The 57,671-nt window shown below is 45.2% G+C and carries 46 protein-coding genes and 1 pseudogene (2 of these 47 cut by a window edge); 29 read left to right on the forward strand and 18 right to left on the reverse strand.

Annotated features, from left to right (window positions below):
- The 5 genes in view from rlmB to dnaN are tightly spaced (at most 24 nt apart) and all read right to left on the reverse strand, a layout consistent with a single transcriptional unit that may run on beyond the window.
- Positions 1-315 carry the beginning of a 23S rRNA (guanosine(2251)-2'-O)-methyltransferase RlmB gene (gene rlmB, locus DXD04_RS05490; RefSeq protein ID WP_007558366.1) on the reverse strand. The gene continues 435 nt to the left of window position 1, outside the view, so the window shows 315 of its 750 coding nt (coding positions 1-315); the start codon lies at positions 313-315; the stop codon falls past the left edge of the window.
- A gap of 18 nt (positions 316-333) precedes the next feature.
- On the reverse strand, positions 334-2,001 hold the full coding sequence (recN, locus tag DXD04_RS05495; protein WP_117671573.1) for a DNA repair protein RecN: 1,668 nt from the start codon (positions 1,999-2,001) through the stop codon (positions 334-336).
- A gap of 6 nt (positions 2,002-2,007) precedes the next feature.
- Positions 2,008-3,213 (reverse strand): bifunctional phosphopantothenoylcysteine decarboxylase/phosphopantothenate--cysteine ligase CoaBC, encoded by a 1,206-nt coding sequence (gene coaBC, locus DXD04_RS05500; RefSeq protein ID WP_117671575.1) that lies wholly within the window; start codon positions 3,211-3,213, stop codon positions 2,008-2,010.
- 12 nt (positions 3,214-3,225) lie between these two features.
- On the reverse strand, positions 3,226-4,002 hold the full coding sequence (locus DXD04_RS05505) for a 3'-5' exonuclease (protein WP_117671577.1): 777 nt from the start codon (positions 4,000-4,002) through the stop codon (positions 3,226-3,228).
- Positions 4,003-4,026: 24 nt separating this feature from the next.
- Complete coding sequence (dnaN, locus tag DXD04_RS05510; RefSeq protein WP_022054424.1) at positions 4,027-5,151, reverse strand: DNA polymerase III subunit beta; 1,125 nt, start codon at positions 5,149-5,151, stop codon at positions 4,027-4,029.
- 176 nt (positions 5,152-5,327) lie between these two features.
- Here dnaN and DXD04_RS05515 point away from each other — a divergent pair, with 176 nt between their 5' ends.
- From DXD04_RS05515 to DXD04_RS05570, 11 genes and pseudogenes are all read left to right on the forward strand, one after another.
- The gene (locus tag DXD04_RS05515; protein ID WP_007558357.1) at positions 5,328-5,699 is read left to right on the forward strand and encodes a DUF3127 domain-containing protein; all 372 of its coding nucleotides are present in this window, start codon (positions 5,328-5,330) and stop codon (positions 5,697-5,699) included.
- 616 nt (positions 5,700-6,315) lie between these two features.
- Entirely contained in the window at positions 6,316-6,513 is a 198-nt protein-coding gene (locus tag DXD04_RS05525; RefSeq protein WP_117671581.1) for a hypothetical protein, read from the forward strand.
- 190 nt (positions 6,514-6,703) lie between these two features.
- Positions 6,704-7,078: a BlaI/MecI/CopY family transcriptional regulator gene (locus DXD04_RS05530; protein WP_117671583.1), complete on the forward strand. Its 375-nt coding sequence runs from the start codon at positions 6,704-6,706 to the stop codon at positions 7,076-7,078.
- A 13-nt stretch (positions 7,079-7,091) separates the two neighbouring features.
- A complete protein-coding gene (locus tag DXD04_RS05535) occupies positions 7,092-9,017 on the forward strand; it encodes a M56 family metallopeptidase (protein ID WP_117671585.1) in 1,926 nt (641 codons plus the stop codon).
- A gap of 506 nt (positions 9,018-9,523) precedes the next feature.
- Positions 9,524-10,081 carry an RNA polymerase sigma-70 factor gene (locus DXD04_RS05540; RefSeq protein WP_117671587.1) on the forward strand — a complete coding sequence of 186 codons (558 nt, stop codon included), beginning with the start codon at positions 9,524-9,526 and terminating at the stop codon, positions 10,079-10,081.
- 55 nt (positions 10,082-10,136) lie between these two features.
- The gene (locus DXD04_RS05545; RefSeq protein WP_117671589.1) at positions 10,137-11,138 is read left to right on the forward strand and encodes a FecR family protein; all 1,002 of its coding nucleotides are present in this window, start codon (positions 10,137-10,139) and stop codon (positions 11,136-11,138) included.
- Between the two features lie 328 nt (positions 11,139-11,466).
- Positions 11,467-14,958 (forward strand): TonB-dependent receptor, encoded by a 3,492-nt coding sequence (locus DXD04_RS05550; protein WP_259299522.1) that lies wholly within the window; start codon positions 11,467-11,469, stop codon positions 14,956-14,958.
- Positions 14,959-14,981: 23 nt separating this feature from the next.
- Entirely contained in the window at positions 14,982-16,352 is a 1,371-nt protein-coding gene (locus DXD04_RS05555; protein WP_117671591.1) for a RagB/SusD family nutrient uptake outer membrane protein, read from the forward strand.
- 68 nt (positions 16,353-16,420) lie between these two features.
- Positions 16,421-17,314, forward strand: coding sequence for a glycerophosphodiester phosphodiesterase family protein (locus DXD04_RS05560; protein WP_117671593.1), 894 nt, complete (start codon positions 16,421-16,423; stop codon positions 17,312-17,314).
- A 156-nt stretch (positions 17,315-17,470) separates the two neighbouring features.
- Complete coding sequence (locus DXD04_RS05565; RefSeq protein WP_117671595.1) at positions 17,471-18,094, forward strand: HAD family hydrolase; 624 nt, start codon at positions 17,471-17,473, stop codon at positions 18,092-18,094.
- A gap of 5 nt (positions 18,095-18,099) precedes the next feature.
- Positions 18,100-19,436: pseudogene (locus DXD04_RS05570) on the forward strand (MFS transporter).
- 133 nt (positions 19,437-19,569) lie between these two features.
- Here the strand turns inward: DXD04_RS05570 and DXD04_RS05575 are convergent.
- The 4 genes from DXD04_RS05575 to DXD04_RS05590 all read right to left on the reverse strand — a co-directional run bounded on the left by DXD04_RS05575 (position 19,570) and on the right by DXD04_RS05590 (position 26,937).
- Complete coding sequence (locus tag DXD04_RS05575) at positions 19,570-20,844, reverse strand: DEAD/DEAH box helicase (RefSeq protein ID WP_022054437.1); 1,275 nt, start codon at positions 20,842-20,844, stop codon at positions 19,570-19,572.
- A gap of 20 nt (positions 20,845-20,864) precedes the next feature.
- Positions 20,865-22,097 carry a phosphoserine phosphatase SerB gene (serB, locus tag DXD04_RS05580; protein ID WP_117671597.1) on the reverse strand — a complete coding sequence of 411 codons (1,233 nt, stop codon included), beginning with the start codon at positions 22,095-22,097 and terminating at the stop codon, positions 20,865-20,867.
- A gap of 125 nt (positions 22,098-22,222) precedes the next feature.
- Positions 22,223-24,280 carry a molecular chaperone HtpG gene (gene htpG / locus DXD04_RS05585; protein ID WP_117671599.1) on the reverse strand — a complete coding sequence of 686 codons (2,058 nt, stop codon included), beginning with the start codon at positions 24,278-24,280 and terminating at the stop codon, positions 22,223-22,225.
- A gap of 119 nt (positions 24,281-24,399) precedes the next feature.
- On the reverse strand, positions 24,400-26,937 hold the full coding sequence (locus DXD04_RS05590; RefSeq protein ID WP_117671674.1) for an ATP-dependent Clp protease ATP-binding subunit: 2,538 nt from the start codon (positions 26,935-26,937) through the stop codon (positions 24,400-24,402).
- A 245-nt stretch (positions 26,938-27,182) separates the two neighbouring features.
- Here DXD04_RS05590 and gyrA point away from each other — a divergent pair, with 245 nt between their 5' ends.
- The 4 genes from gyrA (at position 27,183) to DXD04_RS05610 (ending at position 33,222) form a co-directional block, all read left to right on the forward strand.
- Complete coding sequence (gyrA, locus tag DXD04_RS05595) at positions 27,183-29,729, forward strand: DNA gyrase subunit A (protein ID WP_117671601.1); 2,547 nt, start codon at positions 27,183-27,185, stop codon at positions 29,727-29,729.
- Positions 29,730-29,777: 48 nt separating this feature from the next.
- Entirely contained in the window at positions 29,778-30,995 is a 1,218-nt protein-coding gene (locus DXD04_RS05600) for a tetratricopeptide repeat protein (protein WP_117671603.1), read from the forward strand.
- Positions 30,996-31,227: 232 nt separating this feature from the next.
- Complete coding sequence (locus tag DXD04_RS05605; RefSeq protein WP_117671676.1) at positions 31,228-32,055, forward strand: helix-turn-helix domain-containing protein; 828 nt, start codon at positions 31,228-31,230, stop codon at positions 32,053-32,055.
- Positions 32,056-32,148: 93 nt separating this feature from the next.
- Entirely contained in the window at positions 32,149-33,222 is a 1,074-nt protein-coding gene (locus DXD04_RS05610) for an alpha/beta hydrolase (protein WP_117671605.1), read from the forward strand.
- A gap of 79 nt (positions 33,223-33,301) precedes the next feature.
- Here DXD04_RS05610 and DXD04_RS16645 read toward each other — a convergent pair whose 3' ends face one another.
- Together DXD04_RS16645 and DXD04_RS05615 are read right to left on the reverse strand one after the other, a co-directional pair.
- On the reverse strand, positions 33,302-33,406 hold the full coding sequence (locus DXD04_RS16645; RefSeq protein ID WP_181977454.1) for a smalltalk protein: 105 nt from the start codon (positions 33,404-33,406) through the stop codon (positions 33,302-33,304).
- 50 nt (positions 33,407-33,456) lie between these two features.
- Entirely contained in the window at positions 33,457-33,891 is a 435-nt protein-coding gene (locus DXD04_RS05615; RefSeq protein WP_117671607.1) for an HU family DNA-binding protein, read from the reverse strand.
- Between the two features lie 579 nt (positions 33,892-34,470).
- Here DXD04_RS05615 and DXD04_RS05620 point away from each other — a divergent pair.
- From DXD04_RS05620 to DXD04_RS05645, 6 genes are all read left to right on the forward strand, one after another.
- Positions 34,471-37,128, forward strand: a complete 2,658-nt coding sequence (locus tag DXD04_RS05620; RefSeq protein ID WP_117671609.1) for an N-6 DNA methylase — start codon at positions 34,471-34,473, stop codon at positions 37,126-37,128.
- 20 nt (positions 37,129-37,148) lie between these two features.
- Positions 37,149-38,123, forward strand: a complete 975-nt coding sequence (locus tag DXD04_RS05625) for a hypothetical protein (RefSeq protein ID WP_117671611.1) — start codon at positions 37,149-37,151, stop codon at positions 38,121-38,123.
- The gene (locus DXD04_RS05630; RefSeq protein ID WP_147330744.1) at positions 38,065-38,898 is read left to right on the forward strand and encodes a hypothetical protein; all 834 of its coding nucleotides are present in this window, start codon (positions 38,065-38,067) and stop codon (positions 38,896-38,898) included. Before DXD04_RS05625 ends, DXD04_RS05630 begins: the two co-directional genes overlap by 59 nt.
- Positions 38,899-39,080: 182 nt before the next feature.
- The gene (locus DXD04_RS05635; RefSeq protein WP_117671615.1) at positions 39,081-39,407 is read left to right on the forward strand and encodes a hypothetical protein; all 327 of its coding nucleotides are present in this window, start codon (positions 39,081-39,083) and stop codon (positions 39,405-39,407) included.
- Positions 39,408-39,445: 38 nt separating this feature from the next.
- Positions 39,446-41,713: a BT4734/BF3469 family protein gene (locus DXD04_RS05640; protein WP_117671617.1), complete on the forward strand. Its 2,268-nt coding sequence runs from the start codon at positions 39,446-39,448 to the stop codon at positions 41,711-41,713.
- Between the two features lie 16 nt (positions 41,714-41,729).
- A complete protein-coding gene (locus DXD04_RS05645) occupies positions 41,730-42,146 on the forward strand; it encodes a DUF5675 family protein (RefSeq protein ID WP_117671619.1) in 417 nt (138 codons plus the stop codon).
- Positions 42,147-42,192: 46 nt separating this feature from the next.
- On the opposite strand, the gene DXD04_RS05650 is transcribed toward DXD04_RS05645, so the two are convergent.
- On the reverse strand, positions 42,193-43,104 hold the full coding sequence (locus tag DXD04_RS05650) for a helix-turn-helix domain-containing protein (RefSeq protein ID WP_117671621.1): 912 nt from the start codon (positions 43,102-43,104) through the stop codon (positions 42,193-42,195).
- Between the two features lie 170 nt (positions 43,105-43,274).
- On the opposite strand from DXD04_RS05650, the gene DXD04_RS05655 reads away from it, so the two are divergent.
- The 3 genes from DXD04_RS05655 to DXD04_RS05665 are packed head-to-tail and all read left to right on the forward strand — an operon-like array spanning position 43,275 to position 45,626.
- Positions 43,275-43,490, forward strand: coding sequence for a hypothetical protein (locus tag DXD04_RS05655; protein ID WP_117671623.1), 216 nt, complete (start codon positions 43,275-43,277; stop codon positions 43,488-43,490).
- Positions 43,491-43,504: 14 nt separating this feature from the next.
- Complete coding sequence (locus DXD04_RS05660) at positions 43,505-44,611, forward strand: aldo/keto reductase (RefSeq protein ID WP_117671625.1); 1,107 nt, start codon at positions 43,505-43,507, stop codon at positions 44,609-44,611.
- A 19-nt stretch (positions 44,612-44,630) separates the two neighbouring features.
- A complete protein-coding gene (locus DXD04_RS05665) occupies positions 44,631-45,626 on the forward strand; it encodes a flavin reductase (protein WP_117671678.1) in 996 nt (331 codons plus the stop codon).
- Between the two features lie 76 nt (positions 45,627-45,702).
- Here DXD04_RS05665 and DXD04_RS05670 read toward each other — a convergent pair whose 3' ends face one another.
- The 3 genes from DXD04_RS05670 to lon are packed head-to-tail and all read right to left on the reverse strand — an operon-like array spanning position 45,703 to position 50,510.
- The gene (locus DXD04_RS05670; protein WP_117671627.1) at positions 45,703-46,878 is read right to left on the reverse strand and encodes an LptF/LptG family permease; all 1,176 of its coding nucleotides are present in this window, start codon (positions 46,876-46,878) and stop codon (positions 45,703-45,705) included.
- A gap of 21 nt (positions 46,879-46,899) precedes the next feature.
- On the reverse strand, positions 46,900-48,030 hold the full coding sequence (gene tgt / locus DXD04_RS05675) for a tRNA guanosine(34) transglycosylase Tgt (protein WP_022053960.1): 1,131 nt from the start codon (positions 48,028-48,030) through the stop codon (positions 46,900-46,902).
- The gene (lon, locus tag DXD04_RS05680) at positions 48,027-50,510 is read right to left on the reverse strand and encodes an endopeptidase La (RefSeq protein WP_117671629.1); all 2,484 of its coding nucleotides are present in this window, start codon (positions 50,508-50,510) and stop codon (positions 48,027-48,029) included. Before lon ends, tgt begins: the two co-directional genes overlap by 4 nt.
- Positions 50,511-50,696: 186 nt before the next feature.
- Here lon and DXD04_RS05685 point away from each other — a divergent pair, with 186 nt between their 5' ends.
- Positions 50,697-51,413 (forward strand): tRNA1(Val) (adenine(37)-N6)-methyltransferase, encoded by a 717-nt coding sequence (locus DXD04_RS05685; protein ID WP_117671631.1) that lies wholly within the window; start codon positions 50,697-50,699, stop codon positions 51,411-51,413.
- A gap of 10 nt (positions 51,414-51,423) precedes the next feature.
- Here the strand turns inward: DXD04_RS05685 and DXD04_RS05690 are convergent, their stop codons facing one another.
- The gene (locus DXD04_RS05690) at positions 51,424-52,458 is read right to left on the reverse strand and encodes a diacylglycerol/lipid kinase family protein (RefSeq protein ID WP_117671633.1); all 1,035 of its coding nucleotides are present in this window, start codon (positions 52,456-52,458) and stop codon (positions 51,424-51,426) included.
- Positions 52,459-52,683: 225 nt separating this feature from the next.
- Between DXD04_RS05690 and spt the strand changes: the two genes are divergently transcribed.
- Positions 52,684-53,871 carry a serine palmitoyltransferase gene (gene spt / locus DXD04_RS05695; protein WP_117671635.1) on the forward strand — a complete coding sequence of 396 codons (1,188 nt, stop codon included), beginning with the start codon at positions 52,684-52,686 and terminating at the stop codon, positions 53,869-53,871.
- Positions 53,872-54,143: 272 nt separating this feature from the next.
- Positions 54,144-54,677: a ferredoxin domain-containing protein gene (locus DXD04_RS05700; protein ID WP_007558229.1), complete on the forward strand. Its 534-nt coding sequence runs from the start codon at positions 54,144-54,146 to the stop codon at positions 54,675-54,677.
- Here DXD04_RS05700 and DXD04_RS05705 read toward each other — a convergent pair.
- Positions 54,664-55,473, reverse strand: a complete 810-nt coding sequence (locus DXD04_RS05705) for a Cof-type HAD-IIB family hydrolase (RefSeq protein ID WP_117671637.1) — start codon at positions 55,471-55,473, stop codon at positions 54,664-54,666. The two genes, DXD04_RS05700 and DXD04_RS05705, sit on opposite strands and share 14 nt — an antisense overlap.
- A gap of 351 nt (positions 55,474-55,824) precedes the next feature.
- Between DXD04_RS05705 and DXD04_RS05710 the strand changes: the two genes are divergently transcribed.
- Positions 55,825-56,496, forward strand: coding sequence for an MgtC/SapB family protein (locus DXD04_RS05710; RefSeq protein WP_007558233.1), 672 nt, complete (start codon positions 55,825-55,827; stop codon positions 56,494-56,496).
- Between the two features lie 48 nt (positions 56,497-56,544).
- On the opposite strand, the gene DXD04_RS05715 is transcribed toward DXD04_RS05710, so the two are convergent.
- On the reverse strand, positions 56,545-56,763 hold the full coding sequence (locus DXD04_RS05715) for a winged helix-turn-helix domain-containing protein (RefSeq protein WP_040312359.1): 219 nt from the start codon (positions 56,761-56,763) through the stop codon (positions 56,545-56,547).
- A gap of 252 nt (positions 56,764-57,015) precedes the next feature.
- Between DXD04_RS05715 and map the strand changes: the two genes are divergently transcribed.
- On the forward strand, positions 57,016-57,671 hold the 5' portion of the coding sequence (gene map / locus DXD04_RS05720; protein WP_007558235.1) for a type I methionyl aminopeptidase. It continues 199 nt past the right edge of the window; the window shows 656 of its 855 coding nt (coding positions 1-656); the start codon lies at positions 57,016-57,018; the stop codon falls past the right edge of the window.

The raw sequence follows: 57,671 nt of genomic DNA on the forward strand, positions 1-57,671 counted from the left end.
CAGGCCGTCCAGCAAGATGAGCAGCGGGTTCTTTCCCTGCTCAAACAAGAAAGGCACGATGTCTTCCGTACGCTGGTAAGTGATGGGCGAGATAAATGCCACCACTCCCTGATGGTTCTTCTTGGTGATGCGGTTGATGCGTTCCACCGGTACACGCTGCACGGGGATGAACGTATCTTTCAACACGGCGAAAAGCTCCTTCGACAAGTCGCTCTGGATGTCTTTCTTGATTAATACTTTGTCAATTTCTTTTCCGGCCTGGATAGCCTCGATAACGGCGCGTACGCCGAAAATCATTTCGTTCTTTTCTATCATGGTCTTGTTTGTTTCTTGTTATTGTTTAAAGCCTAACAGGGCACGGGCGTTCTGCACGGCAGCCTCTGTCAGGGTGGCACCGCTGAGCATGTGGGCAATCTCCTGCACCCGCTCTTCATCCGTCAGGCGGCGGATATGACTGTTGGTCCCGGTGTCGGTATCTTCCTTGTACACCTTGTAGTGCGCAATTCCGCGTGCGGCAATCTGGGGCAGGTGGGTGATGCTGATAACCTGGCGGTTCTGGCGTCCCATGTCCTGCATGATCAGTGCCATTTTCTCTGCGATGGAGCCTGACACACCGGTATCAATTTCATCGAAGATGATGGTCGGCAGTCTGACGGCTCCGGCAATCATGGCCTTGAGTGAAAGCATGACGCGGGCGATTTCACCTCCCGAAGCGATGGAAGCCACATTCTGCAACGTTCCGTTCTTGTTGGCCGAGAACAGGAACGTCACGCTGTCCATTCCCTTGCTGTCGGGTTCCTTTCTGGGAGTCAGTTCCACGGCAAAACGCACGTTAGGCATACCCAGTGGGATGAGCAGGGACTCCATCTGCGATTCAATGTGCCGTGCCGACTGTGTACGAAGCGCGGTCAGTTTTTCGGCCTGACGTAGCACCTCGGCATACAATTTCTTCTTTTCTCCCTCCAGCTCTGCAATCCGGTCGTCGAAAGAAGTGATGGCATTCAACTGGCTTCGATAGTTTTCCGTCAGTTCAATCAGTTCTTCTACCGACTGCACGCGGTGTTTCTGCTGCAAGGAATAAATCAGGTTCAACCGTTCGTTGACAAAATCCAGACGTGCCGGATTGAATTCCACTTCTTCCTCCGCATTGCCGATTTCGCGGGAAATATCTTTCAGTTCAATGTAGCAGCTGTTCAGCCGTTCCATCCATTCCTTAGCCGGCGCATATACCTGTGTCAGGCTCTGAAGCGTTTGCATGCACTCCTTGGTCAGTGAAACCGTACCGCCTTCCTCGCCGTTAATCAGCTGGCTGGCTTTATAGAGTCCGGCCTTGATGTCTTCGGCATGGCTCAGGGTTTCCGCTTCCTGCTCCAGTTCCGTCTGCTCTCCGTCTTTCAGTCCGGCTTCTTCCAACTGTTCCAGCTGAAAGCGGATATAATCTTCATCCTGACGGCTCTTTTCGGCCTGTGCAATGAAGTCATCCAGTTCCTTTGCCACCTTCTTATAGGAAAGGTATACCGACTGATAAGCCGACAATGCCTGCTCGTCTTGTGCCAGGATGTCCAGAATGTTCAACTGGAAACCTTCCTTGTTCAGCAGCAGGTTCTGGTGCTGGCTGTGCACGTCAATCAGTTTCTCGCCCAGCATTTTCATCTGTGCCAGCGAAGCCGGCGTATCGTTGATGAAAGCACGGCTCTTCCCGTTGGCCGACACTTCACGGCGAAGGATACATTCGTCCGGTTCGAATTCGATGTCATTCTCCTGAAAGAACGGTTCCATGCCGTAGTTGGCAATCCGGAAAGTCGCCTCCACGATACACTTGGAAGCCCCCTTCTTGATGGATTTCACGTCGGCACGCTGTCCTAATAAGAGTCCGATGGCCCCTAAGATAATGGACTTTCCGGCACCGGTCTCACCGGTAATCACCGAAAAGCCGGACGTAAAGTCAATGTCCAGCTTATCAATCAGGGCATAGTTCTGTATAAAGATAGACTGTAGCATAACGGTTTAGGAATGAAACAGACTGGAAAGTTTATCCACAATGTCTTCGGCCACTTCCTGCTTGCGCTTTAACGGGTAGGAAACAGCCTCAGTACGGTCTATAATCGTGATCTTGTTGGTGTCGCAACGGAAACCGGCTCCTTTGTCATTCAGCGAGTTCAGCACGATGAAGTCAAAGTTCTTGCGTGCCAGCTTATCCTGGGCGTGGCTTACCTCATCGCAAGTCTCCAATGCGAATCCCACTAACAACTGGTCCGGACGTTTTTCCTTTCCTAAGGAAGCGGCAATGTCGCAAGTCGGTTTCAACCGCAGCACTAGGTCGTCCTTTTCCCGTTTGATTTTCTGGTCGGCCACCTGCTCCGGTGTGAAGTCCGCTACGGCCGCACACAAGATTCCTGCGTCTGCATCCTTGAAGGCATCGGCAGCTGCGCGGTGCATTTCGGCCGCACTCTCCACGTCTATGCGCTGAATGTTCGGATGAACCGTCTGCAGGGTAACCGGACCGCTCACCAATACCACTTCCGCTCCGCGTGAAGCACACGCTTCGGCCAGGGCATAACCCATCTTTCCGGAAGAGTAATTGCCGATAAAGCGCACTGGGTCAATTTTCTCATAAGTAGGACCTGCGGTAATGACGATTTTCCGTCCGGCCAAGTCCTGCTGACGGGCAAAGAACGATTCCAGCACTTCGATGATTTTCTCAGGCTCTTCCATGCGTCCTTTTCCTACCAGATGGCTGGCCAGCTCGCCTGAAGCAGGTTCGATAATATGATTGCCATAGCTGCGCAGAATGTCGAGGTTATGCTGGGTAGAAGGATGGGCAAACATATCCAGGTCCATGGCCGGAGCCACAAACACCGGAGCCTTCATCGACAGGTAAGTCGTCACCAGCATGTTGTCGGCTACTCCGTGTGCCATCTTTCCGATGGTAGCAGCCGTAGCCGGGGCAATGACCATGGCGTCAGCCCATAATCCCAAGTCCACGTGGCTGTGCCATGTGCCGTCACGCTGTGAGAAGAACTCGCTGATGACAGGCTTGCTGGTCAGCGCCGACAGCGTGATGGGAGTGATGAACTCCTTTCCTGCCGGCGTGATGACAATCTGCACCTCTGCGCCTTTCTTAATCAGTCCGCGTGTCAGCACGGCCGCCTTGTAGGCCGCAATGCTACCCGTGATACCCAGTACAATTTTTTTGCCTTGTAGTGTATTCATGCTACTTTCCGTTTACTTGACCAGCCCCGTTTCGCGCAGGCGGATTTTTGTCAATACATTCTTCGTGTTCAGCGTGAAGTCTCCGTTCATAATCCAGCCATAGTAGCCCAGATCTTTCTTGAGCACTTCCGACACCGGAATACCTTTGTATTTTCCGAAGTTGAACACTTCCACGCCGTTGTCGTCATACACGATTCTTCCGGCAAAGTCCACGTTCTTGCTGTAGCTGGAATATTCCGACAGGTAGTTGATGTCGTTCTGGAGCACATCAGGATAATGGTCGAGCTGTGCCTTCAGCACCTCGTAGGTAGCCCGTGTATCGGCTTCTGCCGTGTGCGCGTCTTCCAGGTTCTTTCCGCAGTAGAACTTGTAGGCAGCCGAAAGCGTGCGCTGTTCCAGCTTGTGGTAAATCACCTGCACGTCGACAAACTTCCGCTTGGTCAGGTCGATGTCGATACCAGCACGGAGAAATTCCTCTACCAGTACCGGCACGTCAAAACGGTTGGAGTTAAAACCGGCAATGTCGGCCCCTTCAATGTCGCGGGCAATGTCCTTTGCCACTTCCTTGAAAGTAGGGCAGTCGGCCACATCCTCGTCGTGAATGCCATGAATGGCAGTCGATGCCTCCGGAATGTGCATTTCCGGGTTGATGCGCAAGGTCTTGGCCTCTTCGTTACCGTTAGGATAAACCTTCAAGTAGCAGATTTCTACAATACGGTCTGTATTAATGTTGGTGCCCGTGGTCTCCAGGTCGAAGAACACGAGCGGATTTTTCAAGTTCAGTTTCATGAGTCTGTGTGTAACAAAAAATGATTAGTCGTTCAGCATCATCGGCATCAGCAGCATCAGCAGGTCTTCGTCTTCCTCCTGTTCTTCAGGCACGATGACACCAGCGCGTGACGGGTCGGCCAGTTCGATGATGATGTTCTGTGCAGAAATGTTGTTTAGGATGTCAATCAGGAATGACGACTTGAAACCGATGCTCATCGGGTTGCCGCCATACTGGCAAGCGATGGTTTCTTCGGCCGAAGTAGAGAAGTCGATGTCCTGTGCAGAAATCTTCATCTGGTTTTCCGACAAGCTCAGTTTGATCAGACTGCTTGACTGTGAAGAGAACACAGACACACGGCGCAGGGCACTGATGAAGAGCGCACGGTCAATGATGGCACGGTGCGGGTTGTTCTGCGGAATGACAGAGTTATAGTTCGGATAACGTCCTTCAATCAGACGGCAGATCATCTGATAGTTTTCGAGGGTGAACATGGCATTGCGGTCGTCAAAACCAATTTGTACGTCGCCCTGTTCTTTCGGCAGCAGGTTCTTCAGCAGGTTGGCCGGCTTCTTCGGAAGGATGAAGGCAGCTTTCTCTGCTCCCCGTGCGGCATAAGTCTTGCAACGTACCAGCTTATGCCCGTCAGAAGCAACCAGTGTAATGTCTTCTGTGCTGATGTCGAAATAAATACCGTTCATCACCGGACGAAGTTCGTCGTCGGCTGTCGCAAAAATGCTGCGGTTCACGCCGTTCATCAAGATTTCTGCTCCCATGGTCACCTGTACGGCATTGCTTCCCAACGCCTGTGCCTGCGGGTATTCGTCGGCATTCTGTCCCATCAGACTGTATTTTCCATTCAGGTATTCCACGGTGATTTCCATGTTGCTGGGTTCGATGTGGAAACTCAGCGGCTGCTCAGGAATCTCTTTCAATGCTTCCAGCAATGTCTTGGAAGAAACGGCAAAACGGCCGTCGCTGTCCGATTCGTTCACTTCGATGGAAGTAGACAGCGTAGTGTCATTGTCCGAAGCAGTCATAAAGAGTGTACCGTCTCTCAGTTCGAAGAGGAAACAGTCCAGAATAGGTAATGAATTTCTTGAGTTGATTACTCGGCTGATAGCCTGCAAATGACTGAATAAAGCAGTACTTGAAACGATAAACTTCATAGCTGTTTTTATATTTGTTTTTGTTCTGTTTTTATTATTAAATGCATCTACGGATGCTCTAAACCAATTGCCAAAGTTACGAAAAGATTGCATACGCCCCACAAAAAAAGGTCTTAAAAATTAGTTTTCTTCTATGGAAAGTCGTAATTTCGTCACCGAATTTAAAAATACTATTTATGGAATTAGCAGGAAGAGTGATTGCGGTTCTGGAACCGAAAGGCGGTACATCGCGGAACGGCAACGAATGGAAGGTACAAGAATATGTCATCGAAACACACGACCAGTATCCGCGTCGCATGTGCTTTGATGTCTTTGGTGACGACAAAATCAAACAGTTTAATATTCAGGTGGGCGAGGAATTGAACGTATCGTTCGACATTGATGCCCGCGAATGGCAAGGACGCTGGTTCAACAGTATCCGTGCATGGAAGGTGGAACGTGTGGGAGCCACTCCTCAGATGCCTCCGGTAGAAGCTCCATTCCCTCCGGTAAATGCAGCTCCGGCCGACTTCTCCATGACAGACGAGAAAGACGACCTGCCGTTCTAAATGAATACGGAAATTTGAAAGCCTCCTTTGCTTCTGAAAAGATGAAGTGAAGGAGGTTTTTTATTGTCCGTTTTCGGCCGTGTGCTTGACGGGTTGTCGGGGTTGGCAGGCATTTTTATAAACTATATATACGCGGGGGGTGGGACAACTCTTAAGAGTTATTCCACACCTGTATATAGGAAGTTTGAAAAACCGGTGCCAACCCGTCAACCCGTCAAGCTTTCCGCTGTTGGTTTATGCTCATTTGGCAGTTTAATGTTTGTAAATCAGGTAAGTATGGTTTTTCTTCCATTCTTCCTTATTATTGCTTGAAGTCTTTGCTTTAAGGCTTTTCCACACGCTTCTGCTTACTGATTTTACATCTTTTTGCACTTGCGTATCTTTGTGAAAAAAACGCACTTGTGTTTTAGTTTAAACGCACTTACGTTTTGACTCAAATGCACTTGTGTTTTAGTTTAAACGCACTTGCGTTTTGATTCAAACGCACTTGTGTTTTGGGTTGAATGCACTTGCGTTTTTTAAAGAGTTGAGAGTGCTTTTATTTTCTGCAATTGGGGAGGTTTGCAGGGGAATATGTCTGTGTCTTTTTTTAACTTTGTAAAAACCATTGAAAGTTATGAAAACAAAATTGTTGATTGCCCTGTTCGGCCTGCTTTTGTGTTTGGGCGGAAGCTCTTGTGTGGTGCATCGTCATGCACCTAAGCCACCACATAAGAAGGAGATTCCTCCTGGCCATGCGAAAAAAATACGTGGTAAAAAATCTGCAAAGTTTGATGCTCCCGGACATCGTAAGCATCTTCCCCCTCAATTTTAAGGTCATCATATTTCAAATCCTATGGAGAATGAGAAATGTAGATTGTTTTTTCTCCTTCTTAATCAGATGTTTCCGCTATCTTGTCATAGGAAGCCGCTATGAAAAACTATGTTCTTTAGTTATATTAACTATAAAAATTAGTTTGTCAACTAAAAATTTTAGTTCTTTGCAGTAACCAATTGAAACGGATATGAAAACACTTACTGCCAAAGAAGAAGAAATCATGGGATTTTTCTGGGAGAAAGGTCCGATGTTCGTCAAACAGCTGGTGGAACTTTACGAAGAGCCCCGGCCGCACTTCAATACCCTGTCGACCATTGTAAGGGGACTGGAAGAAAAGGGGTACCTGTCGCATACCGCGTTCGGTAATACCTACCAGTATCATGCTATAGTGTCGGAAGAGGAATTCCGGCGGAAAACTCTGCGTGGGGTCATCTCCAAATATTTCAACAACTCTTTTTTAGGTGCTGTTTCCTCGCTGGTGAAAGAGGAAGACATTTCAGTGGAAGAACTCAAAGAACTCATCCGTCAGGTGGAAGAGGGGCAGAACGAGAAACCACAATAAAACACGTCTGCCTATGGGAACCTTTTTAGTCTATATACTCAAGTCGGCTGTCTGCCTGGCGATGTTCTATCTGTTCTATCGCCTGCTGCTCAGCAAAGAAACTTTCCACCGTTTTAACCGGATGGCTTTGCTGGGAGTGATGCTGCTCTCGTGTCTGCTGCCTTTGGTAAAGGTGACGGTGGAACAGGCTTCGCCGGTAAATGCACAAGTGATGTCGATGGAAGACTTGCTGCTGATGTACCAATGGAATAGCGAAGCGGTGGTGGAAGAGGGAAGTCGTCCGTTCCACTGGCAGGAAGGGCTGGTGTTAGTCTATTTTGTGGGGTTGTTTTTTGTCATCGTCCGTCACCTCTGGTCGCTGGGACGCATGCTTTATCTCATTCGTCACAGCCGGTGTGAAAGGTTGGACAATGGTATCCGCTTGGTAGTCCACCGTCGCAAACTGGCTCCTTTCAGCTGGATGCGCTACATCGTGATTTCGGAAACGGACCTGAAGGAAAGCGGACATCACATTCTGGTGCACGAAATGGCTCACATCCATCACCGTCACTCATGGGATTTGTTGCTGACCGAAGCCTGTGCCTGGCTGCAATGGTTCAATCCGGCCATCTGGCTGCTCAAACAGGAGTTGCAGAACATTCATGAATACGAAGCCGACGAAGAAGTGCTCCGTCAGGGAATCAACGCGAAAGAATATCAAATGCTATTAATAAAAAAAGCCGTTGGCGCAAGGCTCTACTCTATTGCCAACAGCTTTAATCACAGTTCACTTAAAAAACGTATCACTATGATGATTCGAAAAAAATCCAATCCGTGGGCACGTGCCAAGTACCTTTATGTACTTCCGTTAGCAGCCGTTACCGTAGCTGCTTTTGCCCGTCCTGAAATCTCCAAACCTCTCGATGAGATTTCAAGTGTCAAAGTTAATGATTTATCGGCAGTTCTGGAAACGTATGCCGATAAAAATGTGTCGAACCCTGCCGAAAAGACCAAACTGAAGATGAAGGTGGTGGATGAGGAGGGAAAACCCATTATCGCGGCAACTGTACTTGTGGCGAATACGACCAACGGTACCCTTACCGACGAAAACGGTAATTTCACGCTGGAAGTCGGCAGCGACCAAAGCATCCAGGTGGCCTACATCGGTATGAGTACGGTTACCATGTCGGTCAAAGACTGTCTGAAGAAAGCCGACCAGACAATTGTCTTGACTGAAAGCGACACAAAGAAATATGTGAAGGTGGTAGCATCTGCTCCGCAAACTGTGGTGTCGGACGACCAGACGTTTAGCGTAGTGGAGCAGATGCCCGAATATCCGGGCGGTATGCGTGCTGGTCTGGAATTTATGGCACGCAATCTCAGGTATCCTACAAAGGCACGGGAAGCCGGTAAGCAGGGGCGTGTCATCGTGCAGTTTGTGGTAAGGAAAGACGGTTCACTGAGCGATTTCAAGGTGCTCTGTCCGGTCGACCCGTGGTTGGATGCAGAAGCTATCCGCGTAATCAGCACCATGCCGAAATGGAAGCCGGGTATGCAGGACGGAAAGCCGGTCAGCGTGAAATTTACTCTCCCGGTGACTTTCATGCTGGAGGGAACCAACAACAAGCCGAAGTCAGGCGACAATGATGTCGTAGTAGTGGGGTATGGAGTCCAGAAAAGCGAGGAATCAGTAGATGTGCCTACTATTAAACTCCATAATCCTATGGATGAATTGTCCATTACAGGAGATTTCAAAATAGATTCAGTGGGTAGTTCCAAAGCCTCCGGAGTGTCTCCGCTTGTCATTATGGACGGGCTGGAAGTGTCTGACGATGTGATAAAGAAGCTCAATCCGAACAAGATACAATCCGTCAGTGTGCTGAAGAATGAAGCCGCTACCGCAAAATATGGTAAGAAAGGAAAATTTGGCGTAATTCTTATTACTACCAAGAGGGAGTAAGACTATAGAGCAAAAATGGCAATAAAAGTATAAGTTTAAAGATTAATTTTTTCAAGAGCTGTAACTTGTATGGGCGAAGGCGAATAGTCGGCATGTTATAGTAAAAAACATGATATGGGCCTATTGGTGGAATTTATAACGTATATTTAATTCTGCCAATAGGTCTCTTATTTTGTAATGCTGTCTGTTCTATGCTTTTGTTCAACCTAACATGATATTTTTGTCAGATATTGATTGTTTCAGACAGATTTAATTGAACTTTAGTGTTTACAATAACTTATTTAAATTGCCAGCTGTTTGTTTGCATATCTTGATGAATTTTACGAATATTGCATATAATTTGTATATACGATATTGTTTGTTAAAGTTTGAATAGCTTTAATCTACTGAATATCAATATTTGTGGACTTTTTTGCATATAGATATTTTACAATTTTAATTCTGCTGGCATGATTCTATATTTAGGCTCGAATTAAAAAACAACTTAATCTGGTACAAACATAGGTATGGAAAACGAAAAAGAAATATTGCTCAGATTGTCAGAAGGTGATGAAAAGGCTTTCAGGCATATCTTCCGTACATATTATTCAAAAGTCAAATCCTTTTCATATGGTTTTTTAAAAGACAGAGACGAGGCAGAAGAACTTACTCAAATGATTTTCATAAAACTGTGGGAAAAGAAAGAAGCTTTTGCTTCTGTCAATAATTTTGATTCTTATATGTTTACCTTATCAAAATATACTATATTCAATTATATAGAAGCTCGTCATATTATTCCTGTAGAGATAGATGATGTGCCAGATGTTAGTGATACAACCACTCCTTATGATGAAATAGTGGCGAATGATTTAAAACTGCTTGTAGACTTGACAGTAAGTGAAATGCCTCCACAGCGTAAACAAATATTTCATTTGAGCCGTCAAGAAGGTTTGACAAACGATGAAATTGCTGTGAAGTTGGGAATACAGAAAAAAACTGTAGAGAATCATCTTAATTTGGCATTGAAAGAATTAAGGAATGTTATTGGTTTTATCGTTATAACATATATAATGTTAATGGAGTAGGGGTAACATAGAGTTTGTCTGTCTAAAATGAGAAAGAAGTATATAAAGATAAATTATGAGTTATATAAAACAAATACTTGATTATTTTTTTAAGCACGATATCCCGGAAAACTTGAAATCACGTGTATATCAAAGACTTTCTAATCCACGTGATGATTCTGAAAGGGATAAAGCGTTGAAACAGTTGTGGGATGAAATAGATATGGATACGTCTGAAGACTGGGAAGTGTCGTATAATCGGATTGAATCTGTAATGCATAAGAAAAGCAATAAGAATGCTCGTCTTCACTCTATTCAATATTGGGTTAGAATTGCTGCTGTATGGCTGATACCATTTATAATGATGTGTACTTCAGGATATTTTTTTATAAGCAGTATTAATTCTGATGAAGTTGGTGAACCTGAAATATCGTATGTTCAGTATTATGCCGAATTGGGCAGACGAGAGCAGGTAACATTGCCAGATGGAAGTAAAGTCTGGCTTAATTCTGGTAGTACACTTATATACCCTTCTACTTTTACCATGGCTGAAAGAGGAGTATATCTTAATGGGGAGGGATTTTTTGAGGTGACAAAAGATGCAGAGCATCCGTTTGTTGTAAATACACGTTTCCTCAAAATGCGAGTACTAGGTACTACATTTAATGTATCGGCCTACCCTGATGATAAGCAAGTCAAAACTACCCTTGAAACAGGGGCCTTGAAAGTAAGTCTTCTGAATGATACTACTATATCATATTATTTGAAACCTGATGATCAGCTGGTTTATATTCCTTCTACAAATAAAGTGGAATGTGTCAAAGTAAAAGCATCTGATTATTCCGATTGGCGTATGGGAGGCTTGTTCTTTAATAATACAGACTTTGAATATGCGATGCAGATTATCGAAAGGACATACGGGGTAAAAGTGCATATACGTACTTCCGTATATAACAAGCAGAAAATATACGTACACTACAATAAGCACGAATCTCTTGAAGATGTATTCCATATTCTTAAGCTAATGATTCCGGAACTTGATTATAGAATTTCAGGTAAAGAAGTTTATATTGAATGAAAAACATTGATATTTTGTATTATAAGAATATTATCGACTTTTATCTGAATGGTAATTTAAAGTGTAACTATTATTATAGGTGATACATTGAATTTCTTTGATGTCTATTTGGGGTAAGATAAAGCATTCTTGCTCTTAGTGAAAAAATAGATTGAATTTAGGACCTTAAAAACAATAAAGGTGTACGGGAGTGTATATGGATTCTACTTCTGTACACCTTTAACTTTTATTAATACAAATTCATTGGGTGTACTATGCATTTACATTGTCTTCCTTATGTACGTACAAAACAGATGTATTAAATTATTTAATCTAATATGAGATGAACATGAAAATCAACAAAGCATTAACCTTTGGAGTTGGCCTGATGCTGGCAGGTAGTATATCTGTCAATGCACAGAAAGTTTCTTTCAATGGAGAACAAGTATCATTGAAACAAGCTTTTCAAAAAATAGAATCTGTGTCAAAGTACAAAATTGCGTATAACGCAACTCAGCTTGATGTAAACAAGATTGTTATTCTTAATCAGAAAAATGTAGATGTACTGAAAGTGCTCGATGCAATCCTTGTAGGAACTGATTGTACTTATAAAATTAATGATGGATATATAGTAATTACTCCCGTTCAGAAAGGTACAGTAAGAAAGATCGAAGGAACCGTGAAGGACACGAAAGGTGAGCCGATTATTGGTGCTACAGTAATGGTAAAAGGTACTGCAACAGGAACAATTACCGATTTCGATGGAAATTTTTCTCTTGATGCAACAGATGGTGCTAACCTGGAAATTTCTTATGTGGGATACCAAAGTCAGCAAATTAAGGCAATCTCTGGAAAACTTTTAGCAGTAACATTGAAAGAGGATACAGAAATATTGGATGAGGTTGTGGTTGTAGGATATGGAACTCAGCGTAAACGAGATGTGACAACTTCTATAGCAAGTGTTCGTGCTAGCGATTTGAAAGGTCAGCCTGTGAGTTCTATGGCTGAAGCAATGGCTGGTAAGATGCCGGGTGTACAGATTACTCAAGGAACAGGTGCTCCGGGTTCTTCTTTACAAATAAAAGTTCGTGGTACGGGAACAATTACAGCCGGCACATCGCCTCTTTACGTTGTGGATGGTGTACCTTTAGCAAAAGACCAATTGAATACTTTTAATATGAATGATGTTGAAAGCATTGAAGTATTGAAAGATGCATCTTCTGCTGCAATTTATGGTTCAAGAGGCTCAAATGGAGTTGTTTTGATCACGACTAAAAAGGGTACTAGTGGTAAGACTACTGTAACTTATGGGGGATATTATGCATGGCAAAGTGTATCAAAGAAGATAGATATGCTGGATGCTTATGAATATGCGGAACTTGCCTATGATGCTCGTAATAATACTTATGTTGATAAAATGGAATCTATAAATCGTAAGCGTATTGCGGCAGGTAATTCTCCGTTACCATTTAGTATATCGGATAATAATGCATTGCGCTTGAAGAATTCTGGAAATGATTATAATACGATAGTTCCAATGGAGCTTATTCCATATCTGAATGGAACACCAGGATTAACCAATACTGATTGGCAGGATGAAATATATCGTACAGCTGGTATGCAGAATCATACAGTTTCTGCTTCTGGGGGTAGCGATAAGATTAAATATTATGTTTCGTTGGATTATTTAAATCAAGATGGTATCATTATTAATAGTGATTTTAAACGTTATGGTGCTCGATTGAATTTGGATGTATCGGAAGGTATTTTTAAATTCGGTATTACTTTAAATCCATCTTTGACTATAGAAAATAAAGTAAATTCTGATGGGGCTTATAATAGTAATGGGGGAGGTGTGGTAGCTTCTGCTCTGCATAGTTCCCCGATCTTTCCTGTTTACAATGATGATGGCAGTTTTTGTTTTGCACAAAATTCATGGAGTGCTGATACTGAAACAATTATGGATGATGGAAGTATAAAACGAGGAAATAGTCAGACTCAGGTTTGGAATCCTGTAGCTTTGGCAATGCTTCAGAAGGATGAAAAGAAGGCGTCAAGGATTTTTGGAAATATTTATGGTGAGGTTGCTTTCCTTCCCTCTTTGAAATATAGGGCAAATTTTGGAGTGGATCTTTATAATGATTCGGAAGATACATTCAGACCTTCTACTATCCCATTGTCTAATACAAAAGGAAATCCAGAGTCTATACCAGAAGCTACATCACAGACCAGCCGTATATATAACTGGGTTTTTGAACAGACACTATCTTATAATAAAAATTTTGGAGGACATTCAGTGTCTGTACTAGGAGGTTGGACAATGCAGTATCAAAGAGACGAAAGTAATTATGCTTTTGCAAACGGTTTTATTATAAATTCTATACCTACGCTTAATGCAGGAACCGTAACAAGAGGTAATTCCAATGCTTCAGAATGGTCTTTATTGTCTGCCCTAGCACGTATACAATATAATTATTTGGGTAAATATATGATAACAGGGGCTTTACGTGCTGATGGCGCTTCACGGTTTGGTAAAAATAATCGTTGGGGATATTTCCCTTCCGTTTCTCTTGGATGGCGTATTTCAGAAGAAAAATTTATGAATTCGCTTGAATTTATTGATGATTTAAAGTTAAGAGCAAGTTATGGTTTGACTGGTAATTTTAATATACCTAATTATGGAACACAAGGAGAGTTGGCTTACTATAGCTATGTTTTGGGAGGTTCAAGTCCAGATGCAATTAAAGGTGCTGCTCCGAAGAGTATGCCTAATCCTGATTTGAAATGGGAAAAGACAGCTCAAGTTAATGTCGGTTTTGATGCTACATTATTTAAAAATCGCTTAACATTAGGTCTTGATTTGTATAATAGTAATACTTATGATCTATTGTTGAATGTTCCAGTTCCAATGACTACTGGTTATACTACAAGATTAGAGAATATAGGTAAAGTAAATAATAAAGGTATTGAATTTAATATTTCAACTAACCATCAGATGGGAGATGTTACTTGGAGTGCATATTTTAATATCTCAAAGAATATAAATGAGGTAAAAGCACTTGGACCAGGTAATGCAGATATAATATCTTCTGGATCTGTAGGTAATGCTTATTTTATAACTAGGGTAGGGGAACCAATCGGTTCATATTATTTACCAGTAGTAGAAGGTGTTTATAAAAATCAGGCGGAAGTAGATGCTTCATTGCATTATGTTGACTCTCCTTCAAATTATGGTTTAGCTGATACAAAACCTGGTGATTTTAAATTTAAGGATGTTAATGGTGATGGTATTTTGGATATTTCAGATACCGACAGAGCTATAGTCGGGAATTATATGCCTGATTTCGCTTATGGATTCGGTGCTAATATTGCATGGAAAGGAATAGATTTGGGAGTTATTTTCCAAGGTGTTTATGGAAATGAAATATTGAATTTGTCTCGACGTTATTTTTATAATCATGAAGGGAATATGAACAATTATAAAGGAGCATTGGATCGGTGGAAGTCTGAAGATAATCTAGGAAGTGGTATGAATGTTCGTGCTAATCGTGTAAGTAAAGGACAGAATGGAACAACTTCTACATGGCACGTTGAAGATGGATCTTATTTAAGAATAAAAAATATATCTTTAGGATATACATTCCCTATGAGTCTGGTAAATAAGGTTTGTTTACAAGCTGCTCGTATTTATTGTTCTATACAAAATCCATTTACATTTACTCGTTATGAAGGATATAATCCAGAAGTTTCTAATAGAAATTCTGTAACAACTAATGGAGAAGATTATGGAGTATATCCATTGGCCAGAACAATTTCTCTTGGAGTTAACCTTACATTTTAATTAATATTTAATTATTTAGAAATATGAAACGAATTATATCATATGTTTTTGCCGGTTTGATAATGACTGGTTGCAATGATTTTTTGGATTTGAAACCTATAGATTTCCCTACTGAAGAAACATTTTATAATGATGTAAAAGGTTTGGAAGGTGCTGTGATAGGAGTGTATGACGAACTTCAATCTAGTAGTCAGTATGGTGGTAATTTTATGACATTGATGGAAATTAGAGGTGACAATGTAATGGATGATAATTCTGGTGCTGGAGGTGGTGTCAGGTATCAGATAGAAGTTTTTACAGAAACTCCTGCTAATACAAATTTATCAGATGCATGGAGTTCACTTTATAAAACAATTTATCGTTGTAATCTTGTCCTTCATAATGTAGAATCCGTGAAAATGACAGAGGATAAATATAATGAAATAGTAGGACAGGTATCGTTTGTTAGGGCTTTATCTTATTTTAATTTAGTAAGATTATGGGGAAAGGTTCCATTGGTAACAGAGCCGCAAACAGTAGAAGATGCAAGGAACAATAAGCGTGAAGAGGTATCAGTTATTTATAATCAAATCATTGAAGACTTGAATGTTGCAAAATCATTACCAAGCGAATGGCCTGATGAGGAGAAAGGAAGGGTAACGTCTTATGCAGCATGTGCTTTATTGGCTAAAGTTTATTTATATATGGAGAATTATGATAAAGTATATGAAGAACTTACCCCTATTGTTTCTGTTATAAAAGAAGGTAAAGAATTGAGTTTAGTTCCAACACCTGAAACTTTTCCAAACAATCTTAAGACTAGTAAGGATATTATTTTTGCGGTTCAATATTTGAAAGGCGGCATAGGTGAGTCTGTTCATCAGAACAATCGTTATCGTAATAATGATAATGGTAATGTAATATCTTTACCGCAAAGTGAGTTTGAAAGTGATAATGATAATAGAAAGTTTCTTTTGGCTCCTACTGGTAGCGGTGAGAGACCGGGAAAGTTTGATACTCCTGCTACAAATAATGAAACAAGTTCTGATTTTCCGGTGTTGCGTTGTGCTGATGTAATGTTAATGTATGCAGAAGCGTTAAATGAATTATCTCAATCGCCTACTCAAGGTGCTTTAGATGCATTGAATGCAGTACGTAATAATGCAGGACTACCTGATAAAGAATTATCTGATTTTGTATCAAAGGAAAGTCTTAGAAAAGCGATTCATAAAGAACGACGTTTAGAATTAGCTTTGGAATGTGATAGATGGTTTGACATTGTTCGTACAAATATTTTTAATGAAGTTTTTGTAGGTGTTGATTCATATAGAGTTTTGTATCCTATTCCTCAAACTGAAATTGAAAATGTCAATGATAAATCTGATTGGCAGAACGAAGGATACATTATTGGATAAATTATTAATATGTAAAAATAAAATTAGGGTATTTAAATACCCTAATTTTATAATTAAAGGACTAAATTATGAAAAATACAATCTTGATATTTATTATTCTGTTTTCAAGTCAATTGTTTGCACAGACAAATGTTGATAATATATTGACAAAATTACAGACTTGTGATGAAAGCACTGTTTTAGTAGCTGCCCATCGTGGTGATTGGAGAAACTATCCTGAAAATTCTTTAGAAGGTATTAATAGTGCAATAGAAATGGGAGTAGATATTGTTGAGTTAGACTTGCAATGTACAAAAGATAGTGTTTTAATTTTAATGCATGATAATACATTAGACCGTACAACTACAGGTAAAGGAAACGTTAGCAAATATACTTTAGATGAAATTCGTAAATTAAATTTAAGAAATGGTTGTGCTATTAAAACAATTCATAAAATTCCAACTTTGGAAGAAGCTTTACTTCTTGTAAAAGGTAAAATATTGGTTAATCTTGATAAAGCAGACCGATATTTTGATATGGTTGTACCTTTATTAGAAAAGACAGGTACTACAAAACAGGTTATTATGAAGGGGAGAAAATCTGTGAAAGAAGTTAAATCTTTGTATGGGCATTATTTAAGGGATGTAATTTATATGCCGATTGTAGATTTAGACAATCAGAATGCTGAAATAGAAATTAATAAGTTTGTTTCTGATTTATCTCCTGTAGCTTTTGAGCTGCTTTTTGAAAAGGATTCTAACAAACTCCCATATAAAATTAAAGAGACTTTAAAAGGTAAGTCGTTAATTTGGTATAATACTTTGTGGAATACAATGGCTGGTGGACATGATGATGATATGTCTTTAGGTAATTTGGAGGATGGTTATGGTTATTTGATAGATAAGTTGGGGTGTAGAATCATACAAACTGATCGTCCAGCTTATTTGTTAACATATTTGAGAAGTCGGAATTTGCATAAATGATAGAAGAGTATAATTGAATTGAGTTATGTTGTTTTCTCTTTTATACAAAAGACGATATATGTGAATGATATAGCTAGATGTATATCAATGATATTTATTGCCTGCAAGATCTAAAAATTTTGTAGGCAATAAATATATGACTTTAAATGAAAAATCATGAATAAAATAAAAAATATTATTTTCGATTGGGGAAATGTGTTGATTGATGTCAGGCCTGAAAACTTTATAGAAGAGTGTAAAAAAGTAGGTGTGAAGTTTACAAATAGAGAAGTTAATAGTACTCATAAAGCTGGTTTTTTTCTCGAGCATGAAATGGGTGTGATTTCGGATAAACAATTTAGAAATGAATTTCGTTTATGTTCATCTTCAAACCTTACAGATGAGGAAATTGATTTTATATGGAATTCAATGCTTGGAAAAGTACCTCTTTATAAACTTGAATTATTGGTTTCTTTAAAAAGAAAATACAATTTGTATCTTCTTAGTAATACAAACTCTATACACTGGAATAGATATTCTGGAACAGTTTTTAGTTATAATGGATTAAATGTAAACGATATATTTGATGGAGTGTATTTGTCATATATGCTTCATTCCTCAAAGCCTGATGAACGAATATTTAAAATGGTTATTGAAGATAGCGGAATAGACGTGAATGAAACATTGTTTGTAGACGATTCATTAAAAAACTGCTATACAGCACAGCGGTTAGGAATGGAAGTTTTAAATTACATTCCTGGCAGTGATTTAAGATATTATTTATTAAAAGAATTGGAATAAATATGATATTAAAATCAGTAATAGACTTTTATAGAGTCTCAACACCAAAGTCTTGTAATTATAGTTCGTCTGAAGAAATAAAAAAGAAGATGCGGATTTACAAATGGTCAACTTTTCTTTCAGCAACATTTGGCTATGGTATGTATTATGTATGTAGATTAAGTTTAAATGTTGTGAAAAAGCCAATTGTAGAGGAAGGAATATTCTCAGAAACAGAGCTGGGTATAATAGGTTCTGTATTATTTTTTACTTATGCAATAGGAAAATTTACCAATGGTTTTATGGCTGATAGAAGTAATATCAATAGATTTATGTCAACGGGACTATTGATAACTTCTCTTGTAAATTTAGCTCTTGGTTTTACAAACTCTTTTATTCTTTTTGCCGTACTTTGGGGTATAAGTGGTTGGTTTCAGTCAATGGGGGCTGCATCTTGTGTTGTAGGGCTTTCTCGCTGGTTTGATGATAAAGAACGAGGCTCTTTTTATGGTTTTTGGTCTGCTAGTCATAATATAGGTGAGGCGCTTACTTTTATTATAGTAGCTTCAATTGTATCTGCATTAGGTTGGAGATATGGATTTTGGGGTGCTGGTCTGCTTGGTTTATTAGGTACTTTGATTATATGGAATTTTTTTCATGACTCTCCAGAGAGTAAGGGACTTCCTTCTAATATTAAGAAAGTTCAAACTACTGAAAAACAGCGGATTATAATGAGGCTCAAAAGCAAGTTCTATTAATGCCTGCTATATGGATATTAGCTTTATCAAGTGCTTTTATGTATATTAGTCGTTATGCAGTTAATAGTTGGGGAGTTTTTTATCTTGAAGCACAAAAAGGTTATAGTACACTTGATGCAAGTTTTATTATATCAGTTAATTCTGTATGTGGTATAGTTGGAACAGCTTTCTCTGGTTATATCTCAGATAAGTTGTTTAATGGGAGAAGAAATATTCCAGCATTGATATTTGGGTTACTTAATGTTGGTGCTTTATCTATATTTTTGTTAGTTCCTGGTGTACATTACTGGCTGGATGTTATTGCAATGATAATGTTTGGCCTTGGGATAGGTGTACTTCTTTGTTTCCTTGGAGGGTTAATGGCTGTGGATATAGCACCAAGAAATGCCTCTGGTGCGGCCCTCGGCGTAGTTGGTATAGCTAGTTATGTAGGTGCTGGAATTCAAGATGTAATGAGTGGAATATTGATAGAAGGAAATAAGACTATCGTAGATGGTCAAGATGTTTATGATTTTACGGCTATAAATTATTTTTGGATAGGTGCAGCGCTTTTATCTGTTATTTGTGCATTGTTAGTATGGAATGCAAAAGCTTCTAGAGAATAGATTTATAAAATTAGATATGTAATTAATAATAGGTTAAGCGAGTGCTTTGAAAAAAGGATTTCTAAAGTAAAAATTTCCTGCTTTTAGTCTCATGAATTAGTATAATTGAGACTAAAAACAGGAAATTTTATGTTTAGTTCTTGACCGTTCTTTCTCCCTGCTTTTTCGCATGGTTTCCCCCTTTCTTTTTCCATCCGCCTTTTTTGTTGCGGGAGAAATTCTTCACCTGTTTGCCTCCTTCTTTTCTGGAAGTGCGGGGAGCATATACCGGACCTTCGCCCAGTTCTTCAGGTACGGGGAGTTTGTAAATATCTTTTCCTAAGAATGTTTCGATTTGCTTGAAACGGGTCTGTTCGGTTTCACTTACAAAAGTGATGGCGCATCCGTCGTTGTTGGCACGGGCCGTACGTCCGATGCGGTGTACGTAGTCCTCGCTATCATGCGGCACGTCGTAGTTGATGACCAGGCGGATGTCGTCGATGTCGATCCCACGGGCCACGATGTCGGTAGCCACCAGGATGTCGATGCGGCGGTTGCGGAACTCATGCATGATTTCTTCGCGCTGGCTTTGCTCCAGGTCGGAGTGCATTTCGCCCACGTTCAGCTTCATGCGTTTCAGGGCCTTGGTCACTTCTTTCACCTTCAGCTTGGAAGAGGCAAAGATGATGACACGCTCCGGTTGCTGGGACTGGAACAGCGACTGGATGATGCCCAGTTTCTGTGCCTCGTAGCAGATGTAAGCGGCTTGAATGATTTTTTCCGCCGGCTTGGATACGGCCAGTTTCACTTCCACCGGGTCGTGAAGAATGGTCTTGGCCAGTTGCTGGATTTTGGTCGGCATGGTGGCGGAGAACATAATGGTCTGCCGTTCCTTGGGAAGATACTTGACAATCTGCATGATGTCGTCCGAGAATCCCATATCGAGCATGCGGTCTGCTTCGTCGAGGATGAAGAAAGATACTTTCGACAAGTCCACATAACCTAAGCTTAAGTGGCTGATCAGACGTCCCGGAGTAGCGATTACTACATCCGCTCCCAAAGTCAGCCCTTTCTTTTCCTGCTCAAAACGGATACCGTCGTTTCCTCCATACACCGCCACGCTTGACACCGGCATGAAATAGGAGAAACCCTCCATCTGCTGGTCAATCTGCATGGCCAGTTCGCGGGTGGGCGACATGATGATACAATTGATGGCATCCTCTGGATAACCTCCCTTGCTCAACTGGTTCAACACCGGAAGCAGGTAGGCCGCCGTTTTTCCCGTACCTGTCTGGGCCACGCCAATCAGGTCTTTCCCTTCCAGGATGACAGGGATGGTATGTTCCTGCACGGGCGTACATTCCTGGAAATTCATTGCGTCCAAGGCATCGAGGACGCTATCTTCTAAGTTCAGTTCCGAAAACTTCATATAGTAATGTTATCTTGTCATTATAATTTGCCGCGTTCGTCCAGATAGGAATCCTTGAATCCTAAAAAATACAACACGCCATCCAGTCCGATGGTATTGATGGCCTGTTGCGCATTAGCCACGACCTTCGGTTTGGCATGGAAGGCGATTCCCAGTCCTGCCGTAGAAAGCATGGGCAGGTCGTTGGCTCCATCGCCCACGGCAATTGTCTGTGCGATGTCCACGTTTTCTACCTGTGCCAGCAGGCGGAGCAATTCCGCCTTTCGTTTTCCGTCTACGATGTCACCTAAATAGCGGCCGGTTAGCTTGCCATCCACGATTTCCAGCTGGTTGGCATAGACATAGTCAATGCCGAATTTCTCTTTCAGGTAGTTGCCGAAATACGTGAAACCTCCCGACAAAATGGCAATCTTGTATCCGTAGCGTTTGAGGACGAACATCAGACGTTCCACTCCTTCGGTAATTGGGAGGTGTTCGGCAATGTCGCGCATCACGCTTTCATCCAGTCCCTTGAGCAGGGCTACCCGTTCCTTGAAACTTTCGCAGAAGTCGATTTCGCCACGCATGGCTCTTTCCGTGATGGCTTTCACTTGGTCGCCCACACCGGCCCGTATGGCCAGTTCGTCGATGACCTCCGTTTCAATGAGGGTGGAATCCATATCAAAGCAGATGAGTCGGCGCATACGGCGGTACATATTGTCTTGCTGGAAAGAGAAGTCCATGCCCAGTGAAGCACTGAGCTGCATGAGCTGGCTTTGTAGCTCTTCACGGTCTTTGGGAGTACCTCTCACCGAAAATTCGATGCAGGCTCTCACGTTTGCCTTTTTCTCGTCCAGGGGAATACGTCCGGTCAGACGACGGATACCGTCGATGTTCAGTTGTTGCTCTGCTAAAAGCTTGGTAGCACCGGCAATCTGTTGTGCCGTAAGTTTTCTGCCCAATAGCGTCAGAATGTAGCGGTTCTTTCCTTGCAGGTTTACCCACGTTTCATACTCTTCGTCGCTGATAGGATAGAAGCGGATATTGATACCCAAGTCAGAAGCCTTGAAAAGCAATTCCTTCATGATATTTCCGGAATCCTGATCGGAACATTTGAAAAGAATACCCAGTGACAAGGTACTGTGAATGTCAGCTTGTCCGATGTCCATAATGTCTACCTGATATTTAGACAAGATGGCAGTCACCGATGCGGTCAGTCCCGGTCGGTCCACTCCGCTGATGCGGATTAATATCAATTCGGTTTTGTTTTCCATGGTTGTCTGCTTGCGTGTTTCTGGGCAAATGTACAAATTATCTTCTATCCACGGGCATAAAAAGCACAAAAAAAGCCATTCCTGCATACCTGCAAGAATGGCTTTCCTTATTTTATGGGGGAAAATCAGATCATTTCCACGCTTCGTTTTACAAAGTTGGTCAGGGCTTCACCCTTCAGCATGTTGTTTTGCAACAAGGCCAGGTCGATAAGCTGGTGAACCACTTTGTTGCCGACAGCATAACCGTTCAGGATGTTTTCCTTTTCGGTCTTTTGCGCTTCAATCTTCTTTTCTACCTCACTCAGTTCGTCTTTTTCGGCAGTCGGGATTTCTTCATCTTTCTTTCCTTCCTGTGCTTTCTGGAGTTCGTTACGACGGAGAGTCAGCATGGCGATTTCAGATTCTACTGGTACGAGTTTTTCCGCACAAGCTGTTTCGGCATCGCTCAATACCTGCTTGATCAGGCGGTGGTCGCTATTCAATACCAGGTTGAACATATCGGGCATTTCACCATAGAAACTCATGCCCGGCTGGATGCTGGCCATGTCTTTCATACGGCGCATGTATTCAGCCTGTGTGATGACAATCGGCGCATTGTTTTCGCCCAGTGCGTGTGCTTCTACGTGGAATTCTGTTTTCTTTACCTTCGGCATCTGTCCCTTGAACAAAGAACTGAGCACTTCTTGTTTGTCGTGCGGAAGTTCTTCACCCTTCTGGCCTTCCTTCACAATCAGGCGGTCTACGATGTCGCTATCCACACGGGTGAAGTGACTCTTTTCGAACTTCTGTTCCAGCATGTTGATCATCGGTACGTCCAGCTGGCCGTCCATGAGCAATACGTTGTAGCCTTTGTTCTTGGCCGCATCGATGTAAGTGTACTGTTCGTCCAGGTTGTTGGCATAGAGGTAAATCAGGCTGCCGTTCTTGTCGGTCTGATTATCCTTGATCAGTGTCTGGTATTCTTCGAAGGTGTAATATTTGTTGTCTGTATCCTTGAACAAAGCAAACTTGGAAGCCTTTTCATAGAAATCTTCCTGAGTCAGCATACCGTAGTTGATGAAAATCTTCAGGTCGTCCCATTTCTCTTCAAATTCCTTACGGTCGTTCTTGAAGATAGATTGTAAGCGGTCGGATACCTTCTTCGTGATGTAAGTAGAAATCTTCTTCACGTTCGAATCGCTCTGCAAGTAAGAACGAGATACGTTCAACGGAATATCCGGAGAATCGATGACACCGTGAAGCAAGGTCAGGAAGTCGGGCACGATACCTTCTACTGAGTCGGTCACATATACCTGGTTGCAATACAACTGAATTTTGTTACGTTGCAAGTCGATGTTGCTCTTGATCTTCGGGAAGTAGAGCACACCGGTCAGGTTGAACGGATAGTCTACATTCAGGTGAATCCAGAACAACGGTTCGTCGGCCATCGGATACAGGTCGCGGTAGAATTTCTTGTAATCCTCTTCCTTCAAGTCCGACGGTTTCTTGGTCCAGATAGGACAAGTGTCGTTAATCAGGTTGTCTTCATCCGTTTCTACCTGCTTGCCGTCTTTCCATTCCTTCTTTTTGCCAAAGGCTACCGGTACGGCCAGGAAGTGACAATACTTGGTGAGCAAGCCCTGCAAGCGAGATTCTTCCAGGAATTCCTTGCAATCTTCATCCACGTGCAGGATGATGTCGGTTCCACGGTCGCTACGTTCTGTTTCTTCAAGGGTAAACTCAGGACTTCCGTCGCAACTCCATTTCACGGCTTTGGCACCTTCCTTATATGAATATGAAAGAGTTACGATATCTACCGTCTTGGCTACCATGAAGGCTGAGTAGAATCCCAGACCGAAGTGACCGATGATGGCATTGGCATCGTCCTTGTATTTTTCCAGGAAGTCATTTGCTCCTGAGAAGGCAATCTGGTTGATATACTTGTCGATTTCTTCGGCCGTCATACCCAGACCACGGTCGCTGATGGTGATGGTACCGTTTTCCTTGTCCACTTTTACACGTACCGTCAAATCGCCCAGTTCACCTTTAAAATCGCCCGTAGCAGCCAGTGTCTTCAATTTCTGAGTTGCATCCACCGCATTGGAAACCAGTTCACGGAGGAAAATTTCATGGTCGCTATACAAGAACTTCTTTATGATGGGGAATATGTTTTCTGTTGTAACCCCGATATTACCTTTTTGCATATCTCTTTGTTTTTTATGATTGTTCGAATAAATTTTTTTCCAGTCCTTACACAAAAAAAATGCCAGATACGTTTGTACCTGACATTTTGTCTGTATACCGAAATTCTGTCAGAATTCCGTTATGCTTTTTCTACTTTCATTTCTACTCCGTCACCTTGGGCGTTCATGTACACATGCAAGGTATCGCCCGCCTGCGGTTCTTCGTTGATAATCAGCTCTGCCAGTCCGTCTTCCAGGTGGTTCTGGATGGAGCGTTTCAACGGGCGGGCACCGAACTGTACGTCGTAGCCTTTTTCTGCCACGAAACGCTTGGCCTCCTGGTCGAGCAGGAGATGGTAGCCACAACCTTCGATACGCTTGTAGAGTCCTGCCAGCTCGATGTCGATGATTTTCTCCAGTGAAGCAATATCCAGCTGGTCGAAGGTCACGATTTCATCCAGGCGGTTGATGAATTCGGGAGCGAACGATTTGTTCAAGGCCTTGCGAATCACGCTATTGGCATGTTCTTTCTCGTTCTCGCCGGTCTGTGCCGTGAAACCGATGCCTTTGCCGAACTCCTTCAACTGGCGTGTACCGATGTTGGACGTCATGATGATAATGGTATTCTTGAAATCTACGGTCCGTCCTAAGCTATCCGTCAACCGGCCTTCGTCCATCACTTGCAACAACATGTTGAACACGTCGGAGTGGGCCTTCTCGATTTCATCCAGCAATACGATGGAGTAGGGATGACGGCGTACCTTTTCCGTCAGTTGTCCCCCTTCTTCGTAGCCCACGTATCCCGGAGGAGCTCCGATCAGACGTGACACGGTGAATTTCTCCATGTATTCGCTCATATCGATACGGATAATGGCGTCGGTAGTACCGAACATGTTCTTGGCAAGCTCTTTCGCCAGATGCGTCTTTCCTACACCCGTCGGTCCTAAGAAAAGGAACGTACCGATAGGCTTGTTCGGGTCCTTCAGTCCCACACGGCTCCGCTGGATACTTCTTACCAGTGTCTCTACCGCCTTGTCCTGTCCGATAACCTTCGAAAGCAATGCCTGCTTCATCCCCTTCAACCGTACACCTTCCGCTTGCGCCATACGTTGCACGGGTACACCCGAAATCATGGACACCACTTCCTCTATCTGTGGTGCGTCCACCGTTTCCCGGTTGTCCTTCAACTTTTCTTTCCATTCATTTTTCAGGCGTTCCAATTGCTCCGTGTACTGGTTTTCACGGTCACGGAAGCTGGCGGCCAGCTCGAAGTTCTGCAAGCGAATGGCCTCATTCTTATGTTGCTGCGCTTCCTCAATCAATCGTTCCTGCTCCTCAATTTCCTGAGGTACGGAGATGTGAGTGAGGTGGATGCGAGAACCCGCTTCGTCCATAGCGTCGATGGCCTTGTCGGGGAAATAGCGGTCGGTCACATAGCGGTCGGTCAGGCGTACGCAAGCCTCCAGCGCCTCGTCCGTATATGTCACGTTATGGTGTTCCTCGTATTTATCCTTGATGTTCCGGAGAATCTGCAAGGTCTCTTCCGGTGAGGTCGGTCCTACCAGCACTTTCTGGAAGCGGCGTTCCAATGCCCCGTCTTTTTCGATGTTCTTGCGATACTCGTCGAGGGTGGTGGCCCCGATGCATTGGATTTCTCCACGTGCCAGTGCCGGTTTCAGCATGTTGGCCGCGTCCATGGAACCAGCCGCCGAGCCGGCTCCCACGATGGTATGTATCTCATCGATGAACAGAATGACGTCAGGATGTTTCTTCACTTCTGTCAGAATGGCACGAATGCGTTCTTCAAATTGTCCGCGATACTTGGTTCCGGCCACTACCGCCGTCATGTCGAGCGAAACGATGCGCTTGCCGAACAGGGCACGCGAAACCCGCTTCTCCACGATACGGAGCGCCAGTCCTTCGGCAATGGCCGATTTTCCCACACCCGGCTCACCAATCAGAATCGGGTTGTTCTTTTTGCGCCGGCTCAGAATCTGTGCGATACGTTCAATTTCCTTCTCACGGCCTACCACGGGGTCAAGTTTCCCACCTTCGGCTGCCTTGGTCAGGTCGATACCGTAATTGTCGAGGTAGGGCGTGCCACCGTCCGCTTGTTTCTGTTCGGTCTGCGTGGCCTGGCGGTTGGCGGAAGAACCGAAGCCATCGTTGTTCTTGTCCGCGTTTCCGCGACGTCCGATGCCTTCCTCTTCTTCGTCATCATTGAAATCCAGTCCGTCAAAAGGGGTTTCCTCCTGCTTTAGACGGTCTATTATCTTTTCGTAAGTTACGTCGTTCTTTTCCAATATCTTATATGCGTTATTCTGGTTGTCTCTCATAATGGCCAATAAAATATGCGGGGTGTCCACTTTCTCGTCATTCATCAATCGTGCCTCTAGTTTGCTTAATGTCAAAATTTTTGATGCTTCCTCGCTGAATGAGATGTCCTGTGAGTAGTTCTCTAGAATGGACTTCTCCCGTAATTGTGTTTCTAGTTCGTTCTTGATACCTTTCAGGTCGAGGTAGAACGATTTCAATATTTCGGCGGCTTTACACTCTCCATCGCGCAAGATGCCCAATAGCAGATGTTCCGGTTCGATATGGTCGTTCTGAAGGCGGTTGGCCTCCTCTTTCCCGTAAACGACGATGTCGGACACTTGTTGTGTAAATTCGTTGCTCATCAAATTCATATCTTCTCCAATTGTTTATATTCAAAATAGGCTTGCAAATATACATTATTATAAAGACTCTTCATCAAGTCTTTCTTTCTATTTAACAAAATGCGTGCCACATTTCCTACAAGTGTCTCCAAATGCAGGCTTATACGTATTTTTTGGTGGAAAAGTTTTTGTATATCCGCTAAAAGTCGTACTTTAGCATGGTTTTTTACAAGCCTTGAAAGGAAGTATAATTAATAATGTATTAAATGCAAGAACAAGACAGAATTATAAAAATCAACATCGAAGAGGAAATGAAGTCGTCGTACATTGATTACTCCATGTCAGTAATCGTGGCACGCGCCCTCCCTGATGTAAGAGACGGATTCAAGCCGGTTCACCGCCGTATTCTTTACGGAATGATGGAACTGGGAAATACATCCGACAAACCGTATAAAAAAGCAGCCAGAATCGTAGGTGAAGTATTGGGTAAGTATCACCCTCACGGCGACTCGTCTGTATATGGCGCCCTGGTGCGTATGGCACAGGACTGGGCGATGCGTTATCCGCTGGTCGACGGTCAGGGTAACTTCGGTTCTATCGACGGAGATAGTGCCGCCGCTATGCGATATACGGAGGCTCGTCTGAAGAAGATTGGTGAGGAGATGATGCAGGACCTTTACAAGGAAACTGTAGACTTTACCAACAACTTCGACGATACGTTGCAGGAACCTACCGTCATGCCGACCCGTATCCCGAACCTGCTGGTGAACGGTGCTTCAGGTATCGCCGTAGGTATGGCTACCAATATGCCGACACACAACCTGCGTGAAGTCATTGACGCTTGCGTGGCATACATCGATAACAATGAAATCGACGTAGACGGCCTGATGCAGTACATCAAGGCACCTGATTTCCCGACCGGAGGATATATTTATGGTATCAGCGGTGTGCGCGATGCCTACGAAACCGGACGCGGACGTGTGGTAATGCGTGCCAAGGCCGAAATCGAATCGCATCCTACACACGATAAGATTGTAGTGACCGAGATTCCGTATGGTGTGAACAAGGCTGAGCTGATCAAGAGCATCGCTGATTTGTCGAACGACAAGAAAATCGAAGGCATTTCGAATGTGAACGACGAAACCGACCGCGAAGGTATGCGTATCGTCATCGACATCAAGCGTGATGCCAACGCCAGCGTGGTGCTCAACAAGCTTTACAAGATGACCATGCTTCAGACTTCTTTCGGTGTGAACAACGTGGCCCTGGTTCATGGCCGTCCACGCCTGCTCAACCTGAAGGAACTGATCAAATATTTCGTGGAACACCGTCACGAAGTGGTAATCCGCCGTACACGTTACGACTTGCGCAAGGCCAAGGAACGTGCGCACATCCTGGAAGGATTGATTATCGCTTCGGACAACATTGACGAGGTAATCCGTATTATCCGTGCCGCCAAGACTCCGAACGAAGCTATCACGAACCTGATGGCCCGCTTCAACCTGAGCGAAATCCAGGCTCGTGCTATCGTAGAAATGCGCTTGCGCCAGCTCACCGGACTGATGCAGGACCAGCTCCATGCCGAATACGAAGACCTGATGAAGCAAATCGCTTACTTCGAAGAAATTCTGAGCAACGAGGAACTTTGCAAGAAGGTTATCAAGGACGAGCTGCTTGAAGTGAAAGAAAAATACGGCGACAACCGTCGTTCGGAAATCGTATATGCTTCGGAAGAGTTCAATCCGGAAGATTTCTATGCCGATGACGAAATGGTCATCACCATCTCGCACATGGGATACATCAAGCGTACACCGCTTTCTGAGTTCCGTGCGCAGAACCGTGGCGGCGTAGGCTCGAAGGGAAGTGAAACCCGTAACGAAGACTTTATCGAACATATCTATCCGGCTACTATGCACAACACGCTTCTGTTCTTCACGCAGAAGGGTAAGTGCTACTGGCTCAAGGTATATGAAATTCCGGAAGGCAACAAGACTTCGAAGGGACGTGCCATCCAGAACCTGCTGAACATTGAGGCAGACGATGTGGTAACGGCTTACCTGCGTGTGAAGAACCTGAACGACACGGAATTCATCAATAGTCACTATGTACTCTTCTGTACGAAGAACGGTGTCATCAAGAAGACGTTGCTCGAACAATATTCCCGCCCGCGTCAGAATGGTGTGAACGCCATCACCATCCGCGAAGACGACCGTGTGATTGAAGTACGTATGACTAACGGAAACAATGAAATCGTGATTGCCAACCGTAACGGTCGTGCCATCCGTTTCCATGAAAGCGCGGTACGCGAAATGGGACGTACAGCTACCGGTGTACGCGGTATCACACTCGATGAAGACGGTCAGGATGAGGTAATCGGAATGATCTGTATCAAAGATCCTGAAACAGAAACCATCATGGTGGTATCTGAAAACGGTTACGGTAAGCGTTCGGACATTGAAGACTACCGCAAGACCAACCGTGGCGGAAAGGGTGTGAAGACACTGAACATTACGGATAAGACCGGAAGTCTGGTAGCCATCAAGTCGGTAACCGATGAAAACGACCTGATGATTATCAACAAGTCGGGCATCACCATCCGTCTGAAGGTGGCCGATGTGCGCATCATGGGACGTGCCACACAGGGTGTGCGCCTGATTGACCTTGAAAAGCGCAACGACCAGATTGGTTCCGTATGTAAGGTAGCTTCTGAAAATGAAGAAGAGGAAGTGCAGGACGAAGCAACTCCGGCAACGGACATCCAGCCCGCCGACGGAGAAACCATTCAGCCTGTTACGGACGAACCGAATGAATAATCCGGACAAAAACTAACTTGAATATTTGTATTACTAAATTTAAACCTTATGAAAAAAGTATTATTCTCAGCCGCTTTGTTCTTTACCGCATGTGCTGTTTCTGCTCAGGAAAGCGTGGTAAAGGAAGCTAAATCTGCCAAGAGCGATCCCGTGAAGGCAGCACAAATCATCGAACCTGCTTTGACAGATCCTTCTACCGCCAATGATCCTGAAACATGGAAACTGGCTGGTGATTTCCAGAAGTCTATCTATGACGACGAAAACATGAAATTGTATTTGCCGGGTGGTCAGGCTGATACCGCTAAATTGTATAACAGCTTGGCTAAAATGTTCGAATACTACACAAAGTGTGACGAAGTAGAACAGGCTAAGGTACAGAGCGGCGAATTGAAGAAACCGAAATTGAGAAAGAAACTGGCTAAGACATTGGCTACCGTACGTCCTCAGTTGACTAACGCCGGTTCTGACGCTTACAATGCAGGTAACTATGCCAACGCTTTGAAGTTCTTCGGTTTGTATGTAGACGCTCCGCAGAACCCGTTGTTCGCCGATGAAGATGCCGTAAAGAACGACACATTGACTCCGTTGATTGCCAACTATGCCGCTCTTGCCGCTAATTCATTGAAAGACAATGCAGCCGTAATCAAATACGCTACTATCGGTAAGGAACACAAAGAAGAAGGTTACCGTTCATTGATGTGCCTGGCAGAAGCTTACGGAAAAGGTGAAACTCCTGACTCAGCAAAATGGTTGACTACTATCCAGGAAGGTGTAGAAAAATTCCCGTCACAGGAATACTTCATCGGTAACCTGATGGACTACTACATCCAGAAAGGTAAGATTGACGAAGGTCTGGCTCAGATGGATGCCGTACTGGCTAAGAACTCTACTCCGTACTTCATGTACGTGAAGGGTGTGCTTCAGTATGAAAAGAAAGACTACGAAGGTGCCATCGCTACATTCAACCAGATTATTGCAGAAGGTAAGGATTTCGTAGCTGAAGCTTATTCTAAGATTGGTGACTGCTCATTCTTCCCGGCTCAGGAAATCGTAGAAGAAAACTCTAAGCTTTCTATGGACGATCCGAAGTATGCTACCAACGAAGCTAAGATTAAGGAACTGTACGAAAAAGCACTTCCTTTCTACGAAAAAGCAAAAGAAGCTAAACCAGACAACCGTCAGTTGTGGGGCCAGTACTTGTTGAACATCTACTGGAAGCTTGATAAGGAAAAATACAACGCTCTTGAAAAAGAACTGGGTTACTAATATATAATAAGGTATACGGACCGCCCGCCTGAGGCGAGTGGTTTGCAGACCTTGGGGAACCCTGAAGAAAGAAACTCCTTTGCGTGGCTAGAACGATGCCCTCAAAGGAGTTTTTGTTTTGCTCCGCCGTGATGATAAACGCGACGTTTTTATTTGTATCTTTGTGCATACCCCATTCACAAAAAAGAGAAGAGAGATGACAACAGAACCTACAACCTCACGCCATAACCCCATGAAAGTCATATTCAATTACCAGAATGTGTTTTTCAGCTTTTTCTATGACGATGCCGATGCGTGCGTGCACCGTTCCAGAGAATACGCCATGAACTATGTCTTGTCGGGCGAGATGGTGCTCGACGACGGGCACCGGCAGATACACGTGGGAAAAGGAGAGTGCGTGTTCATTCCGCGCGACCATCGTGTGACCATGTACAAGAAAGCCTCGGGCGGGGAGCAGTATTGCGGAATTTACATGTGCTTCACCCGCTCCTTCCTTCGGGAGATGTACGGAAAGTATGCCCGCCACACGGACAAGGCAGAGCATGTGGAGAGGTTCGTGCCCGGCGTGATGAAACTTCCTCCTTCGGCTGAGATTGAGAGCCTGTTTGCTTCGATGACACCTTACTTCAATCCGGAAGTGAAACCGCAGGACGACGTGATGCACCTGAAGTTGCAGGAAGGATTGCTGGCCCTGCTTCATACCGATAAGCGCTTCATGACCGCGTTGTTCGACTTCAGCACACCGTGGAAGATGGACATTCTTGACTTCATGAACGAGAACTACATGTACGAGTTCACCTTAGAGGAGCTGGCGCATTACACGGGACGTAGCCTGGCCACCTTCAAGCGCGACTTCAAGAAGGTGAGCGCGCTGACACCCGAGAAATGGCTGATTCGCAAGCGCCTGGAAGTGGCCTATCACCTGCTGAAGGAAGAACGGCGGAAGGTGGTCGATGTCTATGCGGAGGTGGGCTTTAAGAACCCTTCGCATTTCTCTACGGCCTTCAAGAAACGCTACGGCATTCCGCCCACGGCACTGGCCGCTCCCTCGTGCATTTGAACTTTTCAGAAACGATATTTGAGCCTCACGGAAATGTCTCTGTGGGGCTTTTGTGTTATTTTTGCCTTCGTAGAATAATAGAGTGATAACTATATGGATATATTGTGGAAGACGTTGTGCACGGCATCGGCGGCTTGGCTTCTGACTACGGGCAGCCTGCTTGCCACAACGGACGGTTTAAAATCGGAGATGAAGATGGAAAAGAGTTTGAATTTGACACACGAATGGGACAAGGTGTTCCCGTTGAGCAACAAGGTGAACCACCGGAAAGTGACTTTTACCAACCGCTATGGCATTACGCTGGCGGCCGACATGTACGTGCCCAAGCAGGCCGAAGGAAAACTTCCGGCCATAGCCGTGAGCGGGCCTTTCGGAGCGGTGAAGGAACAATCGTCGGGCCTGTATGCCATGACACTGGCAGAACGCGGATTCCTGACCATTGCCTTCGACCCCTCGTACACCGGTGAGAGTGGGGGCGAACCCCGCTATGTGGCGTCTCCGGACATCAATACGGAGGACTTCTGTGCGGCGGTGGACTTCCTTTCTATTTGTGAGCAGGTAGATGCCGACCGTATCGGCATACTGGGCATCTGCGGATGGGGAGGCATGGCACTGAATGCGGCGGCCATCGACACGCGCATCAAGGCTACCGTTACCGCTACGATGTACGACATGAGCCGGGTGAATGCCAACGGCTATTTCGATGCCATGGATGCCGATGCGCGCTATGAGCTTCGCAAGCAGCTCAACGCCCAGCGTACGGAAGACTACCGCAAGGGTACGTATGCGCTGGCCGGTGGGGTGGTAGACCCGCTTCCCGACGATGCTCCCCAGTTTGTGAAAGACTATTACGGATATTACAAGACACCGCGCGGCTATCACAAGCGTTCGCTGAACTCCAACAACGGGTGGAACAAGACTTCCTCCTTGTCGTTCATGAACATGCCCATCCTGTCGTATAGCGACGAGATACGTAGTGCCGTGCTCATGATTCACGGAGAGAAAGCCCATTCGCGCTATTTCAGTGAAGATGCCCTCAAGAAGCTGAAGGGCGACAACAAGGAGTTGCTGATTATTCCGGGAGCCAATCACGTCGACCTGTACGACCAGTTGGATGTGATTCCTTTTGACAAGATTACGCACTTCTTCCAGACGTATCTGAAGTGATGCGTATTGTATAGAGACGGGAAAGCCCGGTTGCCGAAACAATCAGCAGCCGGGCTTTTTGTGCGTGCGAGGGCATTTTTCAGCCTATGCAACTGGTGATACCCAGTGTGGTACCGATGGCGGTCAGGATGGTGACCAGTGTCTGAATGACGATTTTCCAGATGTTCTTCTTGTCGTTTTCCATACGTGTGATAGTGTTGTGTGAATAAAAAAGTGAAACTTACATCAGGCTGATTATTCCGTTTTTCCTGTAGAATATTCAGTCAATTCTTGTAGGCGGCAACGTTTGCGTAACTCAGCGTTACTCCATGTTTTGGTGTTGCGTACATTCAAGTGTACGTCTTTTACATAATTAGTGGGGTTGTAAACATCGCGTGTAGGAGCACCTTCTCCCGAAATGCCTAACGAAAACAGTCCTAAATCTCCCAGACGGACTGACTTTCCATCGAGTACCAGCTCTTGTAAACAAGAGAGCATATCAATGAGTACTCCGTGAATCACTCCGCGTGAGTAGGGAGAATTGTGTTCTGACATGTGGGTTACGAAATCCTCAAAATCAATTGTACGGTCTTGTACGGCACGGGCGTACCATCTTGTTTCAGGAGTTTCAGGGTCATTGATGGGGTACTTTAATTCCACGAGCCGATACTTTAAAATTCCAGTTGTCATAATCTTTTGTGTTTGTATGATGGTTTAATGATTTATTTAACTGACACAAAGATACCTCCTGCTACCGTGATTCTCAAAAACGAGAAAGCATCAAGGTGTGAAAATCAGTTAATGAAATATCCTTTTTTATAGAATACCGTTTTACGGAACGGTAAACCTGCTTTTTTGCTTGTGAAAACTATATTTTGCATGTGCAGGTAATATTTGCTGACTCTCCCTTTTTTGTCACGTCTAAAAAAGAAGCCAGTCTTTTTGAGGTTATTATGATGAACGTGACAATGTGACAAATGACAATCACAAAATGACAAAACGAGAAAATCAGTTTCAATTTTATATTATATATATTAATATATATAATATAAGTATATATATGTCTCTATATATCCTTTGTCATTTGTCACAATTGTCACATTATTATCAGAGAAGACATCGAGAAACATTATGGCTTCATTATAAAAAACTTTTGAGCATTTGTAGCAATATGTTTTTATTTATGGAAAATATTTATCTTTGTGGAAAGATAAAAACTCATGAGGTATTCATGAGAGATATAAAAAACGATAATAAATATATAGCGCAATGGCAACGAAAAATGTAAGAAGCATTGAAGAACAAGTGGAGGACTGGTGTAAGGCGCAGTTACGTAGTATTAAATATTATACAAAAACCGAAAGTATCAATTCTGAAATTGAAGAGGCCTTGCGCAAGGCTCCCAGTAAAAGTGGAGGTGAAGGAGTAAACTATCCGGATATAAAATGCTTTTTGGAAACTTCCGATATGCGTCGCATTCCTGTAATGATTGAAGTAAAAGGGAGAAAGGGAGATCTTATAAAGTGCGATAAGAATGGAGATATTTGTAACCTGAATAAAGATAAAGAACCTCATTATGGTAATATTGCTAAGTATGCCGTCAATGGAGCCGTTCATTATGCCCATGCCATTTTGAACAATACGGAATCATATAAAGAAGTTGTGGCCATAGGCGTGAATGGATATGATACTTCCATAGGTCGGATTTATGAAATGGGAGTGTACTATGTATCAAAAGAAAATTTATTTGTTCCGAAGAAAGTTGGTGAATATACAGATCTTTCTTTTCTTTTACCAGAATACGTAAATGGATTTATCAAAGATATTGATAAACTTTTTCTTACTGATTCTGAGATTGAATTAAAGAAAATAGAACTGGAGGATGATATTGAACGTCGACTTAAAGTGATTAACCAGAAAATGCACGATGAAGATTACGGACAAAAAATAGATGTAGGTCAACGTGTTCAGTTAATTACAGGTTTGGTAATGGCTGGTTTAGGTGTGCCAGGAAAAGTCAGTCCTTTGAGTGTAAGTGATTTGCGTGGTGACCAAGGAGAAAAGAATAATGATGGGCAGGTTATTATGAATAAAATTTCCGACTATCTTAGTGAAAAGCAACTCCCTCGTCAAAAGATAGAAATGATTGAAGAGGTTTTACGCGTCGTTTTTATTCATTCTAAGTTACAAGAACCAAAAGATGGCGAAAGTGCTCTTCATACAATTTATGCAGATGTACGGCAGAATATCATTCCGTTTTTGACGGGAGAACTTCATAATATAGACTTTACAGGTCGTTTGTTTAATGTTCTAAATGAATGGGTGGATGTACCTGATGGTGCAAAAAATGATGTTGTACTTACACCTCGCTATATTACAGAACTTATGGCTCGATTATGTGGAGTCAATATGGACAGCTATGTGTGGGATTTTGCTACTGGTTCGGCAGGTTTCCTTATTTCGTCTATGCATCAAATGATAGCAGATGCCAAACAAAAAATTAGTAGTCCTGAAGAACTAAACCGTAAGATTACACATATCAAAATGTATCAGCTTTTGGGTATAGAGAAACTTGCTGATATTTATATGTTGGCTGTACTCAACATGATTCTGATGAAGGACGGAAGTTCGAACATTATTCATGGAGACTCTTTGACAGAGTTTGAAGGGAACTATGAACAAGGTGAATACAATGGAAAACCCTTTCCTGCAAATGTATTTTTATTGAATCCTCCATATTCAAAATCGGGAAAAGGCTTTGTTTTTGTGCACCGTGCATTAAGTATGATGCATCATGGTGGTATGGCAGCCGTGTTGATTATGGAGAATGCAGGAAGCGGGAATGGCTTGCCTTACACGCGTGAAATTCTAAAAAACAATACATTGGTGGCTTCTATCCACATGAGTGATATTTTTTGTGGAAAAGCCAGTGTGCAAACGGCTATTTATGTATTTAAGGTTGGAGTCCCTCATGATATACATCAGGTTGTGAAGTTTATAGATTTTTCCAATGATGGGTATACGCGTCAGAACCGAAAAAAATCAAGTCAAAGTGTAAACTTACGTAATACAGACCATGCGACGGAACGTTATGATGAAGTTGTGCGTCTAATACGTTACGGACGTGGAGCACACGATGAAAATCTACAATACTATCAGGATTGCTATGTGGAAGATTATATCACTTTAGATGGAAATGACTGGACATATGCCCAGCATAGAAATGTAGATGTTCGTCCAGTAGCAGAAGATTTTCAGCGAGTTGTAAAAGATTACTTGGCATGGCAAATTGGGGAAATCATTAGAAATGACAATGTGCACGAGGAAAGTTTGGACACTAATTATGAAGATTGTACACTTACTGATGATGAAGCTGAAGCTTTAAGGCGTATAAATGAGGGTAAAGTAAAGATGAAAGAGGTAAGTATAGTAGACTTTTTTGATGTCAGAAACTCCCATAATATATTGAAATCTGATATTATATTAGGAAGTGGAAATACCCCTTATGTTACGGCAAGTGAAGGTAATAATTCTATTGTTTCATATGTCTCATATGATGATGAAATGAAAGAAGAAGGAAATTCGATTATGATTGGCGGAAAAACATTGGTCATAACTTATCAGCCCAAAGACTTTTTTTCGAACGATAGTCACAATCTTGTTCTTCGCTTTAATGATGAAAATGGAAGAACAGAGAATATCCAATTGTTTTTTGTTGCGGCTTTATATAAAAGTCTTTCGCATAAATATTCATGGGGAAACTCCATTTCGAATAAAAAGATACAAACTGATACCGTATTGTTACCTGTGACTTCTTCCTCTACGTTTGATTATACGTTGATGGAAACTTATATACGAGCCTTAAAGAAAAATCTGATAGGCTGTCTTTTAAACAAACTACATGCAAATGGAAAGATGAAAAAATAAACTATTTAAAACGACAGATTATGAAATTTGCAATCTACAAATACGAACTGGTAAAAACAAACACAAAAGAACTTTTCCAGGAAAATAAGAGTGTATATGACAACGCTCAGGTTTATTTTGGAAATTTATTTAATGCTAATCAGCTTAATTTATATCAAGTCTCTAATAAGGATGGATTGCCTCAATGCTTTCCTAATTCAATTCTTAAGACACGTAATGGAGTAACGCTGATGCGTGTGTGTAATGTAAAACATGTAACACTCTGGCAAGATTATCATGAAAATAAGGAAGAGTCGAATCCTTATTGTTTTGTGATTATAGATAATCGTTTTGGTATCGGACAAATAGCTATAGAACGTTCTGGAGCATTTGATAGTAACACGGATAAGGTGCGTGATATTCTTCAGGAATCATTTCATGCTGTGCTTGCACCTTTGGGGTTCTCAATAGAAATACGGGCAAAAGTTCGTACACGTGATTTCTGGGAAGCGATAGAGGAGCAGATGACCCAGAAAAACGAGCGGATACAGAAAGTCGTATTTGAATTTCCTAATCCGGATAAGGTTGGACCTGTAGATGCTTCTCCTGTTATGACTGATCGTTTACGTTTTTTAGCATCATTGGCTTCAGCTACAGGAGCTGCACGAAGTTCATTTAAGGTTGATGCTGATAAAGAAGGTACACTGACTTTAGACCGCACGAAAGAAGATTTAGCACAAATGGTTGCACTTTGTTGTAATAATGGATATCATATCAGCGTACATTTTGAACAATTTGGGGTATATCGTAATGGTGACGTCATACGTGCACTTTACAATATAGATAAAGGTTTGCTGGATGATTTTATTAACGGACAAAGTGTGCTTGGAGATAGAGAGGGTACTTGTTTTGGATTAATAAACAAATTAGATTATATACGCGAACAAACAAAAGAGTATGAAAATATTACGCCGGTTAAAGAAGGAAGAAAGAGAAAATATCGAAGAGCAGTTTGAAAATGGTTTGCTTTATCGGTTCGTTTGTGATGTCGCTTTGCATTTTTCATTTAAGATGCCTGTGCTTCGGCTTTCTCCAGAAGAAATGGCAGTAGCAATAGCTGGAATGCTTGATGAAATAAAGGAAAATCCGGAAGAATCTCGCTATTTATGTCAGACTTTCTGGAATAAACTTTGGTATGATATAAGCTCAATGGATGAGAGGGCATCAGAAGAAGAGGTCTCGTATGCTATAATTGTTACTATGGCATTACTGGTGGTATGTTTGTTATTAGTCGATAACGTAAGACATCGTACATTAGCATTGGATTTGATATGTGTGATTCAGGAACATACTTCTATGCAAGACCTTGAACAGATACAGAGGCAAATGAATAAGTTCGTTTGGCGAATGGGGGAGCATCGGTTAAAAGAACGGATGGAACAGTATTGGCAGAGTGATATGTTTCTCTCAGATGCCATTTATGAAGTATTACACAAGGATGGATTGGAGCAGCAGGAAATAAAACCAGGAAAAAGTCACTTCCGGATTGCGAAGAAACATAAAACGAACTTTGCCAAGATTCTCAGTGCCATGTTTGAGTTACGTATGTTTGAAGATGAAAATGGGCAAATCGCTTCAAATAAGCAGAAGTTGATAGAGGAACTTGGAGTTTTTTTTGATGCAGATTACAAGAATCTTTCACAACTACTTAATGCGTCTAAACAAAATGATAACTATATAGAGATATTCGAGAAAATGATGGAAAAAGCAAAGAAATATGATGTAAAATGACTTTAGGTAAACTTTAGGTAAAGTGATAGGCCAGGGCCCGTTACTTACTTTTGCTTCCGTAATCACCGACACACAGGTGGTTGCGGAATTTTTTTATTTATAAACCGGGTTGCGGAGACGGGAGAAACTCATGAGACTGGCGGCCGCCTTCTTTCTCTCTTCACCCATAAACCAGGAATTTTATGACGATTAATTTACAGATTTCAGATACCGTTTATCGGCGTCTTTTGGCCGGACACGGCCGTATTCAGGGCACTATCGGACTGGTAAGCCCTACAGAAGGTAATTTCAATGAACATGTACGCCAGGCTCCTGCGCCGGGTACGAAGTACATTAAGTTGCGCCACGGAAGGGCTTCGGTGGGAGGCGAACGGGTCCGGCTTACTCTTAGTATTGGTCTTGACGAAGCGGGCGTTGTGCCCTCTGATGCTATTACCGATGAAAGCCGCCAAGCAAGCGATTTTGTGGATAGTGCGCTCGATACGTTCAATGATACTTTCGGATGGTAAGCTACATTATTTTTTAATTCATAAACTCAAATCATTATATGTTTGGAATAAGCAACAATGTCAGAAGCCGGGTGGTGCGCGTATGTACCCCCGAGCTCTTCCACCAGGTAGTCCACTCGCCGCTGGTGGGCAGGATATGTGCCGAGATAGCCGATGCACTTGAGGCGATGCGGCGCGGCGAAATGGCACCGGAAGATTTCGATACCCTGAAAAGTGAACGCAAGAAGCAGCTTCCCATCTTTACCCCTCATGCCACGTTTCCTGGCGGACGTCGCCTGAACTCCGATGCCGTGCCCAGCGGTCTGTCGATGTACGATGTGGACCATATCCCTGCCCCGCGCGAATTTTTCCGCGAGCACGTGGCCGCACGGGTTCGCGAGCTGGGCATCGTGCTGGCCCACGTCACACCTTCTACCGAAGGACTCCGCCTGTTTTTTGTCATCCCACCGGGCATGGGGCTGGAGGAAGCCCAGCGCTGGATGTCGCATCAGCTGGACGACGGCACCTACGACCAGTGCGTGAAGGACTATGCGCGGAGCTCGTTTGCCGTGCCTGCCGACTACATCCTTTACCTGGACGAAGCGGAATTGTTTCGTGAGCGGGAAGTGCAGAAAGCGAAATCCCACGAAGAAGCGGACATTGGAAGCATATCTTCCGCCCGTAATCCGGCGGGCAATTCCGTAGATGAGCTCTCGTTCAAGGGCATCCCTTATGCCGACCTCATCGCCCGCTGGTTCCGCCTGACGGGAGGGGAGCCCGTGGCGGGTGAGCGCAACGACCGCCTTCACCGCCTGGCTTCTCACCTGCGTTACATTACCGACAACGACGAATCGCTCCTTCTGCGCATCATGCCCCGCTACGGGCTCGACGAGGAGGAAATGCGGGCACTCATCCATTCGGCCTGCACGTCGAAGTTCTGCTCCATGCCTCGCCTGATGAAAGACGTGCTCCGTCAGGAGGAACAGGAAAGGATGCACACCGAAACGGAGGTCCACTCCGGCAAGTCCGTTCCGCCGCCCATGCCCCGCAAGCTTCCGCCGCTCATCCGTCTGCTCGTAAGCCGCACGCCCGAAATCTACCGTCCGGCCGTGGCGCATGCCGTGTTTCCCTCGCTGGCCGCCCACCTCTGGAAGGTGAGGTTCCGCTACATCGACAATGTGGAGCACGAGGCTACGCTGATGAACGTGCTCATGGCCGGAACGGGTGCCGGAAAAGATTGTATCTCGGAACCTATCAACCGTATCATGGCCGACATCCGCCTGCGCGACGAGGAGAACCTGCGCCGTGAGCGGGAATGGAAGAAGGAGGTGAACTCGAAGGGAGCCAACAAGGACAAGCGCCAGCGTCCCGAGGGACTGGTGATTCAGGAAATCGATGCGGACATGACGAATCCGGCCTTCGTGATGCGTACCGCCGAGGCGGAGGGGCATTTCCTCTATACGAAACTGAACGAGATTGACCAGTTCGACGCGCTTCGTGGAAGCGGACGGGGAGGCCAGCAGTTCCAGATTATGTGTCTGGCGTTCGATCCGGGCAACCGTTACGGGCAGACGCGTGTGGGCACGCAGAGTGTGACCGAGAAGGTGACCATCCGCTTTAACTGGAATGCGGCCACCACCATTCAGAAGGGCAAGCGTTATTTCTCGCGGGTGCTGACCGACGGACCTGTGTCGCGCATCAACTTCTGCACTATCCCCGAGCGGGAAATCGGGGCAGACATGCCCGTGTATGGCACGTACGACGCTTCGTTCGACGAGCAGCTCCGTCCCTTCATCGAGAACCTGACGAAGGCACACGGCAGGGTAGATTGTCCGCAGGCCTATCGTCTGGCCGCGAAGCTTCGCGAGGAGAATGCCGAGTTTGCCCGCCTTTCGCAAAGCCGGGTGTACGAAAATCTGTCGTTCCGTGCCAACGTCATTGCCTGGCTCAAGGCCTGCGTGCTTTTCGTGGCCTCGGGCTACCGCTGGGACAAGACCATAGAGGATTTTGTGCGCTGGAGCCTTCAGTATGATATGTGGTGCAAGATGGAGTTTTTCGGAGCCGCTATCGAGGAAGCGCAGGGAGGGGGTGCGGATGCCCGCACACCGGGGCGGCGCAACTTGCTGGAGCTGCTCCCCGACGAGTTCTCGCTGGCCGACGCCATACGTGTGCGCCAGTCGGAGGGCATGGATGCGGAAGGGGTACACGGCATGCTCCGCCAGTGGGTGCACCGGCGTTACGTGACAATTGTGACAAATGACAATTACTCAAAGCTTAAATACCGCAAGGATGGGAAGGTGGTTAAGCCCGATAAATCAAACGCTTAAAAAGAGATTATAGCTTATGGAACTGATACTGACTCGTGTATGTAAAAACAAGGATTATACGGAAGGGCGGATAGAGATAGACGGAACTCCGTTCTGTGATACACTGGAACCTACCTGGCGCGACGTAGGGTGGGGACACCGGGGGCGCAAGGTGGAAGGACGTACGGCCATTCCCGAAGGCCGCTATCCGGTGGTCATCACCCGTTCGCCCAGGTTTGGCGAGTGGCTTCCGCTGCTCCTTCACGTTCCCTTGTTCGAAGGCATCCGCATTCATGCAGGCAACTCGGTGCACGACACCGCAGGATGCATCCTCGTGGGATGCCGCCGGAAACCCGGCTTGTTGCTTGATTCCCGTCTCTGGGTGTATCGCCTGAAACGGAAAATCGTGGAAGCGAAGGCACGCGGAGAGGGTGTGTGGATAGTGGTGAAATAGCCGGTGACTGACACCTGAAGGAGAAATAGCCTGGTGGCTGACGGGTTCAGCAGCCGGGCTTTTTCTGTATCTGTCTGAGGTAGTCGGTCGGGGTATATCCGCAGAACTTCTTGAACATACGGCTCAGGTGCTGGGGGTATTCAAAGCCTAATTCGTAGGCTACCTGCGAGATGCTTGCCCCGCTGGCGAGCTCGTTCTTCACTCGCTGGATGAGGTCCTGGCGGATGTAGTTACTGGCCGTGTCCCCGGTCATCTTCTTGATAAGGTCGCCGAAATAGTTGGCCGACATGCATAGTTTGTCGGCACAGTATTGCACGGTGGGCATGCCCGAGGTAAGCTGGATTTTCTCTTCGTAGTAATCGCGCAGGAGCTGGTCGAACTTCATGAGCATGTCCGAGTTGACCAGCTTGCGGGTGATGAACTGGCGGTTGTAGAAACGCTGGCAGAAGTTCAGCATCAGTTCGATGTAACCCACGAGGATGGCATCCTGAAGCGCGTCGTGCTTTTTCTGTAGCTCATCTTTTATCTGGCGCATCAGCGACACGAGGATGTCGTGCTCCTCGTCGGTCATGTGCAGGGCTTCATTCACGCGGTAGTCGAAAAATGAATATTCCCTGATATGCTTCTCCAGTGCCGTGCCCTGCAACAAATCGGGGTGGAAGAGCAAGGCCCATCCCGTCAGGTTGACCAGCTCGCCGTTGTCCTCCTTTCCCCCTATCTGTCCGGGAGCCACGCAAATGACGGTTCCTTCCTTGTAGTCGTATTTGCCGCAACCGTAGGCCAGGTCGATGTTCGCCTCGTCGTGAAAGAAGATGCCATACACACTATAGTTGTTCAGGCAATGGCGTACGGGAGACACTTCTGCATAGTCAATGACGCTGACCAGCGGATGTGTGTCCGTGTGTCCCACCCACTGGCTATAGTCTCCTACATTCCTTATTTTCAAAATCTTGCTCATAACCATTCTTTTGTTTTCGTCGGGATGTCCCTTCACAAAAATACATTATCTCAGCCAATTGGCCGCACGTGAGCAGGCAAAATCCGTAAAAACGGTACGACCTTCCGTGGTATTGTTACGCTCTTCTGCCCGTGCAGGGGTAATTTTGCCGTATCAAGAAAACAAGAAAGATGGATAAACCAATAGACATTCCCGCCAATTTATACAAGGATGAAGTGGTCTGCTTCATGGCCGACCGTTATCGCACGACTACGGAAAGAGTGATGCAATGTTTTTTAGTGCAGGAAACCGGGATTCCCGTGCCTGAAAAGGAAAGCCTCCCTTTCCGCCTGACGGATAACGAAATGGAAATTTTACGAGAGTTGTTGAGCCGTAGTGGCTCGTAAAAAAGATTCAGATTATGGATAGAAGAGATTTTTTGAAGATGTCGTCTGTAGCCGCCTTTTCCGCGGTATGTGCATGGACCGGTGTATCGAAGGTTTTCTCCCAGTCATCGGATGGTAAGGGGCAGTCTGTACGTGGAGATATGGAACATCGCAATCTGGGCGGACTGGATGTATCGGCTATCGGGCTGGGCTGTCTTCCCATGGTGGGCTACTATGGTGGACGGTATGAAAAGAAGGATATGATTGCCTTGATTCGTCGGGCTTATGATCAGGGAGTTACTTTTTTCGATACGGCAGAGGTGTACGGCCCTTACACCAGTGAAGAGTGGGTAGGCGAGGCACTTGCTCCTTTTCGTGACAAAGTAAAAATCGGTACGAAGTTTGGTTTCGGGGTGGAAGAGAAGCAACCCACAGCCTTGAATAGCCGGCCTGACCATATTTGCCGGGCAGTGGAAGGTTCATTGCGACGCTTGCGTACGGATCACATAGACTTGCTTTATCAGCACCGTGTGGACCCGAAGGTGCCGATGGAGGAGGTAGCAGACACGGTAAAGAAACTTATGCAGGAAGGAAAAGTCTTGCACTGGGGATTATCGGAAGCCAGTGCGCGTTCTATTCGTCGGGCACATGCCGTTTGTCCGCTTTCGGCCGTACAGAGCGAGTATGCCATCTGGTGGCGCGAACCGGAGACCAAAATATTCCCTACGCTGGAAGAACTGGGCATTGGTTTTGTTCCATATTGTCCGTTGGGAAGGGCCTTTCTTACGGGAGTGATTCATGAGGAAAGCCGTTTTGAGAAACCCGACCGGCGGGCCACATTGCCGCAATTCACCCCTGAAGCCTTGAAGCATAATATGCCGCTTGTGTCACTTGTGTGTAAATGGGCAGAGCGAAAGAATATTACTCCTGCCCAGTTTGCCTTGGTGTGGATGCTTTCGCGTAAGTCATGGATTGCTCCCATCCCAGGCACAACGAATCCGAACCACCTCGATGATTTCTTGGGAGCAGCTCATGTGCGGCTTACGGCTTACGAGATGGAGGAATTTGACAGGGAATATTCACAAATAGACCTTATGGGGCATCGTGCCGATCCGTTTACCGAGAGTCAGATTGATAAGTAACAGAAATAATAAGAATGCTATGCTAAAATTTATTCAGTATGTATGTTTGTTGTTCCTTGTGTGCTCCTGTAGCACGAGGAATGAAGAAAGTGTGATATTGCAAAATGAAACGGATATGGAAAAGAAAAATTTAGGTTCGGTACTGGCGCTTTATCCCAAACCGATGACGGTGGTTGGGGCGGTAGTCAATGAAAAAGTAAACTGGCTTGTAGTGGGACATACTGGAATTATTGGGCATGACCGTATTCTTCTGAGTATGAGTAAACATCATTATACCAATCAGGGAATAAGGAGGTCAAAGAAATTGTCTGTAAACCTTGTGAGCCGTGAAATGTTGCCTGCGGCTGATTATGTGGGAAGTGTAAGTGGAAATTCGGTGGATAAATCGACGGTGTTTGACTATCATTTTGGAGAGAATGGTACTCCGGTTATTGACAAATCACCATTAACCATGGAATGTGATGTGGTGGATATTTATGAAACCGAGGGATTTGACAATTTTATTTGTTCCATAGCTAATACCTATGCAGCTCCAGAAGTGCTCGGTCAAGATGGGAAACTGGATTATACCCGATTGAAACCTGTGTTGTTTGAGTTTCCGACGTACTCGTATCTTGCTACGGGAGAAATAATCGGCAAGTGTTTGAACTTAGACAAAAAGCCCGGCATGTGTGCCAAACTTCCGATGTCGCCCGATGGTATTGTGAGGTTATCGAAAATAGAAGTGTATCCGGAGTTTATAAAGGAATATATGCAATATGCGGTGGAAGTGGGTGAGATTTCATTACGTACTGAACCGGGGGTATTGACCATGTATGCCGTTGCCGAAAAGGAAAATCCGTGTAAGGTTACGATTCTTGAAACCTATGCAAGTGAGCAGGCTTATAAATCACATATTGCGTCGGAGCATTTTCAGAAATATAAACAAGGAACAAAGCACATGATTAAAACGTTGGTCTTATCGGATCAGACTCCTCTTAATCCGCAGAGTCAGGTAAATAATTTCATTCAATAGAAGCGATTGAATCGTTATAATACAGAATCTCCTCACAAATCCATGAATCGTGGTGATTTGTGAGGAGATTTTCTTTTTATTTCGGTGCCTTGCGGTAGAGATAAATCGCAATGAACAGATACAGGATGTTCGGAATCCACACGGCCAGGTTCGGATGCGCGTTTCCGTTGATGGCGAAGGTGGACGAGATGGTCTGGAACAGGATGTAGGAGAAGCTCAGTGCGATACCGATTCCCAGGTGAAGTCCCATACCTCCTTTCCGTTTTTGTGACGAAAGCGAGAGCCCGATGACCGTCAGGATAAAGGCCGCAAACGAGGTGGCGATGCGCCGGTAGTATTCCACTTCGAACACCTTGATGTTGGCGAAGCCTCGTTGCTTCTGCTTGTCGATGTACTCCCGTAGCTGGGGACTGGTCATCGTTTCCTGCTGGCCGCGCGTGATGAGGAAGTCCTGCGGCTCCATGTTGATGATGGAGTCCAGACGGTCGCCCCGGGTGATGGTTTCACGCATGCCCTTCATCTCACGGATCATGTAGTCCTTGATAATCCAGCGGTGCACGGTGGTGGTGTCGTACGTAATACGGCGGGCCGTGAGGTGCGATACCAGCTTGTGGTCTTCAAACTTGTCGAGCGAGAAGCGGTAAGCCGTCTTGTTGTAGTCTTCGTAGCGCTCCATGTAGGCAATGACACCTGTATCTACCTCCAGCTGGATATTGCGCACGTAGTCTGCCCGCTTCTTGTTCTTGTACACTTGCTCAAACTTCAGTCGGGTGACGCTACCGGTAGGAATCACCTCGGTACTCAGCACGTAGGTGACCAGTGCGATGATGGCGGCCGAAATCATGTAGGGCACCATCAGGCGCTTGAAACTCATTCCGGTGGAGAACATGGCGATAATCTCGGAGTTCTCTGCCAGCTTCGACGTGAAGAAAATCACGGCAATGAATACGAACAACGGACTGAAGAGGTTCGTGTAGTAAGGAATGAAGTTCAGGTAATAGTCGAAGATGATGGCACTGATAGGCGCCTTGTTGTTGATGAAGTCGTCAATGTTTTCATTGATGTCGAACACCACGGCGATGGAGATAATCAGGGCGATGGCAAAAAAGTAGGTGCCCAGGAACTTCACGATGATGTACCTGTCCAGCCGTTTCAACCATTTCTTCTTGAACGGGTTTCCTTTTAAATTTTTCAGTTGTTCCTTTCCGGCTTGCAGGTAGGAACGGAACAACTGGAACACATTGTGTTTCATATTTATCGTCGTAAACTACAATTACAATCGGGTAGATAAACGTTTCACCATGGCCGGTTTCCAGGTAGAGAAATCGCCGGCGATGATGTGCTTGCGGGCTTCGCCTACGAGCCAGAGGTAGAAGGCCAGGTTGTGGATGGAGGCAATCTGCATGGCCAGCAGTTCCTGTGCGTGGAACAGGTGGCGCAGGTAGGCACGGCTGTACATCGTGTCTACGTAAGATGCTCCGTCGGCTTCGATGGGCGAGTAGTCGTTCTCCCATTTTTTGTTGCGCATGTTCATGATACCGTCTTTGGTAAAGAGCATGCCGTTTCGTCCGTTACGGGTCGGCATCACGCAATCGAACATGTCCACACCGCGTTCGATGCCTTCCAGGATGTTGACCGGAGTACCTACACCCATCAGGTAGCGGGGCTTGTCCTTAGGCAGAATCTCGTTGACCACCTCAATCATCTCGTACATCTTCTCGGTAGGTTCACCCACGGCCAGTCCGCCGATGGCGTTACCGTCGGCATTCTTTGAGGCGATATATTCGGCTGACTGGCGGCGCAAGTCAGGATATACGCATCCCTGCACGATGGGGAAGAGTGACTGGTTGTAGCCGTACTTGGGCTCCGTTTCGTTGAAGCGGGCACAACATCTGTCCAGCCAGCGGTGAGTCAGTTCCATGGACTTCTTGGCATAGTTGTAGTCGGAAGTACCGGGGGCGCACTCGTCGAAAGCCATCATGATGTCGGCACCGATGGTACGCTCGATGTCCATCACCCGTTCGGGAGTGAACAAGTGTTTTGAGCCGTCAATGTGCGAGCGGAACTCCACGCCCTCTTCGCGCAACTTGCGGATGCCAGAAAGAGAAAATACCTGGAAGCCGCCGCTATCGGTCAGCATCGGACGGTCGAATCCGTTGAACTTATGGAGTCCGCCAGCCCCCTCGATGATGTCCAGTCCGGGACGCAGGTAGAGGTGGTACGTGTTTCCCAGGATAATCTGAGCCTTGATGTCGTTCTTCAGCTCGTGAAGATGCACGCCTTTCACCGTACCCAGTGTGCCCACCGGCATGAAGATAGGGGTCTCAATCTGCCCGTGGTCTGTTGTAATCAGACCAGCGCGGGCATTCGATTTGGGGTCCGTATATTGTAATTCAAATTTCATTGTGCAGGGTTTTCTTTGTTTTTATCTTCTTTGATGGTAAAGTCGATGGCATCGGCCACCTTCTCGTCGGTCAGTGCCAGGCGGAGCACCTCCTTGATGTCCTTCACGTAGTGGAAAGTCATTCCGGTGAGGTACATCGGCTGGATTTCATTGATGTCCTTGCGGTTTTCCTCGCACAGGATGATGTCCTTGATGCCGGCACGTTTGGCCGCCAGGATTTTCTCCCGGATACCGCCTACGGGAAGTACCTTTCCGCGAAGGGTGATTTCGCCCGTCATGGCCAGGTTGGCTTTCACCTTGCGCTGGGTAAGTGCAGAAGCCAATGAAGTAACCATGGTGATACCGGCAGAAGGTCCGTCTTTCGGAATAGCTCCTTCCGGTACGTGGATATGGATGTTCCAGTTGTCGAAGATACCTTCGGGCAAATCCAGCAGGTGGCTATGTGCTTTCAGGTACTCCAGTGCCAGCATGGCCGATTCCTTCATTACCGAGCCCAGGTTACCGGTCAGGGTCAGTTGTCCCTTTCCACGGCTCAGGCTGGTTTCTACGAACAGAATCTCACCGCCTACGGCCGTCCAGGCCAGTCCCGTCACTACGCCGGCATATTCGTTGCCCTGGTATTTGTCGCGGGAATATTCCTGTGCGCCGAGGAACTTCTCGATGTCTTTCGGCTTCAGCTCATGTGTGCCGGTAAACTCATCGCTGGCAATTTCCAGTGCGATTTTACGCATCACCTTGCTGATTTTCTTTTCCAGTTCACGCACACCGCTTTCACGGGTATAGTTCTCGATGATGTATTCAATGGCCGCCTTGCTGAACTTCACGTGTTCCTTCTTCAGTCCGTTCTTCTCCATCTCTTTCGGAATGAGGTGACGGCGGGCGATTTCAATCTTCTCTTCGGTGATGTAACCGCTCACTTCAATCAGCTCCATACGGTCGAGCAACGGCGATGGGATGGTACCCAGGTTGTTGGCCGTAGCGATGAACATGATGTTCGACAAGTCGTAGTCAATGTCAACGTAATTGTCGTGGAACGTGTTGTTCTGTTCCGGGTCGAGCACTTCCAGCATGGCCGAACTCGGGTCGCCGTGGCTATCGCTGCTCAACTTATCAATCTCATCCAGAATGATGACCGGATTCGATGTTTCCGCTTTGATCAGGCTCTTGATGATACGTCCCGGCATGGCACCGATGTACGTCTTGCGGTGACCGCGGATTTCGGCTTCATCGTGCACGCCACCCAGTGACATACGCACGTATTTCCGTTTCAGAGCCGTGGCGATGGAACGTCCCAAAGAAGTCTTTCCTACTCCCGGAGGACCGTAGAGGCAGATGATCGGCGACTTCAGGTCACCTTTCAGCTTCAGCACGGCCAGGTGCTCCAGAATACGTTCTTTCACCTTCTCCAGTCCGTAATGCTCCTTATCGAGTATCTTCTTGGCATTCGGAATGTCGATGACATCCTGTGTATACACGCCCCACGGAAGTGAGAGCAATGTCTGAAGATAAGTCAGTTGCACGTTATAGTCGGGCGATTGCGGGTTGATACGTTCCAGTTTGGACAGCTCACGCCCAAAAGTCTCTTTTACTTCCGGTTTCCAGCGTTTCTTTTCTCCCTTCTTGCGAAGTTCGTCAATTTCGTCATCCTGTCCGTTGCCCAGTTCATCCTGAATGTTCTTGATTTGTTGCTGGAGGAAGTACTCACGTTGCTGGCGGTCGAGTTCCTCACGCGTACGCATCTGGATGCTCTGTTTCAGAGTGGCCAGCTGGATGTACTTGTTCAGCAACTGGATAAGGCGGTACAACCGGTCTTTCAGGTTGTTCGTTTGAAGCAATTCGTACTTCTCGTTGATAGGGAAGGGGAAATTGCCGGAAATGAAGTTGACCAGTACCTCGTTGTTGTCCAGGTTCTTCAAGGCGAAAGAAGTGTCGGGCGAAATTTCATCGGACAATTCAATTACCTTGGCACTCAACTCCTTGCAAGTGTCAATCAGTGTCTTGAACTCATCGGATTTCTCGTCCTTCATGTCCTCTTCAATCACCGAAACCTTACCCTTCAGGAAGGGGCGGGTAGAAGTGATTTCTTCCAGTTGTACCTTCGGACCCGTAGCCTGAAGGATGGCCGTAATGGTTCCTCCCGGCATTTCGAACACCCGGAGCACCTTGCCGATTACCGCAATGGGGAACAAATCCTTCTGCTTGGGCGAGTCTACCTCACTCACCTTCTGCGTGGTAATGATGATAGGCTCTTTGCTCTGAAATGCCTGGTTGACTAATTTCAATGTGGGTTGCCGGCCTACGCTGACGGGCATGACAATAGAGGGAAATATCATAAGGTTGCGCAGGGGCATGACGGGCAGTTCTCCCGTGAGGTCATCCGTTGCATTGTCCACCGGAAGCGTTTCAATTTCTGCCATCATCGGAATGTCATTACCTTCTGCACTTACCAGAATCTCGTTGTTTTTTGTCTTTTTTACCATACTTGTTTTCTCTTCTGAATTAAGAAGCTTTTTTATTACTCAAAAACGGCACAAAGTTAATCATTCCGCATGTAATTTGGAAACTATTTGTGTCAAATACCTCTTTTATTATGTAAAATAATGGCAGGTTGAAGCGTTTTCTATGGGGATTTCACTATTTTTGGCGTAAATTTTTAGACATAAGTTATGCCAAATCCATATTTTCAATTCAAGCAATTTGTAGTTTTTCATGATAAGTGTGCCATGAAGGTAGGCACCGACGGCGTGCTGGTCGGCGCATGGGCGCAAGTGGACGGGGCACGGAAGGTGCTTGACATTGGTACCGGAAGCGGATTGATTGCCTTGATGTTGGCCCAGCGGAATCCGGATGCCTTTGTAACCGCAGTTGATATTGACGAAGCGGCCGTGGAGCAGGCCCGTGAAAACGTGGCCCGTACGCCCTGGTCTGACCGGATGGAGGTAGAGCGGCTTGATATACGGAAGGCACCGGAAGAATGGAACGGGTGTTTTGATGCCATCGTGTCGAATCCTCCGTATTTTGTGGAGTCCGTGAAATGCCCTCAGGCACAGAGAAATACGGCCCGGCATACCGATGAACTGGACTTTTACGCTTTGTTATCGAAAGTCTCGGTTTTGTTGTCCGAAAAAGGTAGTTTTTCGGTGGTACTTCCGGCTACGGCATCGGCCGATTTTGTGGCTTTAGCCCTCGGGAAAGGTTTGCATCTTTTGCGGCAGACCTGGGTGCATCCCCGCCAGGAATTGCCCGCCAAGCGTGTGCTGATGGCGTTCGTGAAGCATCCTTGTGCGCAGACGGAAATCACGCACCTTCCCATCGAGACGGAGCGTCATGTCTATACACCGGAGTTTAGTGAACTGGCCAGAGATTTCTATCTGGCCTTGTAAGATGAAATGATTATTTCTTCGACAAGCGTCTCAGGATGTGATGGTTCAGCATCAGGAGTTGCTTGTGCTTCTGGGCAATGGCCGAAGTGATGGGACGTCGTCCGATAAAGTCGGTGAAGTGCTGGAGAATGTTCAGCGGGGGAGAAGGCATCTGTTTGGGACGTATCGGCGCGATAACGTGTAGCCCCTGGTGAATGATTTCCACCTTCAGGTCTTTTCCGCCCATCATCGGGTCTCCGTCAAAATGGAACACCCCCTCCTTTGCACGGTGTATGATGATGCTCTTGTCCTTCATCGTTTTGATACGGCTGTTCTGGTCGAGTGTCCGGTTGAACAACTGGAATGAAAGAGAAGGTACATCCAGCACGGTAAACGGCTCCAGCACCGTGATGTCCATCATGCCGTCGGTCAGCGAGGCTTGCGGGGCGATGTAGGCATTGTTGCCATATTGCGATGCATTGGCACAGGCTATCAGGAATGCCTTGTAGCGTACGGTACCTGTAGAGTTCTCTATTTCGTACGTTTCCGGTTCATACGTCAGGCTTTCGTGCAGGGTATTTTCCAGGTAGGTCAGCAGACCTCTTTTCCCGGAATCGGCAAATTTCAGGCTTACGAAGGCATCGAATCCCACTCCGCATGTACAGAAGAAGGGGTGGTTGTCAATGATACCGTAGTCTATCGTCTTCACATTTCCAGCATTGAGCACATTGATGGCCCCTTTCGGTTCCATAGGTATATGCAGATGGCGTGCAAGTCCGTTTCCCGAACCGCATGGAATAATCCCCATCGCGGTATTGGTATGGATAAGCGCCCGTCCTATCTCATTGATGGTACCGTCTCCGCCGATGGCCACTACGATGTCCGTATGTTCGGCGGCGGCGTGTGCGGCTATCTCGGAAGCGTGACCTGCATATTCCGTTTTCCGGATAGAATAATCATATATAGAATGATTCAGTTCTTTTTCAATAAGTCGTAGGATGAATTCCTTTCCGTGAGTGCCGGATATGGGGTTTACCACAAAGGTGATTCGCTTTTTTGTCTCCATAAACCTGTTTCCTTAAAATTTGGGAGTACAAAAATAATATTATCTTTCATAGTTTAGGGTAAATTGCCCCTATAATTGACGTTCTTGTTATTTTTTTTCAGGGATTCGTGTCGGAATTTTGAGTTTTTTGTATCTTTGCACGTTCTTAATGAAAATGATGTAACGAAACGGTTGCAAAAGTAATGAAGTTTAATGTAAGCTGGGATGCTTACCAGATATTAGAATATGGGATTATTACAAGAAAAATTAAGTAAATTCAGAGTACCTCAGATGTACATGGAAAGAGGTGTCTATCCGTACTTTCGTGAAATAGACAGTGCCCAGGATACAGAGGTAATGATGGACGGAAAGAAAGTATTGATGTTCGGTTCAAATTCCTATATGGGTCTGACTCATGATCAGAGAATCATCGACGCGGCTATTGCTGCTACTCGCAAATATGGTACAGGATGCGCGGGTTCTCGTCTGTTGAATGGAACGCTGGATATTCATGTAGAACTTGAAAAAGAACTTGCAGAGTTCGTCGGTAAAGATGAAGCATTGTGTTTCTCTACCGGATTTACGGTTAATGAAGGTGTGATTCCTCAGTTGGCCGGACGTGGCGATTACATCATTTGTGATGACCGTGACCATGCTTCTATCGTGGACGGACGTCGTCTTTCTTTTGCTACCCAGCTGAAGTATAAACACAACGACATGGATGCCCTGGAAAAAGAGCTCCAGAAGTGTGAACCGGATGCCATCAAACTGATTGTGGTGGATAGCGTGTTCTCTATGGAAGGTGATTTGGCTAACTTGCCGGAAATCGTTCGCCTGAAGAAGAAATACAATGCCAGCATCTACGTGGACGAAGCACATGGTCTGGGTGTGTTTGGAAGACAGGGACGAGGCGTGTGCGACCATTTCGGCGTAACGGAAGACATCGACCTGATTATGGGTACATTCAGTAAATCACTCGCTTCTATCGGTGGTTTCGTGGCAGGTGACAAGGACGTAATCAACTGGTTGCGCCACAATGCCCGCTCTTATATATTCCAGGCAAGTAACACACCGGCTGCTACGGCTGCAGCAAGAGAAGCCATCCATATTTTCAAGACAGAACCGGAACGTCAGGAACGTTTGTGGAAAATCACCAACTACTCTCTGAAACGTTTCCGTGAGTCAGGCTTTGAAATCGGTGAAACAGAAAGTCCGATTATTCCTTTGTACGTACGCGACACGGACAAGACTTTCGAAGTAACCAAGCTGGCCTTCGACGAAGGAGTGTTCATCAATCCGGTAATTCCTCCAGCTTGTGCTCCTCAGGATACGCTGGTGCGTTTTGCATTGATGGCTACTCACACCAAAGAACAGGTGGACTTCGCTATTGAAAAATTGATTAAGTGTTTCAAACAATTGGATATACTTAAATAATCACATTTTTACATTGACCTTTTTAAGGAATTGAAAGGAGGTATTTACTATGGGAGCTGCCGGTAATAAAAAACCGAAGGGTATGCATAAAAAACATGCTCCGGCTTATCAAGTAGAAGAGGCCATTCATGAAAATGACCTGAAAAAAGGAAAAAAGAAATAAATCCGTAGCGGATTTATCGAGAAAGGGTTATATTTAGAGCATCTGATGCCTTATGGCAAAAGCTCGGATATAACCCTTTTTGTATGTATGTTTTTAACTTTAATGGAATATGATACTGAATGAAAGAGACAGCCGTCATGAACAAGTGTTGCAGGTGGCGCAACAAATGATGACGGCGGCACGTACAGCTCCCAAAGGAAAGGGGGTAGACATTATTGAAGTGGCCATGGTGACGGAAAGCAACATCCGTATCCTTTCTGATACGATGAAGCAGATGTACGAAGACAATGGTTTTAAGTTTTTCCTGCGCGATGCAGATAACATTCTCCAGGCAGAGTGTGTGGTGCTGATAGGTACGCGCTCGCTTCCGCAGGGGCTGGATTGCGGACATTGCGGATATGAACATTGCGGAGACCGCAAAAAGGGAGTGCCCTGTGCCATCAATAGTGTGGATGTAGGAATTGCCATCGGTTCGGCTTGTTCGGTAGCGGCCGACCATCGGGTTGATACGCGTGTGATGTTCTCGGCCGGTCTGGCGGCCCAGCAACTGGACTGGCTGGATGGATGCACCCAGGTGTACGCCATACCCGTGAGTGCATCATCCAAAAATCCGTTCTTCGACCGGAAGCCTAAGACAGAATAAATTTTTCAGCCGCGTAGGCCACGCCGTCTTCTTCATTGGACAAAGTGATGAAGTCGGCGTTTTCTTTTACTACCTCCTGTGCATTAGCCATGGCGATACCCAGTCCGGCGTATTGAATCATGGACAGGTCGTTGAATCCGTCGCCGATGGCAATCATTTCCTCACGGGTAAGTCCGATTTCCTTCAGGAGAACGGCCAGCGACTGGGCCTTGTCGATGCCCTTAGGGACCAGTTCCAGGAAGTAAGGCTCTGAGCGGAAAACACCCATGCGGTCCTTCAGATGTTCGTACATCTCTTTCTCCAGCTCGGCCAGTCGGGTCGGTTCGCCCACAATCAGGCATTTGGCAATCGGATGTTTCACGGCATCCAGGAAATTGTCTACCTTCTTTATTTTCATGACATTGAGCAACGCCTCTTTGAGCACATACTCATCGTCCGGTTTCTCGGTCAGTACGTATTCCCCGTCGTAAGTCACAATGGCAAAGTCGTTCTTCTTGGCGCATTCGTAAAGGTAGGGAAGCACATCGTGGTCGAGCAGGTTCTTGTACATCAGCTCCTTCGTTTTCCAGTCGATGATTTCTCCGCCGTTGTAAGCCAGAATGTAGCCTTCATATTTTTGCAGTTCCAGTTGCTCGGCCAGCGGGGCAATGCCGTACGTGGGTCTTCCCGAGGCCAGTACAATTTTCACTCCTTGCTCCTGAATCTTGAGCAGTGTTTCTTTGGTGTGAGGGGTAATCTTTTTCTGCTTGTTGGTAAGCGTTCCGTCGAGGTCTAATACTAATAATTTATATTTCATAAAGTTATGCTGTAAAATCGAGCGTAAAATTACGGAAAAAAACGAAACTACGGAAATGTAAGAAAAGAAAAGGTGTGGTGAAAAGAAACGGAAGAATTTGACCTGAAACCACTTGGACATTCTGTAATAGAGAAAATGTCAGGGGGATGTGAGGAAACTGTTTGTCCGTATTCTATGTTTCTCAGAGCTAAACTGTATGTTTTCCGGACGGGAAACGTATGTTTCTGCGTTGGAAAACGTATGTCTCCGCTTTGGAAAACATAGAATAAACAAATACGTATTCTTGTCCGTGTGCTTGGGTTTTCAGATGTTTTTTCGTATCTTTCGGAAAGAACTTTTAGCTGGAAGTATATGAATATTTACGTAGATTTTTCTTTAAGGTTGTTTGTGGCCGGTCTGATGGGGGTGCTTATCGGGCTTGAGCGGGAATACCGGGCAAAGGAGGCGGGTTATCGCACGCATTTCCTGGTGGCACTGGGCAGTGCGTTGCTGATGATTGTGTCGCAATACGGCTTTATGGATGTGCTGGAGAAGGATTTGGTGCGCCTGGATCCGAGCCGTCTGGCTGCCCAGGTGGTCAGTGGTATCGGTTTTATTGGGGCGGGTACCATTATCCTGTTGCAGAAGCAGGTGGTGCGAGGGCTGACTACGGCAGCCGGTGTGTGGACTACGGCCGGAATCGGACTCGCGGTAGGGTCGGGCATGTATATGATAGGTATTCTGGCTACTTTCCTGGTATTAGCAGGATTGGAGGTTCTCAGCTACTGTTTTAAAAGTATAGGAATGCGAAGTATGATTATCGAGCTTACGGCAGAGAATTCCGAGGCCTTGAAAGCCCTTTCCGGCAAGTTCAGTTCCGAGAATTTTCAGATTACCTCCTACGAGATGAACAAGGTGTATGAGAACAACCATGAAGCCTATCGCATCACAATGGTAATCAGGGCAAAAAGAGTGAATGAGGAAGGATTGCTCTTGATGATGCTTCATGAGTTTCCCGATGTGACGGTGAACCGGATTGTCTGACATAAAACCAAAATACCACCAGAGCCTTTTCTCTGATGGTATTTTGTGTTAGCCGATATAGACATTGACATGTAAAAACAAGCGGTCGTGCTGCTCGTCAATGTCAAAATCTATTTTGTCTTCACGGGCCAGCCATCCGATAGCCGCATTCAGGTCTCTGTCTGACAGGCCGGATGCGTGTTTAAGCTTGTCGTACTCCCAGTGGGCATTGTCGGAAAGGAGTTTCCACACGATACCCGCATTTGTTCCGATTTGGTTTTTGTTCATCATAATTCCAAAAATAATGTAGTTATTGTAATGTAGTAGCTGAGCGAAGATATAAAAATTTGTTGTTGTAACAAATCTTATGCTAACAAAATAATATTGGAATGGCGTGTTTTTCTTTTCTCTTAATTGTTTTAATGATAATATTACAGAAATGTGACAATGCGCCTGCAAATTCCAGCGTTTTTTATATCGCTTCCCGTACGCTATTCCATTTTTTTCTTATACCTTTGCACATAAGTAAAAAAGACGATTATGAAGAGACATAAGATAAACTGGAGGGTGCCCAAAGGGGCGGAACTGACGGAATTGGACAAGAAAGTGCTGTTTTATCAGGATAAAGGGCATTTGGTTCCGACTCGCCAGTTGATTAAGACTCCGGAACAGATTGAAGGAATTCGTCGTAGCGGCGTAATCAATACGGGAGTGCTCGACCTGGTGGAAAAGGAAATCCACGCTGGAATGAGTACGGCCGAAATAGACAAGCTGGTGTATGAGTATACCCGGGACCACGGAGCCATTCCGGCAACCTTGGGGTATGAGGGATTTCCGAAGAGCTGTTGTACTTCCATCAATGAGGTGGTTTGCCATGGAATTCCGAGCGAAGAGGAAATTCTGGAAGAAGGCGACATTATTAATGTGGACTGTACGACGATTCTGGACGGTTATTATGCCGACGCTTCACGTATGTTCATTATCGGAAAAACCACTCCGCAGAAAGAAAAACTGGTGCGTGTGGCAAAAGAATGTCTGGAAGTCGGTATGGAAGCAGCCCGTCCTTTCGGCTTTGTGGGAGATATCGGCCATGCCGTAGAGAAACACGCGAAGAAGAACGGATTTTCAGTGGTCCGTGATTTGTGCGGTCACGGTGTGGGAGTAGAGTTCCACGAAGAACCGGATGTAGAACACTT

Origin of the sequence: Phocaeicola plebeius, from assembly GCF_003437535.1 — a bacterium.
Classification (GTDB): Bacteria; Bacteroidota; Bacteroidia; order Bacteroidales; family Bacteroidaceae; genus Phocaeicola; species Phocaeicola plebeius_A.

Coding starts and splice junctions, on each gene's coding strand:
- recN (WP_117671573.1), bottom strand. CDS start 2,001: ATGCTACAGTCTATCTTTATACAGAACTATGCCCTGATTGATAAGCTG.
- coaBC (WP_117671575.1), bottom strand. CDS start 3,213: ATGAATACACTACAAGGCAAAAAAATTGTACTGGGTATCACGGGTAGC.
- DXD04_RS05505 (WP_117671577.1), bottom strand. CDS start 4,002: ATGAAACTGAACTTGAAAAATCCGCTCGTGTTCTTCGACCTGGAGACC.
- dnaN (WP_022054424.1), bottom strand. CDS start 5,151: ATGAAGTTTATCGTTTCAAGTACTGCTTTATTCAGTCATTTGCAGGCT.
- DXD04_RS05515 (WP_007558357.1), top strand. CDS start 5,328: ATGGAATTAGCAGGAAGAGTGATTGCGGTTCTGGAACCGAAAGGCGGT.
- DXD04_RS05525 (WP_117671581.1), top strand. CDS start 6,316: ATGAAAACAAAATTGTTGATTGCCCTGTTCGGCCTGCTTTTGTGTTTG.
- DXD04_RS05530 (WP_117671583.1), top strand. CDS start 6,704: ATGAAAACACTTACTGCCAAAGAAGAAGAAATCATGGGATTTTTCTGG.
- DXD04_RS05535 (WP_117671585.1), top strand. CDS start 7,092: ATGGGAACCTTTTTAGTCTATATACTCAAGTCGGCTGTCTGCCTGGCG.
- DXD04_RS05540 (WP_117671587.1), top strand. CDS start 9,524: ATGGAAAACGAAAAAGAAATATTGCTCAGATTGTCAGAAGGTGATGAA.
- DXD04_RS05545 (WP_117671589.1), top strand. CDS start 10,137: ATGAGTTATATAAAACAAATACTTGATTATTTTTTTAAGCACGATATC.
- DXD04_RS05550 (WP_259299522.1), top strand. CDS start 11,467: ATGAAAATCAACAAAGCATTAACCTTTGGAGTTGGCCTGATGCTGGCA.
- DXD04_RS05555 (WP_117671591.1), top strand. CDS start 14,982: ATGAAACGAATTATATCATATGTTTTTGCCGGTTTGATAATGACTGGT.
- DXD04_RS05560 (WP_117671593.1), top strand. CDS start 16,421: ATGAAAAATACAATCTTGATATTTATTATTCTGTTTTCAAGTCAATTG.
- DXD04_RS05565 (WP_117671595.1), top strand. CDS start 17,471: ATGAATAAAATAAAAAATATTATTTTCGATTGGGGAAATGTGTTGATT.
- DXD04_RS05575 (WP_022054437.1), bottom strand. CDS start 20,844: ATGAAGTTTTCGGAACTGAACTTAGAAGATAGCGTCCTCGATGCCTTG.
- serB (WP_117671597.1), bottom strand. CDS start 22,097: ATGGAAAACAAAACCGAATTGATATTAATCCGCATCAGCGGAGTGGAC.
- htpG (WP_117671599.1), bottom strand. CDS start 24,280: ATGCAAAAAGGTAATATCGGGGTTACAACAGAAAACATATTCCCCATC.
- DXD04_RS05590 (WP_117671674.1), bottom strand. CDS start 26,937: ATGAGCAACGAATTTACACAACAAGTGTCCGACATCGTCGTTTACGGG.
- gyrA (WP_117671601.1), top strand. CDS start 27,183: ATGCAAGAACAAGACAGAATTATAAAAATCAACATCGAAGAGGAAATG.
- DXD04_RS05600 (WP_117671603.1), top strand. CDS start 29,778: ATGAAAAAAGTATTATTCTCAGCCGCTTTGTTCTTTACCGCATGTGCT.
- DXD04_RS05605 (WP_117671676.1), top strand. CDS start 31,228: ATGAAAGTCATATTCAATTACCAGAATGTGTTTTTCAGCTTTTTCTAT.
- DXD04_RS05610 (WP_117671605.1), top strand. CDS start 32,149: ATGGATATATTGTGGAAGACGTTGTGCACGGCATCGGCGGCTTGGCTT.
- DXD04_RS16645 (WP_181977454.1), bottom strand. CDS start 33,406: ATGGAAAACGACAAGAAGAACATCTGGAAAATCGTCATTCAGACACTG.
- DXD04_RS05615 (WP_117671607.1), bottom strand. CDS start 33,891: ATGACAACTGGAATTTTAAAGTATCGGCTCGTGGAATTAAAGTACCCC.
- DXD04_RS05620 (WP_117671609.1), top strand. CDS start 34,471: ATGGCAACGAAAAATGTAAGAAGCATTGAAGAACAAGTGGAGGACTGG.
- DXD04_RS05625 (WP_117671611.1), top strand. CDS start 37,149: ATGAAATTTGCAATCTACAAATACGAACTGGTAAAAACAAACACAAAA.
- DXD04_RS05630 (WP_147330744.1), top strand. CDS start 38,065: ATGAAAATATTACGCCGGTTAAAGAAGGAAGAAAGAGAAAATATCGAA.
- DXD04_RS05635 (WP_117671615.1), top strand. CDS start 39,081: ATGACGATTAATTTACAGATTTCAGATACCGTTTATCGGCGTCTTTTG.
- DXD04_RS05640 (WP_117671617.1), top strand. CDS start 39,446: ATGTTTGGAATAAGCAACAATGTCAGAAGCCGGGTGGTGCGCGTATGT.
- DXD04_RS05645 (WP_117671619.1), top strand. CDS start 41,730: ATGGAACTGATACTGACTCGTGTATGTAAAAACAAGGATTATACGGAA.
- DXD04_RS05650 (WP_117671621.1), bottom strand. CDS start 43,104: ATGAGCAAGATTTTGAAAATAAGGAATGTAGGAGACTATAGCCAGTGG.
- DXD04_RS05655 (WP_117671623.1), top strand. CDS start 43,275: ATGGATAAACCAATAGACATTCCCGCCAATTTATACAAGGATGAAGTG.
- DXD04_RS05660 (WP_117671625.1), top strand. CDS start 43,505: ATGGATAGAAGAGATTTTTTGAAGATGTCGTCTGTAGCCGCCTTTTCC.
- DXD04_RS05665 (WP_117671678.1), top strand. CDS start 44,631: ATGCTAAAATTTATTCAGTATGTATGTTTGTTGTTCCTTGTGTGCTCC.
- DXD04_RS05670 (WP_117671627.1), bottom strand. CDS start 46,878: ATGAAACACAATGTGTTCCAGTTGTTCCGTTCCTACCTGCAAGCCGGA.
- tgt (WP_022053960.1), bottom strand. CDS start 48,030: ATGAAATTTGAATTACAATATACGGACCCCAAATCGAATGCCCGCGCT.
- lon (WP_117671629.1), bottom strand. CDS start 50,510: ATGGTAAAAAAGACAAAAAACAACGAGATTCTGGTAAGTGCAGAAGGT.
- DXD04_RS05685 (WP_117671631.1), top strand. CDS start 50,697: ATGCCAAATCCATATTTTCAATTCAAGCAATTTGTAGTTTTTCATGAT.
- DXD04_RS05690 (WP_117671633.1), bottom strand. CDS start 52,458: ATGGAGACAAAAAAGCGAATCACCTTTGTGGTAAACCCCATATCCGGC.
- spt (WP_117671635.1), top strand. CDS start 52,684: ATGGGATTATTACAAGAAAAATTAAGTAAATTCAGAGTACCTCAGATG.
- DXD04_RS05700 (WP_007558229.1), top strand. CDS start 54,144: ATGATACTGAATGAAAGAGACAGCCGTCATGAACAAGTGTTGCAGGTG.
- DXD04_RS05705 (WP_117671637.1), bottom strand. CDS start 55,473: ATGAAATATAAATTATTAGTATTAGACCTCGACGGAACGCTTACCAAC.
- DXD04_RS05710 (WP_007558233.1), top strand. CDS start 55,825: ATGAATATTTACGTAGATTTTTCTTTAAGGTTGTTTGTGGCCGGTCTG.
- DXD04_RS05715 (WP_040312359.1), bottom strand. CDS start 56,763: ATGAACAAAAACCAAATCGGAACAAATGCGGGTATCGTGTGGAAACTC.